This window comes from Glutamicibacter ardleyensis (assembly GCF_014644555.1).
Lineage (GTDB): Bacteria > Actinomycetota > Actinomycetes > Actinomycetales > Micrococcaceae > Glutamicibacter > Glutamicibacter bergerei.
This window is the reverse complement of record NZ_BMKX01000002.1, coordinates 576,716-633,682: the sequence shown is the minus strand read 5'-3', so window position 1 is coordinate 633,682 and position 56,967 is coordinate 576,716. Positions and strand designations below refer to the sequence as shown.

The 56,967-nt window shown below is 58.2% G+C and carries 56 protein-coding genes (1 of these 56 running past the window's edge); 12 read left to right on the top strand and 44 right to left on the bottom strand.

Features of this window, described 5'->3' with window-relative positions; all coding sequences use genetic code 11:
• The 4 genes from IEX04_RS07645 to IEX04_RS07630 form a co-directional block, all read left to right on the top strand.
• Positions 1-2,991: the 3' portion of a Pls/PosA family non-ribosomal peptide synthetase gene (locus IEX04_RS07645; protein WP_188684843.1), read on the top strand. It extends 930 nt beyond the left edge of the window; only the last 2,991 of its 3,921 coding nucleotides appear in the window; the start codon falls outside the window, past its left edge; its stop codon occupies positions 2,989-2,991.
• 13 nt (positions 2,992-3,004) lie between these two features.
• Complete coding sequence (locus IEX04_RS07640; protein ID WP_188684841.1) at positions 3,005-4,306, top strand: M1 family metallopeptidase; 1,302 nt, start codon at positions 3,005-3,007, stop codon at positions 4,304-4,306.
• Between the two features lie 116 nt (positions 4,307-4,422).
• Complete coding sequence (gene ppk2 / locus IEX04_RS07635) at positions 4,423-5,319, top strand: polyphosphate kinase 2 (RefSeq protein ID WP_096254535.1); 897 nt, start codon at positions 4,423-4,425, stop codon at positions 5,317-5,319.
• A 150-nt stretch (positions 5,320-5,469) separates the two neighbouring features.
• Complete coding sequence (locus tag IEX04_RS07630) at positions 5,470-5,925, top strand: VOC family protein (protein WP_096254465.1); 456 nt, start codon at positions 5,470-5,472, stop codon at positions 5,923-5,925.
• 159 nt (positions 5,926-6,084) lie between these two features.
• Here IEX04_RS07630 and IEX04_RS07625 read toward each other — a convergent pair whose 3' ends face one another.
• From IEX04_RS07625 to infC, 9 genes are all read right to left on the bottom strand, one after another.
• Positions 6,085-6,297, bottom strand: coding sequence for a hypothetical protein (locus IEX04_RS07625; RefSeq protein ID WP_188684839.1), 213 nt, complete (start codon positions 6,295-6,297; stop codon positions 6,085-6,087).
• 160 nt (positions 6,298-6,457) lie between these two features.
• On the bottom strand, positions 6,458-8,998 hold the full coding sequence (pheT, locus tag IEX04_RS07620) for a phenylalanine--tRNA ligase subunit beta (RefSeq protein ID WP_188684837.1): 2,541 nt from the start codon (positions 8,996-8,998) through the stop codon (positions 6,458-6,460).
• A 3-nt stretch (positions 8,999-9,001) separates the two neighbouring features.
• A complete protein-coding gene (locus tag IEX04_RS07615) occupies positions 9,002-10,081 on the bottom strand; it encodes a phenylalanine--tRNA ligase subunit alpha (protein ID WP_096254468.1) in 1,080 nt (359 codons plus the stop codon).
• A gap of 116 nt (positions 10,082-10,197) precedes the next feature.
• Positions 10,198-10,848 carry an LppM family (lipo)protein gene (locus IEX04_RS07610; protein ID WP_096254469.1) on the bottom strand — a complete coding sequence of 217 codons (651 nt, stop codon included), beginning with the start codon at positions 10,846-10,848 and terminating at the stop codon, positions 10,198-10,200.
• Between the two features lie 65 nt (positions 10,849-10,913).
• Positions 10,914-11,357, bottom strand: a complete 444-nt coding sequence (locus IEX04_RS07605) for a (deoxy)nucleoside triphosphate pyrophosphohydrolase (RefSeq protein ID WP_096254470.1) — start codon at positions 11,355-11,357, stop codon at positions 10,914-10,916.
• 10 nt (positions 11,358-11,367) lie between these two features.
• Positions 11,368-12,225 (bottom strand): TrmH family RNA methyltransferase, encoded by an 858-nt coding sequence (locus IEX04_RS07600; RefSeq protein ID WP_229677056.1) that lies wholly within the window; start codon positions 12,223-12,225, stop codon positions 11,368-11,370.
• 136 nt (positions 12,226-12,361) lie between these two features.
• Positions 12,362-13,018: a 50S ribosomal protein L20, sunset domain variant gene (rplT, locus tag IEX04_RS07595; protein ID WP_096254472.1), complete on the bottom strand. Its 657-nt coding sequence runs from the start codon at positions 13,016-13,018 to the stop codon at positions 12,362-12,364.
• Positions 13,019-13,121: 103 nt separating this feature from the next.
• The gene (rpmI, locus tag IEX04_RS07590) at positions 13,122-13,316 is read right to left on the bottom strand and encodes a 50S ribosomal protein L35 (RefSeq protein WP_096254473.1); all 195 of its coding nucleotides are present in this window, start codon (positions 13,314-13,316) and stop codon (positions 13,122-13,124) included.
• 169 nt (positions 13,317-13,485) lie between these two features.
• Positions 13,486-14,142, bottom strand: a complete 657-nt coding sequence (infC, locus tag IEX04_RS07585; RefSeq protein ID WP_229677055.1) for a translation initiation factor IF-3 — start codon at positions 14,140-14,142, stop codon at positions 13,486-13,488.
• A gap of 327 nt (positions 14,143-14,469) precedes the next feature.
• Between infC and IEX04_RS07580 the strand changes: the two genes are divergently transcribed.
• Entirely contained in the window at positions 14,470-14,835 is a 366-nt protein-coding gene (locus IEX04_RS07580; protein ID WP_096254475.1) for a DUF1844 domain-containing protein, read from the top strand.
• Positions 14,836-14,975: 140 nt separating this feature from the next.
• Here the strand turns inward: IEX04_RS07580 and IEX04_RS07575 are convergent, their stop codons facing one another.
• The 8 genes from IEX04_RS07575 to IEX04_RS07540 all read right to left on the bottom strand — a co-directional run bounded on the left by IEX04_RS07575 (position 14,976) and on the right by IEX04_RS07540 (position 21,173).
• Positions 14,976-16,313 (bottom strand): MFS transporter, encoded by a 1,338-nt coding sequence (locus IEX04_RS07575; protein ID WP_096254476.1) that lies wholly within the window; start codon positions 16,311-16,313, stop codon positions 14,976-14,978.
• 21 nt (positions 16,314-16,334) lie between these two features.
• Complete coding sequence (locus tag IEX04_RS07570; RefSeq protein ID WP_188684835.1) at positions 16,335-17,216, bottom strand: SseB family protein; 882 nt, start codon at positions 17,214-17,216, stop codon at positions 16,335-16,337.
• 227 nt (positions 17,217-17,443) lie between these two features.
• Positions 17,444-18,181 (bottom strand): bifunctional 1-(5-phosphoribosyl)-5-((5-phosphoribosylamino)methylideneamino)imidazole-4-carboxamide isomerase/phosphoribosylanthranilate isomerase PriA, encoded by a 738-nt coding sequence (priA, locus tag IEX04_RS07565; protein ID WP_096254478.1) that lies wholly within the window; start codon positions 18,179-18,181, stop codon positions 17,444-17,446.
• A 22-nt stretch (positions 18,182-18,203) separates the two neighbouring features.
• Entirely contained in the window at positions 18,204-18,356 is a 153-nt protein-coding gene (locus IEX04_RS07560; protein ID WP_170947736.1) for a CG2302 family histidine operon protein, read from the bottom strand.
• On the bottom strand, positions 18,357-18,992 hold the full coding sequence (gene hisH / locus IEX04_RS07555) for an imidazole glycerol phosphate synthase subunit HisH (RefSeq protein WP_188684833.1): 636 nt from the start codon (positions 18,990-18,992) through the stop codon (positions 18,357-18,359). It lies immediately after the preceding gene.
• Positions 18,993-19,613, bottom strand: a complete 621-nt coding sequence (gene hisB, locus IEX04_RS07550; protein ID WP_096254480.1) for an imidazoleglycerol-phosphate dehydratase HisB — start codon at positions 19,611-19,613, stop codon at positions 18,993-18,995.
• A gap of 25 nt (positions 19,614-19,638) precedes the next feature.
• The gene (locus IEX04_RS07545; RefSeq protein ID WP_188684831.1) at positions 19,639-20,745 is read right to left on the bottom strand and encodes a histidinol-phosphate transaminase; all 1,107 of its coding nucleotides are present in this window, start codon (positions 20,743-20,745) and stop codon (positions 19,639-19,641) included.
• A gap of 74 nt (positions 20,746-20,819) precedes the next feature.
• Entirely contained in the window at positions 20,820-21,173 is a 354-nt protein-coding gene (locus IEX04_RS07540; protein ID WP_096254482.1) for a LysM peptidoglycan-binding domain-containing protein, read from the bottom strand.
• A 255-nt stretch (positions 21,174-21,428) separates the two neighbouring features.
• On the opposite strand from IEX04_RS07540, the gene lexA reads away from it, so the two are divergent.
• Positions 21,429-22,145 carry a transcriptional repressor LexA gene (gene lexA / locus IEX04_RS07535; RefSeq protein WP_096254483.1) on the top strand — a complete coding sequence of 239 codons (717 nt, stop codon included), beginning with the start codon at positions 21,429-21,431 and terminating at the stop codon, positions 22,143-22,145.
• 88 nt (positions 22,146-22,233) lie between these two features.
• Here lexA and IEX04_RS07530 read toward each other — a convergent pair whose 3' ends face one another.
• From IEX04_RS07530 to hflX, 4 genes are all read right to left on the bottom strand, one after another.
• The gene (locus tag IEX04_RS07530; RefSeq protein ID WP_188684829.1) at positions 22,234-23,352 is read right to left on the bottom strand and encodes a glycoside hydrolase family 76 protein; all 1,119 of its coding nucleotides are present in this window, start codon (positions 23,350-23,352) and stop codon (positions 22,234-22,236) included.
• A gap of 89 nt (positions 23,353-23,441) precedes the next feature.
• Entirely contained in the window at positions 23,442-25,139 is a 1,698-nt protein-coding gene (locus IEX04_RS07525) for a DUF222 domain-containing protein (RefSeq protein WP_188684827.1), read from the bottom strand.
• 67 nt (positions 25,140-25,206) lie between these two features.
• Positions 25,207-27,204, bottom strand: coding sequence for an ATP-dependent DNA helicase (locus tag IEX04_RS07520; RefSeq protein ID WP_096254486.1), 1,998 nt, complete (start codon positions 27,202-27,204; stop codon positions 25,207-25,209).
• On the bottom strand, positions 27,197-28,765 hold the full coding sequence (gene hflX, locus IEX04_RS07515) for a GTPase HflX (RefSeq protein WP_096254487.1): 1,569 nt from the start codon (positions 28,763-28,765) through the stop codon (positions 27,197-27,199). The genes IEX04_RS07520 and hflX overlap by 8 nt, the downstream gene beginning before the upstream one ends.
• Before the next feature lie 411 nt (positions 28,766-29,176).
• Between hflX and IEX04_RS07510 the strand changes: the two genes are divergently transcribed.
• On the top strand, positions 29,177-29,782 hold the full coding sequence (locus IEX04_RS07510; RefSeq protein ID WP_188684825.1) for a class I SAM-dependent methyltransferase: 606 nt from the start codon (positions 29,177-29,179) through the stop codon (positions 29,780-29,782).
• A gap of 79 nt (positions 29,783-29,861) precedes the next feature.
• On the opposite strand, the gene dapF is transcribed toward IEX04_RS07510, so the two are convergent.
• The 3 genes from dapF to miaB are packed head-to-tail and all read right to left on the bottom strand — an operon-like array spanning position 29,862 to position 33,236.
• A complete protein-coding gene (gene dapF, locus IEX04_RS07505; RefSeq protein WP_188684823.1) occupies positions 29,862-30,794 on the bottom strand; it encodes a diaminopimelate epimerase in 933 nt (310 codons plus the stop codon).
• Between the two features lie 8 nt (positions 30,795-30,802).
• Positions 30,803-31,723, bottom strand: a complete 921-nt coding sequence (gene miaA / locus IEX04_RS07500) for a tRNA (adenosine(37)-N6)-dimethylallyltransferase MiaA (protein ID WP_188684821.1) — start codon at positions 31,721-31,723, stop codon at positions 30,803-30,805.
• A gap of 4 nt (positions 31,724-31,727) precedes the next feature.
• Positions 31,728-33,236: a tRNA (N6-isopentenyl adenosine(37)-C2)-methylthiotransferase MiaB gene (gene miaB, locus IEX04_RS07495; RefSeq protein ID WP_188684904.1), complete on the bottom strand. Its 1,509-nt coding sequence runs from the start codon at positions 33,234-33,236 to the stop codon at positions 31,728-31,730.
• 404 nt (positions 33,237-33,640) lie between these two features.
• Here miaB and IEX04_RS07490 point away from each other — a divergent pair, with 404 nt between their 5' ends.
• Positions 33,641-33,952: a hypothetical protein gene (locus tag IEX04_RS07490; RefSeq protein WP_188684819.1), complete on the top strand. Its 312-nt coding sequence runs from the start codon at positions 33,641-33,643 to the stop codon at positions 33,950-33,952.
• A gap of 169 nt (positions 33,953-34,121) precedes the next feature.
• Here IEX04_RS07490 and IEX04_RS07485 read toward each other — a convergent pair whose 3' ends face one another.
• The 17 genes from IEX04_RS07485 to dapA all read right to left on the bottom strand — a co-directional run bounded on the left by IEX04_RS07485 (position 34,122) and on the right by dapA (position 50,218).
• Positions 34,122-34,886 (bottom strand): regulatory protein RecX, encoded by a 765-nt coding sequence (locus tag IEX04_RS07485; RefSeq protein ID WP_229677054.1) that lies wholly within the window; start codon positions 34,884-34,886, stop codon positions 34,122-34,124.
• A 98-nt stretch (positions 34,887-34,984) separates the two neighbouring features.
• Positions 34,985-36,028: a recombinase RecA gene (gene recA / locus IEX04_RS07480; protein WP_096254492.1), complete on the bottom strand. Its 1,044-nt coding sequence runs from the start codon at positions 36,026-36,028 to the stop codon at positions 34,985-34,987.
• A gap of 234 nt (positions 36,029-36,262) precedes the next feature.
• Complete coding sequence (locus IEX04_RS07475) at positions 36,263-36,487, bottom strand: DUF3046 domain-containing protein (RefSeq protein WP_188684817.1); 225 nt, start codon at positions 36,485-36,487, stop codon at positions 36,263-36,265.
• Between the two features lie 76 nt (positions 36,488-36,563).
• On the bottom strand, positions 36,564-36,986 hold the full coding sequence (locus IEX04_RS07470; RefSeq protein WP_096254494.1) for a helix-turn-helix domain-containing protein: 423 nt from the start codon (positions 36,984-36,986) through the stop codon (positions 36,564-36,566).
• A gap of 197 nt (positions 36,987-37,183) precedes the next feature.
• Positions 37,184-37,666: a CinA family protein gene (locus IEX04_RS07465; protein ID WP_188684815.1), complete on the bottom strand. Its 483-nt coding sequence runs from the start codon at positions 37,664-37,666 to the stop codon at positions 37,184-37,186.
• Positions 37,667-37,680: 14 nt separating this feature from the next.
• A complete protein-coding gene (pgsA, locus tag IEX04_RS07460) occupies positions 37,681-38,292 on the bottom strand; it encodes a CDP-diacylglycerol--glycerol-3-phosphate 3-phosphatidyltransferase (RefSeq protein WP_188684813.1) in 612 nt (203 codons plus the stop codon).
• Positions 38,293-38,295: 3 nt separating this feature from the next.
• Positions 38,296-41,223 carry an FtsK/SpoIIIE family DNA translocase gene (locus IEX04_RS07455; RefSeq protein WP_188684811.1) on the bottom strand — a complete coding sequence of 976 codons (2,928 nt, stop codon included), beginning with the start codon at positions 41,221-41,223 and terminating at the stop codon, positions 38,296-38,298.
• Between the two features lie 257 nt (positions 41,224-41,480).
• Positions 41,481-41,834, bottom strand: a complete 354-nt coding sequence (locus IEX04_RS07450; RefSeq protein WP_188684810.1) for a TM2 domain-containing protein — start codon at positions 41,832-41,834, stop codon at positions 41,481-41,483.
• Between the two features lie 324 nt (positions 41,835-42,158).
• Complete coding sequence (locus IEX04_RS07445; protein WP_188684808.1) at positions 42,159-43,061, bottom strand: ABC transporter substrate-binding protein; 903 nt, start codon at positions 43,059-43,061, stop codon at positions 42,159-42,161.
• Positions 43,058-43,828 carry an ABC transporter permease gene (locus IEX04_RS07440; protein WP_188684806.1) on the bottom strand — a complete coding sequence of 257 codons (771 nt, stop codon included), beginning with the start codon at positions 43,826-43,828 and terminating at the stop codon, positions 43,058-43,060. Before IEX04_RS07440 ends, IEX04_RS07445 begins: the two co-directional genes overlap by 4 nt.
• Positions 43,828-44,511, bottom strand: a complete 684-nt coding sequence (locus IEX04_RS07435) for an ABC transporter permease (protein ID WP_188684804.1) — start codon at positions 44,509-44,511, stop codon at positions 43,828-43,830. Before IEX04_RS07435 ends, IEX04_RS07440 begins: the two co-directional genes overlap by 1 nt.
• On the bottom strand, positions 44,508-45,335 hold the full coding sequence (locus tag IEX04_RS07430; RefSeq protein ID WP_188684802.1) for an ABC transporter ATP-binding protein: 828 nt from the start codon (positions 45,333-45,335) through the stop codon (positions 44,508-44,510). The genes IEX04_RS07435 and IEX04_RS07430 overlap by 4 nt, the downstream gene beginning before the upstream one ends.
• A gap of 438 nt (positions 45,336-45,773) precedes the next feature.
• Entirely contained in the window at positions 45,774-46,265 is a 492-nt protein-coding gene (locus IEX04_RS07425; RefSeq protein ID WP_096254510.1) for a hypothetical protein, read from the bottom strand.
• A 134-nt stretch (positions 46,266-46,399) separates the two neighbouring features.
• Positions 46,400-46,882 carry a hypothetical protein gene (locus IEX04_RS07420; protein WP_188684800.1) on the bottom strand — a complete coding sequence of 161 codons (483 nt, stop codon included), beginning with the start codon at positions 46,880-46,882 and terminating at the stop codon, positions 46,400-46,402.
• Between the two features lie 81 nt (positions 46,883-46,963).
• Complete coding sequence (locus tag IEX04_RS07415) at positions 46,964-47,494, bottom strand: hypothetical protein (RefSeq protein ID WP_188684798.1); 531 nt, start codon at positions 47,492-47,494, stop codon at positions 46,964-46,966.
• Positions 47,495-47,580: 86 nt separating this feature from the next.
• Positions 47,581-49,287 (bottom strand): ribonuclease J, encoded by a 1,707-nt coding sequence (locus IEX04_RS07410; RefSeq protein ID WP_096254513.1) that lies wholly within the window; start codon positions 49,285-49,287, stop codon positions 47,581-47,583.
• A 19-nt stretch (positions 49,288-49,306) separates the two neighbouring features.
• Positions 49,307-50,218, bottom strand: a complete 912-nt coding sequence (gene dapA / locus IEX04_RS07405) for a 4-hydroxy-tetrahydrodipicolinate synthase (protein WP_096254514.1) — start codon at positions 50,216-50,218, stop codon at positions 49,307-49,309.
• 60 nt (positions 50,219-50,278) lie between these two features.
• Between dapA and IEX04_RS07400 the strand changes: the two genes are divergently transcribed.
• Complete coding sequence (locus IEX04_RS07400; RefSeq protein ID WP_188684796.1) at positions 50,279-51,457, top strand: heparan-alpha-glucosaminide N-acetyltransferase domain-containing protein; 1,179 nt, start codon at positions 50,279-50,281, stop codon at positions 51,455-51,457.
• Between the two features lie 245 nt (positions 51,458-51,702).
• Positions 51,703-52,422, top strand: a complete 720-nt coding sequence (locus IEX04_RS07395; RefSeq protein WP_188684793.1) for a hypothetical protein — start codon at positions 51,703-51,705, stop codon at positions 52,420-52,422.
• Positions 52,423-52,506: 84 nt separating this feature from the next.
• On the opposite strand, the gene IEX04_RS07390 is transcribed toward IEX04_RS07395, so the two are convergent.
• The gene (locus IEX04_RS07390) at positions 52,507-52,971 is read right to left on the bottom strand and encodes a hypothetical protein (RefSeq protein ID WP_188684792.1); all 465 of its coding nucleotides are present in this window, start codon (positions 52,969-52,971) and stop codon (positions 52,507-52,509) included.
• Complete coding sequence (gene dapB, locus IEX04_RS07385) at positions 52,968-53,726, bottom strand: 4-hydroxy-tetrahydrodipicolinate reductase (protein ID WP_096254518.1); 759 nt, start codon at positions 53,724-53,726, stop codon at positions 52,968-52,970. The genes IEX04_RS07390 and dapB overlap by 4 nt, the downstream gene beginning before the upstream one ends.
• Before the next feature lie 427 nt (positions 53,727-54,153).
• Between dapB and IEX04_RS07380 the strand changes: the two genes are divergently transcribed.
• Both IEX04_RS07380 and IEX04_RS07375 read left to right on the top strand, forming a co-directional pair.
• Entirely contained in the window at positions 54,154-54,339 is a 186-nt protein-coding gene (locus IEX04_RS07380) for a hypothetical protein (RefSeq protein WP_141392865.1), read from the top strand.
• 73 nt (positions 54,340-54,412) lie between these two features.
• Positions 54,413-55,177, top strand: coding sequence for an alpha/beta fold hydrolase (locus tag IEX04_RS07375; protein ID WP_170947737.1), 765 nt, complete (start codon positions 54,413-54,415; stop codon positions 55,175-55,177).
• Positions 55,178-55,261: 84 nt separating this feature from the next.
• On the opposite strand, the gene IEX04_RS07370 is transcribed toward IEX04_RS07375, so the two are convergent.
• Entirely contained in the window at positions 55,262-56,632 is a 1,371-nt protein-coding gene (locus IEX04_RS07370) for a M16 family metallopeptidase (protein ID WP_382344632.1), read from the bottom strand.
• Positions 56,633-56,967: the final 335 nt, after the last annotated feature.

Below are 56,967 nucleotides of genomic sequence, written 5' to 3'. Positions count from 1 at the left end.
GTGGTGGCCTGCGGCGCGACCATGGACGGCAGCTTGCCGGTGCGTATCGGCCTGCCGCTAGCCGGCTGGGATCTAGCAGTAGTGGACCCCGAAGGTATCCCGGTGTCCGAGGGGGAATCCGGTGAACTGATCATCGGCGGCGTGGGCCTGGCCCGCTATCTGGATCCGGAAAAAGAAGCGGAAAAGTATGCGCCGATGCCCACCTTGGGCTGGGACCGCGCCTACCGCTCGGGCGACATGGTGATCAACGACCCGCTGGGGTTGGTGTTCATCGGGCGCGTGGATGACCAGGTGAAAATCGGCGGGCGGCGCATTGAACTGGGCGAAATCGACGCCGCACTGGCTTCGCTCGAAGGCGTGTCCAACGCCGCGGTGGCGGTGCGCGAAACCAATACCGGCAACAAGATGCTGGTCGGTTATCTCGCCGCAGCCGCAGATTACGATCTGAGCGCGGCACGCACCGCACTGCTCGAAGATTTACCGGCGGCGATGGTGCCGCTGTTAACCCTGGTGGACACCATGCCGATGAAAACCAGTGGCAAGGTGGACCGCAATGCCTTGCCTTGGCCGTTGGCAGGCGCCGGGGAGCAGAGCGAAGAGGAACTACACGGGCTAGACGAGACCGGGCAGTTTGTGGCCGACGCGTGGCAGGGCGCGTTGGGCGCGCCGGTGTCCAGCGCGGACGCCGACTTCTTCGGTTCCGGCGGCGGCTCGCTCTCGGCGGCCCAATTGGTCTCCGCGCTACGCTCTCGCTACCCGGACCTGACGGTTGCCGAACTTTACGACTACCCCCGCTTTGGCGCGTTGGTGGAATACCTCGGCGGGCAGCAGATCAACGACGAGGTCATCGAACCTCGCATCGTCAAGCGCACTCGGCGCATCACCCAAATCACCCAGACCCTGCTCGCGGTGCCGTTGTTCATCCTTTCCGGCTTGCGCTGGTTCACCTACCTGATGCTCGGGCATTGGTTCCTGCTCAGCGTGGGAATTCTCGAAGCCCAGTTGCCGATCCCGTGGTACTCGATTCTGGCCTCCTGGCTGATCTTCGTCACCCCGGCCGGGCGCATGTGCCTGTCGATCGTGGCCAGCAAGCTCTTGCTGCGCGGCCTGACACCGGGAACCTATCAGCGTTCGGGCTCGATGCACCTGCGTCTGTGGCTGGCACAGCACATTTCCGACGTGGTGGACCCGATTTCCCTGGCCAGCGCGCCACTGTTGCCTTGGTATGCCCGCATGCTCGGTGCGGATATCGACAAAACCGCCACCATGCACACCCTGCCGCCGGTCACCGGAATGCTGACCGTCGGACCGGGCGCCACCTTGGAACCCGAGGTCGACGTCTCCGGCTACTGGATCGACGGTGACAAGGTACATGTGGGCCACGTGAGCGTCGGAGACTTCGCCTCCGTCGGCGCCCGCACCACCCTGGTTCCCGGCGCCGTGGTTGCACCGCACACCATCGTGGAAGCCGGCTCCGCCATCTACGGTGAAACCCGCGAGAACTCGCGCTATGCAGGATCCCCGGCCGCCCGCGAGGGACGCGCCAAACCACGCTGGCCCGAGCAAATTCCTTCGTATCGCCTCCTTCCGCGCGTGCTGGGTGCTCTCGGTTCGGTTTTGCTGAACCTCTTGCAGTGGTTGCCGGTGGTTTTGGCCGTGTTGGCGGTCACTCCGTTGCTGCGTGCCGAAGATTCGCTGACGTCGATCGGCTGGAAATTCATTCCGGCGGTGTTGCTGGCCGCCCTGGTGTGGTTCCTGTCCATGATGGCGCTGATCGTTATCGAGGTGCGGTTGCTGTCCATCGGTCTCGTCGAGGGCTGGCACCCGGTGACCTCCAGGGTCGGTTGGCAGGCGTGGGCGACCGAACGCGTGCTGGATACCGCCCGCGATGTGCTCTTCCCGCTCTACGCTTCATTGTTCACCCCGGTATGGTTGCGGTTGCTCGGTGCGAAGGTCGGACGCGATGTGGAGATTTCCACGGTGCTGCTGATCCCGAAGATGACTACCATCGCCTCGGGCGCGTTTCTGGCCGATGACACCATGGTCGCCTCCTATGAGCTGGGCGGCGGATGGATGCACATCGCCCCGGTGCGTGTGGGCAAAAAAGCCTTCCTGGGTAACTCCGGCATCTTGCATGCCGGGCGACGAGTGCCTAAGCGCTCGCTGATCGCGGTGCTTTCGGCCACCCCACGCAAGATGAAGGCCGGCACCTCCTGGATCGGTTCTCCCCCACATAAGCTGCGCCGCACCACCGTGGACGCCGAATCTGAGCGCACCTATCAGCCGCCGATGAAGCTAAAAGTCATGCGCGCGCTGTGGGAGCTGACCCGCGCTCTGGCCGTATTCACCACCGTGGGCATCGCCGGCGGTGTGTTGTGGGCGCTGTCCGCGCTGGCCACCCACGTGAACCCGCTTACCGCGGCGCTGCTCTCCGGAGCGGTGCTGGTGGTGGCCGGAGCGGTGGCCGCACTGACCGCGCTGGCCGCCAAATGGCTGGTGGTCGGGGTGATTCGCCCGGGCGAGCACACACTGTGGAGCTCGTTCATCTGGCGCACCGAAATGGTTGACTCATTTGTCGAACTGGTCTGCGCCCAGTGGTTTGCGCGCCTGGCCTCCGGCACCCCGGCGCTGGTCTGGTTCCTGCGTGCCCAGGGCGCCAAGATCGGGCATGGGGTATGGTGCGAAAGTTACTGGTTCCCCGAGGCGGACCTGGTCACCTTGGAGGATCACGCCACGGTGAACCGCGGCTGTGTGTTGCAAACCCACCTCTTCCACGACCGCATCATGTCCATCGACACGGTCACCCTGGGTGCCGGCGGTACGCTTGGCCCGCATAGCGTGATCCTGCCCGCCGCGGTTATTTCCGAGGGCACCACCGCAGGGCCGGCCTCGCTGATCCTGCGCGGTGAACGACTGCCGGCCAATACCTACTGGCGTGGCAATCCGGCGGTACGCTGGAACATCACCACCGATCAGCCCGTGAAAGCCTAGAGGACCGCACCGCATGCCGCAGCAGCTAGATGACTACACCAAACACCACGGTTCCGAGCAGTACACCGTGGAGCACTATGACCTGGAGCTCAAGTGCAAGCTGGCCAGCAACCTGCTCGAAGGCAAGGCCGTGTTGCACATCCGCGCACTGGTCGACCTCGATGTGGTGCGGCTAAACCTGCATGGGTTGCGCGTGCTTAAGGCCACCTGCCAGGGCAAAAAGCTTGCGGCCACCAAAAGACACCACCGTATCGAGGTGAAGCTGCCCGCAATGCTGCCCGCCGGCGAACAGGTGGAACTGGCGCTGCGTTATGCCGGAAACCCGGGGGTGGATAACGGGATGTGGGGAGAGGTCGGCTGGGAGGAACTAACCGACGGGGTGCTGATTTCTGGTCAACCCACCGGGGCGGCCACCTGGTTCCCCTGCAACGATCATCCCAGCCACAAGTCCAGCTACCGTTTTTCGATCACCACCGATGCCGGCTACCGGGCGGTGGCCAATGGCGAACAGGTCAGCTACTCCCGGGCCGCGAGCGCGGACACCTGGGTCTACGAACAGCGTGAACCGATCGCCAGCTACATGGCGACCGTGCAGATCGGACGCTACAGCGAAATCCCGTTTGATACCGAAGGCCACCTGCTGGCCTACGCGGTGCCCGGCATGGATTTGGCGGTGCGTGGCGCCTTTGCCAAGCAGGGCGAGATGGCCGAGGTTTTTGAACGGCATTTTGGCCCCTACCCGTATGCCAGCTACAAGATTGTGGTGGTCGACGACGAGCTGGAAATCCCGTTAGAGGCCGCCGGGCTGAGCATTTTTGGGCGCAACCACCTATCCCTTGACTGGGAGGCACAACGGCTGATCGCGCACGAATTTTCGCACCAATGGTGGGGTAATTCGCTGACCTTAAAACGTTGGACAGACATCTGGTTGCATGAGGGGTTCGCCTGCTTCAGCGAATGGTTGTATTCCGAGTCTGCCGGGCTGCTCTCGCTGGCCGATCGGGCCCGAGCGGCTTGGGAAAAGCTCGAGCAGTCCGCGCAGGACCTGGTTATCGGCGCCCCGGGGCCCGAGCTGATGTTCGATGACCGGGTATACAAACGCGGCGCGCTGGCGTTGTTCGCGCTGCTGGGCGAAGTGGGCGCCGAAGCCTTCTACGCGATGCTCAAGGAATGGGTCGCCACCCACGCCCATGGGCATGTGGACACCGCCGCGTTCCTCGCGCACGCCCAAGGGTTCGCGCCAGGCACGCTTGATGTCGCCGCGCTGTTGGAGCCCTGGCTCTACGAACAGGCATTGCCGGCCTTCCCGCGCTAGCGCACCTCCCACCACGGGTGCCACGTGGCGCAGGCTATACGTCATAAACGCCTAAGTCAATGAACGGTTAGCCAATTGTTCATGAGGTGTTCACCTGGCAAAAATACACTGGAGTCATGACGGTTGAACTCCCCCTGCTTGAAGATGCATTTCGCGGCTACCACGTGCTGGACAACGACGACGATGACCCGGTGCTGGTGCGCGCGGACGGCTCCATCGTGGACACCTGGCGCGAGGACTACCCCTACGACGCCAAAATGGAGCGGGCGGCCTACGATACGCAGAAGCGTGCGCTACAGATCGAACTGCTCAAGCTGCAAAAGTGGCTCAAGGCGCACGATCGACGGCTGATGATCGTCTTCGAGGGACGCGACGCGGCCGGCAAAGGCGGCACGATCAAGCGCTTCACCGAACACCTGAACCCGCGTGGGGCACGCGTCGTCGCCCTGGAAAAGCCGACCGAGCGCGAATCCACCCAGTGGTATTACCAGCGCTACATCGAACACTTTCCGGCCGCCGGGGAGATCGTGCTCTTCGACAGGTCCTGGTATAACCGTGCCGGGGTGGAGCGCGCGATGGGGTTCTGCAGCGAAAATCAGGTCGAGCACTTTTTGGAGCAGACCCCGCACTTCGAGCGGCTGCTGGTGGAGGAGGGCATCGACCTGGTGAAATTCTGGTTCTCCGTCTCCGCCGCCGAACAGTTCACCCGCTTCCTCATTCGCCGCATCGACCCGGTGCGCCAGTGGAAGCTCTCCCCCATGGATCTGGCCTCGCTGGACAAGTGGGATGACTACACGGCCGCGAAAAAACAGATGTTCCTGAAGACCGACACCGAGCATGCCCCATGGACGGTAGTGAAGTCCAACGACAAGAAGCGTGCCCGGCTGCAGGCCATGCGCCACGTGCTGAGCCGCTTCGAGTACAAGGGTAAGGACCACGCGCTGGTCGGCACCCCCGATCCGCAGATCGTCGGGCGGGCTGCGAAGGTCATCAGCCACGGCGAAGAGTTCTAGTCCTGCCCTTCACGCCACTCGCCTCTCTTGCAGCTCGGTGGCGCCCGGCACTACGCTGGGGCAACCGATACGCTCCGGCGTTGCCCCTGGGACGGCCTGACCTCTGGCGACGCTACCTCGAAGCGGTGCGCGAATTCTGGAGGAAAAAACATGGCGGAACCAAAGACATCACAATCCGAGGCGCGACCGGCGACAGCGCCCGCGCCCTACATCCTTTTTCCGGGCACCGCCGCCCACGCGTTGGAACACTACCAACATATTTTTGGCGGAACGCTCGCGCTCTTTAGCTATGCAGAATTTGCGCGCACCGACGGGCCTGGCGAGCACATCGCCCACGGCATGCTGCGCGGGAGGCTCACCCTGTACGCGGCCGATGCCGCACCGAGCGAAGAAGCGGTGTCCACACAAGGGTTAATGCTCAGCCTGCTGGGCACGGCGGCACCCGAAATACTGCACACTTGGTTCGACCAGCTCGCCGAGGGCGGCACGGTACTTGATCCGCTGGCGCGCAAACCATGGGGCGCCAGCGACGGGCAGGTGCGTGATCGTTTTGGGGTGCACTGGCTCATCGGCTACGAACCGGAACAGTACAACAAACCAACGTGAGCGCGGTGAGGCCAAGGTCCTGCTGTGGAGCCTAGTTCGGAGTCGAACACCGGGATAAAGTGTTCTACCAGGGGACAAGGATCGGAAAAATGGTGCAGCGCCTGCTTCCAGCGCACCGGCAGGATAGCGTGTTCCACGATCATGGTTTTGCGTTCGCTGCTAGGGTCCGCTCGGGCGCCCGGGCAGCGGGTCCGCGGGCGGTTCGCTGAATTCCACGCTCGGGGTCGGCGGCTCTTCCAGATGTGTGCCGGCGCCGCGCTGGATTAGATTTACCGCGCCCATCGCCAAGAACACCGCCACCGCTACCGCGAGGGCTCCAAGCACCACAATAAGCAGCACCGCGCCAAGTCGCGCGGCGATCCGTGAACCCATGGCGTGCCCCCGAGGTAAGTTGTGTGGAGCTTAATTCTACCGCGCGCCTGCAGGCGCTGGCAGATGCATGCAGGACAAAACCAACGCCCCGGGGTATTCCGCGTGATTGCAGATACCTCGGGGCGTTGGTTGCCCGACGCGAAGCGCCGATTGGCATGGTTTAGCGCTGGGTGGCGCCGAACTTCTCGGTGGCCAGAGCTACCGCGGCGGCCCGCGCCTCGGAGGCTTCATCGGCGGTCAGCGTGCGGTCCGCGGCGCGGAAACGCAAACCGAAGGCCAACGACTTCTTGCCCTCTTCGATGCCCTTGCCCTGATACACATCAAACAAGGTGATGTCTTCGAGCAGTGCGCCGGCACCCTCGCGCAGGGTGTCAAGCACGTGACCGGCAACAACGTGTTGATCAACGACCAAGGCAACATCCTGGGTAGCCAGCGGCTGGGTGGACAGTGACTGCGCCACGACCACCTGCGGAGCGGCAGCCATCAGTTCAGCAGCGTTCAGCTCCATTGCCACGGTGCGCGGCGGCAGATCGGCGTCCTTGAGCAGCGCCGGGTGCAGCTCGCCGGCGTAGCCAACCACTTCGCCAGCAACCTTCAGTGTGGCGGCGCGGCCCGGGTGGAAGGCCTGATGATCGCCCTGAGCAACCTCCAGGTCAACACCAAGGATGTCCGCGACGGTGCGTGCGGCATCCAGTGCGTCGGCCCAGTCCCAGGCACGCGGCGCGAACCCGGCGGCGGCCGAAGCCTCGTGGCCGGTGAAGACCGCGGCTAGCTGCCATGGCTGGTTGGGGACACCGTTGTACAGGTCCGCTAGCACCTCATCGCTTGGCTTAACGCCCAGCGGAGGGAGGAACGCCGAACCGAGCTGATCGCCTGGCAGGAACACCAGACCGCCCTCGTACAAGGCCAGATCGCGGAAGCCACGGCCGATATTGCGTCGTGCGGTGTCCAGCAGACCCGGCAGCAGGCTGGTTCGCAGGAAACGGAATTCCTTGGAGATCGGGTTGGCCAGCGACACGGCCTTCACCGTGGCGCCAGCTTCCGGAGTGCCGAACATGTTGTTCTGCGCTTCGGAAACGAACGGGTAGGTCAAGACCTCGGTCAGGCCAGCATCGGCCAGGCCCTGCAAGAGGCGCCGGCGCTGGGACTGGGTCCGGGTCAGGCCGCGCCCTGGTGGGGCCACCGGCAAGGTGGCCGGGATCTGGTCGTAGCCAACCACGCGGGCTACTTCCTCAACCAGGTCTTCCTTGATCTCTAGGTCCGGGCGCCAGCTTGGTGCGCTAACCAAAAAGCCCTCGGCGTTTTGCGCGACGGTTGCACCAATTCCCTGTAGCGCGGTAATGGTCTGCTCGTCGGTGTACTCCACGCCGATCAGTGCCCCGGCGAAACCGGCTGGCAACTGGATCTGGGTGTCGGCCGGAACAACGCCTGCGTCGGTGACCTTGCTGGTCTCGGTGCCACCGGCCAGCTCAACGAGCAGATTCACCGCACGCTGCGCGGCGATGTCCATGATGTGTGGGTCAACCCCACGCTCAAAACGCTTGGAGGCCTCCGAAGGCAGCTTGTGGCGGCGACGGGATCGTCCGACGGACACTGCGTCGAAGTGTGCAGCCTCGATCAGCACGGTGCTGGTGGACGGACCGACCTCGGTCGCCGCGCCACCCATGACGCCAGCAATACCAATAGCGCCTGACTCGTCGGTAATCAGCAGGTCCTCAACCGACAGCTCGCGGCTCTTTTCATCGAGCGTGGTGAGCTTTTCTCCGGCGGCCGCACGACGCACGGTGATCGCACCGGTGAGCTTGTCCGCATCGTAGAAGTGCAGTGGTGCGCCAAGCTCGAGCATCACGTAGTTGGAGATGTCGACAACCAGCGAGATCGAGCGCATGCCTGCCAGCTGCAGGCGCGAGGCCATCCAGCGTGGGGTGGGCAGCGATGGGTTGATGCCGGTGACTTCGCGAGTGACAAAACGCGTGCAACCGGGCACGTCGTAGATGGGTGCGTCGTCGGACAGGATGACCTGGTGTCCGGCTTCGGTTGCCTCGGTGACGGAAATGGTGGTTGCCGGATCGGTGAAGGAGGTGCCGGTGGCCAGCGCGTATTCGCGGGCTACGCCGCGGATCGAGAAGCAGTAGCCGCGGTCCGGGGTCACGTTGATCTCCGCGGCCTGATCGTTCAGTCCGAAAAGCTCAAAGACGTCGGTGCCCACTTCTGGGTCTAGTCCGTAGTTGGAGAGCACCATGATGCCGTCGTGGTCTTCGCCGATGCCCAGCTCGCGGGAGGAGGCGATCATGCCGGCAGAAACATGTCCGTAGGTTTTGCGCGGGGTGATCTTAAAGTCCCCTGGCAGCACGGCGCCGGGCAGGGTGACAACAACCTTGTCACCCTCCACGAAGTTGTGTGCGCCGCAGATGATGCCCTGCACGCCGCCCGGTTCGATGCCCTTACCGGTCAGCGTCTGCTCGGTACCTTCGGGCACCACGCGGACCTGGCACCAGTTGATGGTTTTGCCGTTGGTTTGTTCTTCCTTCACCAACGAGAGCACCTGACCGACGACGATCGGGCCCGAGAGCGTATCGGAGGGACGGTGCACGTCCTCTTCTTCCAAACCGACCTTCACCAGATCGGCCATCAAGTCTTCGGCGCTCGCATCGGCCGGAAGCTGCGTGTATTCGCGCAGCCATGAAAGTGGAATACGCATAACTTAAATCTCCATCCCGAAGTGCTGGCTGAAACGAATGTCGCCCTCGATCATGTCGTGCATGTCGGGAACGTCGTTGCGGAACATCAGTGTGCGCTCGATGCCCATGCCGAAGGCGAATCCGGAGTATTCTTCCGGGTCGATCCCGGCGGCGCGCAGCACGTTCGGGTTGATCATGCCGCAGCCACCCCACTCGATCCAGCGCGGGCCGCCCTTGGCACCGGGGTGCCAGATGTCCAGCTCGGCGCTTGGCTCGGTGAACGGGAAGTAGGCCGGGCGCAGACGGATCTGTGCATCTTTGCCGAACATCTGGCGGGCGAAGTGCTCCAGTGTGCCGCGCAGATCGGCCATGGTCAGGCCCTTATCCACGGCGAGACCCTCAAACTGGTGGAAGACCGGGGTGTGAGTGGCGTCCAGCTCATCGGTGCGGAAGGTACGGCCCGGGCAGAGCACGTAGACCGGCACCTCACGCTGCAGCATCGAACGCACCTGCACCGGGGAGGTGTGGGTACGCAACACCAGGTGCGCGTCGGCCGGCTCGATGAAGAAGGTGTCCTGCATTTCGCGGGCCGGGTGGTCCGGCTTAAAGTTCAGTGCGTCGAAGTTGAACCACTCGGATTCGACCTCGGGGCCTTCGGCGATTTCCCAGCCCATGCCGACAAAGATGTCGGACACGCGGTCCTGCAATACCGACAGTGGGTGGCGAGCACCGACGCGGCGACGGCGCGGAGCCGCGGTGACGTCGACGGTCTCTTCTTCCAAGATGCGCGCGGCCTCGGCCTCTTCAAGCACTACCGTGCGGGCGGCCAACGCCTTGTTCACGCGTCCGCGGGCGCCACCGACGAGCTTGCCGGCCACCGCCTTCTCGGACTTGTCCAACTTGCCGATCTGGCGGTTGGCCAGCGACAGCGCGGACTTCTCGCCGGTGTGGGCGAGTCGTGCATCTTTTAGTTCAGTCAGGTCGCCAGCGGATTCGATGGCTGCCAGTGCAGCTTGAACCGCGGCGTTGATGCCTGCTTCATCTGTCGGATGCGGTGCGTTGAGCTCCGCTTCCGTTGCCTCTTGGATTGTCTGATCAGACATGGGATCGATCGATCCTTCTCTTATCTCGTGGAACTATTAGTCCCTATTCTATTAGCTAAGGCCCGTCAACGTTTCAACGATGACGGGCCCAGGCCGTGAAGAAGCTAACGATTCCCTTAGTGAGCGGCTGAATCCTTGGCTGACTTCGGTGCAAATGCGAAAACGAGGATCATTGCTAGCACCAGTAGAGCGCCACCAAAAACTAACGAGTAGAACATCGTGTAGTTTGCTGCCCCGGTAGCCTTGTACTCGTTTGCACCGGCAATCATGTCGAAGGTGACGGTGTGGTGATCAACCTCGCCGGCGGAGTGGGTGAGCACCTTACCCGGGAAGCTGACCTGCAAGTTTGCCTCGGTGAACTGCTCGTTGACCGCGACTTCACCTGCGCCTGGCATCGAGAATCCGAATTCGCCGTCCTGATCGGACAGGGTAATTGGGAAGCCGAAGAGCATAAAGGCGTCCTGTAGCTGGACAAAGTTCATCTTGCCGATGGTTTCAAAGCGCAGACCGACGTTTTCCCCATCGTCGATGGTGGTGTAGCTCCACTGTCCGCCCAGAATGTTATCCAGCTCGTCGGTGTTCATCTGCGTAGCCAGCACGTCCTCGAATTTCTGGCCCTGCAGGTTTTCCTGATGAGTGGTGAGCTGCAATGCACCGGTAGCCTGATCGGCACCGGTCACGTTGACCTCAGCGTTCATGTTGACGCAGCCCGATAGGGCCAGCATTGCGGTAAAGACCAGCGCGAGAACGCCAAGAAGTCTCTTCACTCGGATTACTCCTAAAAATTTTGTGGGTTGGTTACGGGTTGCCGATTCCAGGCACTATGACCAGCTTACGCGGTTGAGCAGGTAGACCCCGCATGAGCTTGGGCCAGACAGGCAGTCACAATCGGGGCGTCGGCCTCGATCCACGGCACTACTGTGCCCAAGGAATCATCGAGGCCTAGCCAGGCCAATTGGTCGTGTCCATCGAGCGTGTCGGGCGTTCCCTCGCTGATCGTGGCGAACCAGACGCGCATTGCTGCCCGCTCATTGAGCACCCAGCCCTGGGCATGCGGCCCGATGATTTCTGCGCCGAGATTCAGCTGTACGCCAAGTTCCTCACGCAGTTCGCGGTGTACCGCATCGATCTGCGACTCCCCCGGTTCGACCTTGCCACCGGGAAATTCCCAGAGCCCGGCCAGTTCAACCGGACGATTACGACGGGCTGCCAACATCTTGGTGGGTGATTCAAAACTGTCGATGATCGCTACCGCGACGATTTGTTTGAGCTGCATCGGGCGACACCTATCGCTGGGCGCGAGCCGACGCGTAGAGGCACACCGTCGCGGCGGTGCTCACGTTCAGTGATTCGGCCACCCCGTAGAGCGGTACCGCGACGTTGAACTGTGCCAGCGCCTTCTCTTGTTCGCTCAAGCCCTGGCCCTCATTGCCGAAAAGCCAGATCGTGGGTCGTTCCAGTGCTGGCTCTTCTGCGCTCACGGACTCCAGTGCACCAGCGCGTAATACTGCGCTATCTTGCAGCGTGTCCAGGTTGTGTTCGGCATAGCCATCGGCCGACAAAATTTGGAAGGAAACTTCGGCACTATTAATATCAGCCACAACCTGTGCGAGGTCTACGTCGCTGAGCACTGGCAGGTGGAAGAGTGAGCCGGCGGTGGAGCGGACGGCTTTGGGATTATAGATATCGACGCTGTCCTTGGTGATAATCACCGCGTCGGCTCCGGCGGCATCGGCGGCGCGCAAGATGGTGCCGGCATTACCCGGATCCTGAATGCGGCACAGCACGGCGATCAATTTCGGTTTGGTGGCCAGTACTTCGAAAAGCTGCGGCTGGGACATGGCAACGACGGCGAGGATACCCTGAGGGTTCTTTGTGTCTGCCATGGCGGAAATGACATCGCCAGTGACAAAGAAGGTGTGGATGTTGCCCGCCTCGAGCAAAGTCGAAAATTCCTCATGACTTTCCAAGAATCCGGGCACCACGTAGACCTCTTGAACCAGCTGGTCGTTACTTTGGTGGGCGAGCAGTGCTTCGCGCACAGCTTGCGGACCTTCGGCGAGGAATTCGCCGGTTGCTTCCCGCCCCTTACGGTGGGCTAGCCGGGCTACTGCCTTCACTCGGTCGGCGCGTGGATTGGACATCACATCATTGGAGAAGCTGGTCATATAACGAGAATACCGGTAGAAACACCGAAGGGTGGGCTCCGCACTATGTGCGGTGCCCACCCTTCGGTGTGATCTGTCCTACCTGAGGCTTAGCTCAAAGGGAGAAACGGATTTACTTCATCTGCTGGCGGGATTCTCCACCAGCTGGCTCGAAGCCTGCAGCCTTAGCAGCGTCGGTCGAGTTGAACCAGAACTCGGCTTCGGTCTGCTCGTACCAGGTGGAACCTGGAACGTGGTACTTGTTCGAACCGGCGTTGCCCTTGATGACGAAGCCTTCTGGTGCGTCTTCGCCCTCAACGGCCTTGACTACGCCTTCGCCTTCGACGGACTTAGCTGCTGGTGCAGCAGCCTTAGGAGCCTTAGCTGCCTTTGGAGCAACTGCTACTTCAGCGTTACGTGGTGCGTTGACGTCTGCTGGAAGAGCGTCCTTAGCAACCTTAACCAAGGTAGCGAAAGCGTTCGAATCCGAAACAGCAAGCTCGGAAAGCATACGACGGTCAACCTCGACCTCAGCGGCCTTCAGGCCCTGGATCAAGCGGTTGTAGGTCAGACCGTTAGCGCGGGATGCGGCGTTGATACGCTGGATCCACAGGCGACGGAAGTCACCCTTGCGCTTGCGACGGTCATTGAAGCTGTAAACGTACGAGTGGAGCAACTGCTCCTTGGCCTTACGGTACAGGCGCGAACGCTGACCGCGGTAACCCTTTGCGCGTTCCAGAACGACGCGACGCTTCTTATGGGCGTTTACTGCCCGCTTCACACGTGCCACGTGTGTACTCCTTCAAGTCAGTTCCTCCCATCGGGCTTACCCGATGAAAGTGAAATCTATGGTTGTTGGGGTGGTGCTTCCCCGAATTGCGAAAAGGGAGAGCTTAGATGCCCAACATCCGCTTGATGGTCTTAACATCGGCCTTAGCGACCAACTGGTCAGAAGCCAGGCGGCGAGTAACGCGCGAGGACTTGTGCTCCAGGTAGTGACGACGGTTAGCCTGCTGGCGCTTGAGCTTGCCGCTACCAGTCAGCTTGAAGCGCTTCTTGGCGCCACTGTGAGTCTTGAACTTCGGCATAGCTGCCGTTCTCCTAACGTGCTCCACATAAATCGTTAGATCTGTGGGGATCATCCGAAGCGGACCCTCTTGGCAAGGTGACCGCTGCTGTTCTCTTGATAGTTGGAACTTCTCAAGGAAGCTCCTTCATCGTTTCCGATGACGGGCCCGAAGGCCCAACAGACTTGGGCTAAGCTTCGTCTTCAGCTACGTTGCGAGCCTGCTCCAGCTTGGCACGAGCATCGTCGTCCATCGCAGCTGCGACGTTCTGACCCTCGGTTTCATCTGGGGCGTCGGTGCGGATCTTGCGCTTCGCGCTATCCCGGCCACCGGACTTCTGCTGTTGCTGCTGTTCGCGGCGAGCTTCTGCCTTGTTCTTCAGCGGACCTACCACCATGACCATGTTTCGGCCATCGATGCGAGGCGTGGACTCTACAAGTCCTACCTCAGCGACGTCTGCTGCAAATTTTTCGAGCAAGCGAATGCCCATTTCTGGACGCTGCTGTTCACGACCGCGGAACTGGATCATGGCCTTAACCTTGTCGCCTGCGCCTAAGAAGCGTAGTGCGTGGCCGACCTTGGTCTCGTAGTCGTGAGTATCGATCTTCAGACGGAAGCGAACTTCCTTCAGGATCGTGTTGGTCTGGTTCTTACGAGCTTCACGAGCCTTGACTGCAGCTTCGTACTTAAACTTGCCGAAGTCCATCAGCTTGCATACAGGAGGCTTGGCGGTCGGTGCGACCTCAACCAAGTCCAGATCGGACTCGACAGCTAGACGGAGTGCGTCCTCAATACGGACAATTCCTACTTGCTCACCATTGGGTCCGACGAGACGTACCTCTGGCACGCGAATGCGCTCATTAATGCGTGGATCGCTGATGTGTCACTCCTGATTTTCGTAAGTCACTTACTCGCAAACAAAGAAGGCCTCCGTCTGCGAGGTGCAGGCGAAGGCCAAAACATAGACGACATAATAGTTAAACGAATCTCATCGCAAAACTATTTCGGGATACCGCGAGGTATCCTGCCGAATGACCCGGAAGCCTCAACGGCTACAGCGGGTGGGAGTTGGCCTCCACTTGCATGGCTCAACACTGATCTCTTGTGGACATCATCCGGATACCGGACGCTCTCAAGTACCTGTATTGAGTCAGTCTATGACAAGCTTAGCAGTATGAGTACCGAAGACACCAACTCGCAGCAGGAAGCCGTCGCACAGCAGATGCGCGACATCGCCGAAGTTCCAGCAGTAGAAATCGTCACCACCGCAGCGGTCCACCTAATGAGCGCAGCAGCGGTCAAATGTGGACTGGCAGAGGGCGAAGATGCCAATGAGCTGAAGGATCTTGATGAAGCTCGCAAACTAATTACGGCGCTAGCTGGCCTAGTCACCGCCGGCGCACCGGAGATTGGCTCGCAGCATGCAGCTCCTTTGCGTGATGGTTTGCGTAGCTTGCAGCTAGCCTTCCGCGAAGCCTCGTTGATCCCCGACCAGCCAGGTAAGGGCCCGGGCGAAAAGTACACCGGTCCGGTCAACTAGCCTTTATTACACAAAATTTAAGAGATTAACGTCATGGACTCGCTTCCCTTTGGGAAGCGAGTCCATTGTTCTTTAGCCCACTACTGAGGTGAAATCGCTGCGCGAGAAGCGCGCGGGAACGAATGCCGGGCATCGCGGAGCTATCCGATGGCTTCCAACCTGCGGCGACGGGCGCGGCGTACACGGCGGCGAATCTGTTGGGCGATCAGCGCAATGATCACGATGAACACCGCCAACGCACCGATGCCGATGAAGGCTTGCGCCGGGCCAAGGGTGTCAACGAAGATTCCAGTCAGCGGTGAACCGAGAGCGGTGCCGGTGGTCATCGCCGAACCGTACCAACCCATCGCCTCGCCGCGGCGTTTTTCCGCGACCAGATCGGTGAGCCATTCGGAGGCCGCCGAGAGTGTTGGGGCACAGAGGAATCCGGGGGCCAGTGACAGTAGGGCCAGGGACCAGGTGTCGGTGGCGAAGTACATGGGCACGGTGAGTATGGCCATGGCCAGGAGCAGCATCAGCGGGGAGATCGAACGATTCATCGCTCCATAAAGCAACCCGCCAATGAGCGAGGACCCGCACCAGAAGAGGAACACGATTCCTAGGTCTCCGGAGCGTGATTGGGCTTCAAGCTCGGCGACGATACCCACTTCGGTGCCGGTGAGTAGCGCTCCGGCACCGCCGGCGGCGATGAAGACCGCAAGCACCGAGGCGCTAATCCAGTTAAACCTGCCCTTAAAGGCTCGGCCTCGGCTCTTAATTCTGGCGCGCGCGGATTTCCACCCGGCGGTAATCAGTTCGCCTTCCACCTCGGCTACGCCAACCGGTGCAGCGGCAATGAAGCTGGCTTCCGCGCCGAGACGTTCCTCATGCACGTTGGCACGCATCGCGACCGCTTTCGGATCATCGCTGCGTGTGGGTGGGTTCAAGATCATGAGCGCGAGGCCAGCGAGCGAGGCGGTGATTCCGATGACGCTCAGTCCGATGGTGCTGCTGATCTGCGTGGCGACGATTCCTGCGGAGGCCGGTCCGACGATGAAGACTAGTTCGGTTCCGGTGGCATCGAGCGCAAAAGCCGTGCGGCGTTGGTCTCCGGTGGTCATGATGCCCAGCGCCGTGCGCACCACGGAGAACACCGGTAAGGAAAACAGACCGCCAATGAATGCCAGAGGGTATACCCATTCCAGTGCAACGTGGGGCACCGTGCACCAGACGAGGGTTTCGACAAAAATTGACGGGATCAGCGCCCGGCGTAGACCCCACGCATCAACGCGGGCCCCACGCCACGGTGCGCCAATTGCGATACCCAAGGTCATAAGTGCGGTGACCAGACCGGCAGATACCCAACTCTGATCGAGGTTTGTGACCAGATGCAAAAGCAAGAGCATGCTCAGCGCCGAATGCGGAAGTCGGGCAATCATTCCGATGACCAGTAGCGAGGAGATCTGCGGTTGCCGCAGAATCTGCCAATACCGTTTCATACCCGGGCTTTTCCTTCTCTATTAGTTGGGTGCGCTGTGCAAGCTCACTTCGATCGAATCTACCGCTTCGGCGAATTCTGGGTTTTGGGCTAGTAGCCCATGAATGTTTTGGGTGATGTGCCGGGCTTCGGCCTCCGGAGTGCCGGCGGCAAACACGAACTGCAAATTCAGCTCCGGCCCGGCTCCCCCACCTAGAACTGGGGCGCCTAGCTGGTCACGCGAACCGACTCCGCGGCCCGGAGCAAGCTTCACCGTCCGTAATTTCTGGTGTCCGGTGGTAGCTTCTTCGACCAGCTTGGCCACCTGCTCATTCAAATAACTCGGGGTCCAGTCAACCTGTTTAGCCAGCGTCCACATCCCCGGGCGGCGCAGCACAAAGGTGAAGTCGTTGCCTGGATCGAGCACTAATAGCTGGGCTTCCTCGCTGACCGCGGACAGTGCCGCGCGCGGGGCATACACCGCAACCGGTCGGGCCTGATCGTGCCATGCTTGCAGGCGTTCGACGGTAGTGAACACTGGTAAGGCCATGCGGCCATCGGGTGCCTTGATTTTCACCAAGGCCATATCCGCTTCCTTGTCGGCGGCGAAACCGTGCTCGGTCATCGCTTCCTCACCCAGTTGCGCGACCACAGCTACGAAGATCCGCGCCTGGGAAAGCGCGCGATGGACCCCCGCTTCATCTCCGGTGCCAGCACGCAGTTCGGCCAGGGCTTGGACCACTCCAGCGTCGGCGGATCCATCGTCCTTATCAAATTTGTGCAGGGGGTTTTCTTCGCCACTTAGATCGCGACCATCCCAGCTTTGGCCCGCAGAGTCAGCGTGATTCCCGGCCTGCGCCAAGGCCGCTGCAATGTGGCCTGGCAGGTGTCGGGCGGGTTCTGATTCTGGGTGCAAAGCGCTCATAAAACAATGCTATCTGGCGCGCGCAAATAGAAAAGACCTCAATGCTCCCTCCGCCCATGAGGTTGGCCACCCAATGAGTTTTGCGACAACGATAAATTCGCGTTCCCTCAGCGTCGATGGCGTGCACGGTTCCCGGCTTTGCCACGCGCCCTGTGACACGATGGCGAATTAAAAGCAGGACCCGAGGTAGCACAGGCGCTGCCTCGGGTCCTGCAGATATCGTGTGGTTAGTGGCGGCCGGCCACGTCTAGTGCTTGCGCAAGAGTGAACTGACCTGCGTACAGGGCCTTGCCCATGATCGCTCCTTCGATTCCCTCGGAGACCAATTCGCGCAGTACGCGCAGGTCTTCGAGCGAGGAGATACCACCGGAGGCAATGACCGGTTTGCTGGTCTTCGCGCAGATTTCACGCAGTAGCTCAACGTTCGGGCCACGAAGTGTTCCGTCTTTGGTCACGTCGGTGACCACGTAGCGGGCACAGCCGGCATCTTCCAAACGGGCGAGCACGTCCCACAGATCGCCCCCGTCCTTAGTCCAGCCGTGGCCAGATAGGGTGGTTCCGCGAACGTCCATGCCAACGGCGATTTTGTCACCGAAGCGTTCGATGGCCCGAGCGGTCCATGCTGGATTTTCCAGTGCGGCCGTGCCCAGGTTTACGCGGGTCGCCCCAAATTCTAGGGCGCGTTCCAACGATGCATCGTCGCGGATGCCACCGGAAAGCTCCACCTTGATGTTCAGTTCTTGCGCGATGCGCTGGACCACATCGGTGTTGTTACCACGGCCGAATGCTGCATCGAGGTCCACGAGGTGCAGCCATTGGGCGCCTTCGCGCTGCCAGGACAAGGCAGCTTCCAGTGGGTCGCCGTATCCGGTTTCCGATCCGGCTTCGCCCTGGACCAGGCGCACTGCCTGACCGTCGGCGATATCTACCGCCGGAAGCAGTTCAAGAATAGGTAGCTCGCTCATAATTTCCTTCTATCACTAATGTCTAGAGTGTCTGGACCCAACCGGCGACGATTGCCGCGGCGGCTAAGGCCCATAATGCGATGATCCAGGACAGGTGTGCCTTCTGGCGTTGCAGCGAAATCGCGCCACCAGCCAAAAAGGCTCCGAGGGCCATCAGGAGAATTGCCCAAATCATTTAGAGCGTCTCCAACCAGTTACGCAGCAACTTTGCGCCCGCGTCGCCGGATTTCTCCGGGTGGAACTGCACTGCCGAAAGTGGACCATTTTCCACCGCTGCAACAAAGTCGGTTCCGTGAGTAGACCAGGTCACCTGTGGCGGGGTCATCGCCGGCTGAGTGACATCAAATTCCCACTTTTGCACCGCGTAGGAGTGCACAAAATAGAACCGTTCATTCTCGATGCCGGCAAAAAGCTTCGAATTTTCTGGTGGGCGCACGGTATTCCAACCCATATGCGGGATGACCTCGGCCTGTAAACGTTCGACGACACCGGGCCATTCGCCGATCCCTTCGGTTTCCACCCCGTGTTCAACACCCTGCTCGAAGAACACCTGGTGTCCTACGCAGATGCCAAGCACTGGTTTGCCGCCTGCAATGCGTCGGCCAATCCATCGCAGTGCGCCGGTTTTGGCTAGTTGCTCCATTACCGATGCGTAAGCTCCCACGCCGGGAACGACCAGGCCGTCGGCGTCGAGGATGGCTTTAGCATCGGCGGTTAGCTCAACTTCTGCTCCCGCAGCTTCCAACGCGCGCACTGCCGATCGGACATTTCCGGAACCGTAGTCGAGGACAACTACTTTCTTCTTCGCCACTTACAGGGCACCCTTCGTGGATGGGATTTTGTCACCCATGCGCGCGTCTGGCTCGACGGCTTCACGCAAGGCGCGGGCGAAGGACTTGAACTGTGCTTCGACGATATGGTGCGGGTCGCGGCCCGAAAGCACCTCGATGTGCGCGCAAATCTGTGCGTGGAAGGTGATCGCCTCAAATACGTGGCGCGTCATCGAACCGGTGAAGTGTCCGCCGATCAGGTGGTATTCCTGACCTGCTGGCTCGCCACCGTGCACCAGGTATGGACGGCCTGACACGTCGACCACCGAACGGGCCAGCGCCTCGTCCAGTGGTGCGTAGGAGGTGCCAAAGCGGCGAATGCCTGCCTTGTTACCCAAGGCAACACGAAGTACCTCGCCGATGGTGATTGCCACGTCTTCAACCGTGTGGTGCACGTCGATGTGGATGTCACCGGTGGCACGCACCGTCAAATCGATCAGCGAATGTTTGGATAGGGCGGTGAGCATATGGTCGTAGAACGGCACGGACGTGCTGATCTCCGAGGTTCCGGTCCCATCCAGGTCCAGCTCGACAAAAACTGATGATTCGCTGGTCACGCGTTCCATACGGGCGCGACGAGCGCCAATCAATTCGGCAGACATGTCTTCCTTCGCTTGTGTGTAAGTGCTATTTCTGTGCGCCCAGCAACGTGGCTAGGTGCTCTAAGAAGGCGGTGGTTTCGGATTCGGTTCCGGCGGTAACGCGCAACGTACCTTTGATTCCATTGTCGCGGACGATGATGCCGGCATCCAGCAAACCCTGCCAGATAGTGTGTGGATCTTCCAACCCGCCGAAGAAGACAAAATTCGAATCCGAGACCGATGGCTTCAGGCCGAGCTCAGTCAACCTCGTGACGATTCGATCGCGCTGCGTCTTGATCTCTTCAACTTGGGCCAGCAACAGGTCGATGTTCTTCAACGCAGCGATGGCAGTCGCTTGGGTCACCGCAGACAGGTGGTAGGGCAAACGCACTAGACGAATCGCGTCGGTTACTTCGGGAGCTGCGGCTAGGTACCCTACTCGGGCTCCGGCCAGCCCGAAGGCCTTGGACATCGTGCGCGAGATGATCAGCCGCTGACGGCCGTCAAGTAAGGTAAGCGCCGATTTGGTGTTTGCCAACGAAAATTCCGCGTAGGCTTCATCGACCACCACGATGGCCTTGGTTTCACTGGCTACCTCGTAGACCGCTTGGATGACGTCTAGCCCCAGCGCCGTGCCGGTGGGATTGTTTGGGGAGCACAAGAAGATCACATTTGGCCGGTGGGTACGAACCTGTGCAGCGGCGGATTCGGCACTGAGTGTGAAGTCCTCGGCGCGGGTGCCAGCGATAAATTGAGTATCGGTGCCGCTGGCTAACAACGGGTACATCGAATACGTGGGGACAAAGCTCAGCAGGCTGCGTCCCGGCCCACCGAAGGCTTGCAGAATTTGCTGGAGAATTTCGTTAGAGCCGTTGGCCGCCCAGATGTTCTCGCGATCCAGGTTGTGTCCCAGGTAGTCGGCGAGCAGTTCACGCAGTTCGGTAAATTCACGATCTGGGTAGCGGTTGAGGGTAGTGGCCGCCTTGGCGACTTCTTGGGCGATGGCGTCGACTACGCTTGTTGGCAGCGGATGCGTGTTCTCGTTGACGTTCAGCTGAATGGGAACGTCGATTTGTGGCGCACCATATGGGGAAAGCCCGCGGAGGTTCTCACGCAAAGGCAGCTGACTCAGAAGTTCACTACGGTCATTCACGCATTAATTCTAATGGTGAGTTGCTCTGCGTGGTGAATCCACGACAAGAGCAGGTAACAATGGTGAGCTAATACCTAGTTCGCGAGTACCGGAATGTTGATGGTGTCCCCCGCGTAAAGCATGCCGGTATCGATCGCGTTCAACTCTTCGATGTGGTTCATTGCGGCGTTAACCTCATAGCCCTGCGCATACTCACTAGCCAGACTCCATAGGGTGTCCCCTGGAATGACCGTGACTTCTACGGTTTCCAGACCGGCGGGGAGGTCGGTAGATGCGTTGGCGCTGGAGGTGAGCATCGTGAAGAAGAACGCCGCGGCGATCGTCAACAAGAAGACTGGGATGCCCACTAGGACAGCCCACCCACGACGATTGATGCGGATCTTCAGCGGCGCTTTGTCTTGCTGCGGTACGAGTGCGAGCGTAGTCATGACATTTCTCCTCAACGATTTTAATGATGCGAACTGATATTCGAATACAGACTTCGAACACTTGTTCGATACTAGTACATCTTTTCTAACAGACTCTGATCGAACTTGTCCAGACTCTTTCGAACAAATCTTTGAAAGAAGCGACAAAATCAACTAAGATTTCGAAGTAGAAGATCAGTAAATACATCACAACATTGGGCACCGACAGTTTGAAGGTTAGAACTGAGGACCGAATGCAAGGGAAGGCAAAACCACATGTCAGCATCACAGCGCACTCCCCGGTCAAATGCCCGATCGCTGACCATACGTCAGAAAAAAATCCTCGAAACCATTCAACGCTCGATCGGCAGAAACGGTTACCCGCCATCGATGCGTGAGATTGGCGACTCTGTAGGACTTAAGAGCTTGTCCAGCGTGACCCACCAACTCGGGCAGCTGGAAAAACTTGGGTACATCCGCCGAGACCCCCGCCGCCCGCGCGCCATGGAAATCCTGCTCCCCTTGCAGCTGGCTGAAGATGGCGATTCAACTGAGGAAACCTCGACCACACCGGAGCCGGTAGAAGATGCCAAGGTGATCGAGCTAAGCACCTCAGCCGACACCACCATGGTGCCTCTGGTCGGACGGATCGCCGCCGGCGGGCCAATTTTGGCCGAACAAACCGTCGAAGATGTATTCTCGCTACCGCGTCAGTTGGTGGGACACGGCGAATTATTCATGCTCAAGGTCTCTGGTGATTCAATGGTGGACGCCGCAATTTGCGACGGCGACTGGGTGGTTGTTCGTCGCCAACAGACCGCCGAAAACGGCGATATCGTTGCAGCACTGCTCGACGAGGAAGCCACTGTGAAGACCTTCCGGCAGCGCGATGGGCACACCTGGTTGCTTCCACAGAACTCCCGTTACGAACCGATTCTTGGTGATGCAGCGACCGTAATGGGCCGCGTCGTTTCGGTCATGCGCTCGCTCTAATCCGAGAATGTTGAAACGTTTTTAAAGTAGTCAGCCACCGTCCATGCACCGATTAGAAGTGCGTGGACGGTGGTTTTTTCATGCCTACCTAGTCGCGCTGCGCACCGGTACGGCACACGCGTTGAGCCGCTTGCAGGATCGTCCAACGTTGGATCGCCGCCGAAAGCTGCGTCTCAGTCCTGTCGGCAAGATGCGCTGCCGTGAGGCAAATAAGCCGCGCAGCAGTACGCTGGCTCGCTGCGGGAAGCCGCGGGTCAAGCGCGGCTAGAGCAAGGTAGCGACAGAGAATTCCGGTGAACAGATCCCCGTCGCCACCGGTGTCCAGGCGTAACCCGGTGCCATGATCATCGTTGGACAGCTGCACGTTGATCGACTCAATAAGTGATCGTGCCTGAGCTAGATGTTCGGCGCTCCCGCTGGCCAATAGCGCGCCGAGCACCGTGCCTTGATTGTAGGTATAAATTGCGTGTTCAAGCTGCGGGCCGCTGGCAGTTAGCCGGATGCCGTCAAGGTAGAGTCCGGTGCGTTCATCGTGCAGATTGTGGCGCATCCAGTCCAATAGATGCTTACTGCTCTGAACATCGTTAATCCGTGCAAAGTACAAGGCTGCCGGACCATTGGAAGGGGTGTTTTTGAAGTCCCGTTTACGTGACCAGTAAAGCCCGCCACCTAGTTTGTCGTCTTGGCCGAGTACCATCTGGCGGCCCAACGCCCGCATTGCGAGGGTGGACAACAGTGCAGGGCGCGCCGAAAGTTGCAGACTCAGCTCGTTCAGCCGGGTCGCTGCGAGAAGTAACCAGGCCATATCGTCGTAGAAGTAATTGGGGAAGCATGCGAAGTTGCGGATGAGGACGCCACGCAGCAACTGTTTAGCGCGCTTCCAGTTCGCACGTGCCTTGCTGCGGTCCCCCGCCTGCAACGCGCTGAACGCCGCATCAATGATCGCATCCAGATAGTGTGCCTGCCACCAATAATGCCATTCGGACCAGGGGCGTGCGCCTGCCTTAGGTAGCGGTTGATCAGGCAGTGCGCGCAACGCGCCGATCCAGGTACCGGGTATCCCCATCAGCCGATGCCCAAAACGTTCATGTAAGTCGGCTTCGGCTGACAGGGCCAGACGGTGCCAGTGTTCGGCATCGGTAATATCGTGCGCAGCCGATGGCGAGTCTGCGTGAGGATCGTGCATTGGATCATGCGCTGTGCTCATGGACCGCTCCCAGCTGTCGAAATTCCGTGGCTGGGTACCAGCGTAGTCCGAATTCACCGATGCATCGAGCACTGTTTAGGCGCAGCCGATTAGGCGGCGAGCACCTCGGCGGCCGAGAACCAGTGGGTGTTGCGTCGAGGTTGTTGATCGGGGTCCAAAAATTTGGGCAGTAGCACCGCCGGGGGTTTGCCGTCGGCGACGATCAGGGTAAATAGTCCTGCGTGCCGGGCATGATGGTGCATTGGGCAAAGCAGTGCCCCGCGGTCCACCCGTGTTTCTCCGCCTTCCTCCCACGGATCCACGTGATCCGCTTCGCAACGGCTGGCTGGCATATGGCAGCCCGGGTAGATACAGCCGCGGTCTCGTGCGGCCAACGCACGTTTCATATGCGGTGGAAAGAGCCGTTTGGATCGACCGATATCTAGCGGTTGACTCTTACCGTTGAGTACCGCGGGGTAGATTCCGGCGTTGCACATGAGGGTGCGGGCCGCGGCAGCGGTGAGCGGCAGACCGTTCTCGGTGGTGGCAAAACTTTGCGCACCGGCAAGCATTTTTTCGTAGTTCAGGTGCACGATGACTTGTGGAGCGACCAATGCCGCGCCGGAATCTTTGCTGCCCACACGGTTGGCACGCAAGACTGCCAGCAATGCGGTCATGTGGCGTAGTGCCGGGGAGAGGTCTTCGAAAGGAGGTAGCGCGGTAGGCTCTACCACAGGATCGATGCTCGGCTCCGGTGTTTTAGGTGCGTCTGGTTCCGTGGCCTGTGCCTCGCGAGCCCACTGAGGCATCGTCGGTGCGTCGTCCCATTCCTTCGGGATGCGCGGCGCGCTAGGCGGCTGAGGTGCTGTCTTGGAGGGTCCATCCGGTTCGCTGGCCACCGCTGTCTCGAGGGGATCTGTTGGGTCTGTGGGGTCTGCACCCGGCTGGTTTGCGGCCGCGTAATTTGCCTGCGTCAGCTCGTTCAGTAGCACCCGGTTGCCGGCGATGGTGTTGGGGTTATTCGTTTTGGCCCGCAATGATTCGATGAATTCTGCTTCGTGCGGGAAAACCTTGAGCAGGTAGACCATCAGGCCGCGCTGCATACCGCGTGAGAACAGGCCAGCTTCGGCGAAGAGTGCCGCGGCCGGACGCTGAGCTTGAATCTGCTCGGTAATCAACGCGTTGAGGTGCTTGCTCGCGCTCGTTGCATCCTCCGCTTTGATCAGTTCCAGCGCCTGTCTTTCCAGTTCCTGGCGAGCCTTCGGCGTGGACAGATCTGGGGTGGCTTTACAGATGGCGCGAGCCGCGCTGATCAGCGGACGCGGATCGGTGCTCTGGTCGGTAAATTTGTTGGCCAGGTGGCGGCAGTTAGGTTCCGTGCGTTGCCCTGACTCGGTGACCGTAGCGATCAGTGATCCGGCGGCATTGAGCCGAGCAACTGCCGCGCCGTGCGGGATGCCCAGCCAGCCGCTGTGCAGATCGGCGGCGTCTTTATAGGCGGCCCGGCCCAGCGTGCAGTGCCCGTGTAGTGCGATGAGTTGTTCATCGCTGGGATCTGTACCGGCTTCGGTGAGCGCATCCAACGATTCGATGTCCAACTGGTGACTGCCGCTGCGTTGCAGGGCGTCGGCGGCCTGAATTTGTAATCGTGAGAGCGTCTGGGTGGCGCGCTCGGTCAGCCAAGCGAAATAGGCCGCGTGCCCCGGAGCGAGAGCGTCGGAAGTGAACTGGGAACCGGCAGCATCCAGCGCGGTGATGGCTTGGGCCATCGCCAACAGGTGCGACTGGGTGCTGGTAAGTTCTTCCATACCCACCACCTTGCGCCCGGGGTGCGCTGTGCCGCGCTGATCGGGCGCAGGCTGTGGATAAGGCCCGTTATGCTTCCGGTTTCAGCCGCGAGAGCACCCCGGTGATGACCTTTTTGTCGGTCGTCGGCCACATGGGAGGCAACGAGCTTTTCAGGAAGCTGCCGTATCGGGCGGTGGCCATGCGCGAATCAAGCACCGCAACAACACCTTTATCTTGCACCGAGCGGATCAGTCGGCCGGCGCCCTGGGCGAGGCGGATCGCTGCGTGGGTAGCGGAGACCTGCATGAAGCCATTGCCGCCGTGTTTGGCGACGTCCTCGGTGCGGGCCTTAGAGATCGGATCGTCCGGGCGCGGGAAGGGAATTTTGTCGATGATCACCAAGCGGCAGGAATCGCCTGGCACGTCAACACCCTGCCAGAGGGTCATCGTGCCAAACAGGCAGGTGTCGCGTTCGGCGGAGAAGTCTGCAACCAAGGATTTCATGCTCGCATCACCCTGACAAAGGATTTTAACGTCAAGCTTTTCGCGCAGGATCGCGGCGGCTTCCTCCGCCGAGCGCTTGGAGGTGAACAGGGCCAGCGCGCCACCACCTGAGGCGCTAATCAAATCCTCGATCTCGTCCAGCGTTTCGGCTGCCAGCTGGCGCCCGGGCTTGGGCAGGTGCTTGGCCACATAGAGAATGCCCTGTTTCGGGTAGTCGAACGGGCTTCCCACGTCGATGCCGGTCCAGCTTGGGGCCCCTTGGCCCATCAGTCCCAGAGAACCTGCAACCGCATCAAATTGTGAGCCGATGGCCAAGGTCGCGCTGGTGAGCACGACGGTGCGCCCATCAAAGAGGCCCTCGCGAAGTTTGCCGGCTACCGACAGCGGTGCCACGTTCAGCGTTGCCGGCTGGGAATCATCGGTTTCCACATAACCGCGGCCCTCCACAAATTCGCGTGGTCGAGAGGTGTAGAGCACCTCGCGGCGCTCCTCGGCTTCGAGCATGCGGATCGCGTCGTCCATAATTGCCTGCATTTGTGAGCGGGCAGTCTGCCGGCCACCGTCGGCTGGGGCGTTGGCCTCCGGTTTGGACAGGGCCAATACCAATCGGGCCTGTTCGACGATGTCGTTCAGGGCAATGCCCATATCTTCGCGCAGTCCCTGTTCGAGCAGCCCGGTAGGCACGCCGGTCAGCGACTTTTCCAATCTTGCCGTGGCCTTGGTCAGTTCATCGACGTTAACACCGCAGTGCCGTTTGGCACCACCGGCAGCGGTAAGCACCGTGCGGGCCGACAACGCTCCGGAGACCGAAGAGGTCACCCGGTCTTGCAGTTCGTGGGCCTCATCGATGATCGCGACCTCAAAGTCCGGCAATACCGAGAGCCCTTCAAAGGCGGAGACCGCAAGTAGCGCGTGGTTGGTGATGACCACGTCTGCCTCGGAGGCGCGGGCCCGAGCCATTTCGGAGAAGCATTCGTCGGCCATCGGACATTTTTGCGAGCCCAGGCATTCCATGGCGGACACCGAGACCTGTTTCCAGGCCTTGTCGCTGACCCCGGGGATCAGCTCGTCGCGGTCCCCGGTGTCGGTTTTATCCGCCCAGTCGCGCAGTTTGAGTACCTCGGCGGCCAGCGGGGAGAACATTTGTCCGGCCGGAGCCGCCGGGGCGTCCATTTCAAACAGGGTGCCCTCGTTATCGTCGGGGTAGCCCCCGCCGAGCTTGTACTGGCACAGGTAGTTGGACCGGCCCTTGAGCAATGCCACATCCATCGGACGCGACAATTTGCCCTTGAGTGATTCAAGCAGCCGCGGCACGTCGCGACCGACGATTTGCGACTGCAAGGCCAGTGTTGCGGTGGAGACGATCACCGGTTTGGCACTGGTTTGTGCGTGCGCGAGCGCCGGGATCAGGTAGCCCATTGATTTGCCGGTGCCGGTGCCGGCTTGGACCAGCAGGTGCGTTTCCTCTTCGAGGGCTTCGACTACATGCTTGACCATTTCCTGCTGGCCGGTACGCATCGAACCTCCCATAGAGGTCACCGCGGTTTCGAGAAGGTCCAAGACCTGCGCTTGCTTATCCATGTAGGTTGAAAGGCTCCAATTGAACTGCCAGAGATTCGCGAACCTTCACGATCATCCGTGTTCCGTGTTCGGTGTGCTCGTTTTCCAGTATTTCCGATTCGCTCTGATGCAGCTTGGCGATCAGATCTCCACGGTTGTACGGCAGCATAATTTCAAGTTGCACCGTCGGGCGTGGGATCGAGGTGCGGACCAGTTCCAGCAGTTCGGTGATGCCGGCTCCGGTGCGTGCGGAGACGACCGCGGTATTTGATTCGCGGTTGCGGATCCGTTCGATGACCATGGGATCGGCCACGTCGGATTTGTTCAGCACGATGATTTCGGGAATGTTCAGCGCGTCGACCTCGCCGAGTACCTGGCGTACCGCGTGAATCTGCCCCTCGGGGTCCGGGTGGGAAGCGTCAACGATGTGCAGGATCAGGTCCGAATCGGCGATTTCTTCCAGCGTCGAACGGAAGGCCTCCACCAGTTGGGTGGGCAGGTTGGAGACGAAGCCGACGGTGTCGGCCAGCGTGTAGGTCAGTCCGTCGGAGGTTTGCGACTGCCGCACGGTGGGGTCCAAGGTGGCGAACAATGCGTTCTCCACCAGCACCCCAGCGTTGGTCAGGCGGTTGAGCAACGAGGACTTGCCAGCGTTCGTGTACCCGGCGATGGCTACCGCGGGGACCTGATTGCGCTTGCGGTTTGCGCGTTTGGCCTCACGAGCAGGTTTCATCGCCTTAATTTCGCGGCGTAGCTTGGCCATCCGATCGCGAATGCGTCGGCGGTCCATTTCAATCTTGGTTTCACCCGGGCCACGCGAACCGATACCGCCACCGGCGGCACCTACTCGGCCACCAGCCTGACGGGACATCGACTCGCCCCAGCCACGCAGGCGCGGCAACAGGTATTCAAGCTGTGCCAGCTCAACCTGGGCTTTACCCTCACGGCTAGCGGCGTGCTGAGCGAAAATATCCAGAATCAGCGCGGTTCGGTCGATGACCTTCACCTTGACTACATCTTCTAATGCGCGACGCTGAGAGGGCGCAAGTTCCGCGTCAACGACCACGGTGTCTGCGCCGGTGGAGGCGACGATATCGCGCAGTTCAATGGCCTTGCCCGAACCGAGGTAGGTGGAGGAATCGGGTTTGCTGCGTCGTTGCACGACGCCGTCAAGCACCTCTGAGCCTGCGGTTTCTGCCAGTGCCGCCAGCTCACGTAATGAGTTTTCGGCATCGGTGATGGTGCCAGAGGTCCACACACCGGCGAGCACCACTCGTTCCAGACGTAGCTGGCGGTATTCGACCTCGGTGACATCTTCCAACTCGGTGGATAGACCGGCCACGCGGCGCAGTGCCCGGCGCTCGGCCAGGTCCTCTTGGTCTCCATCGAAGGATGAATGCTCGGCTGAAAAACGGTTCAACGCGGTAGCCTGCCCGGAGAATATACTGTCTTCGGCGGGTTGCTCGGCGTGGAATACCGCTGGCGCTTGGGCGTCGTCGGCCGCAATGATGCGATCGATGGCGGCCTGAATTTGGGCATCGTCCATGGATGCTGGCTGCTGCGGTGACTCGGAGTTAGTCATGGTCTCCTTAGAAGAACTTCTTAATACAGAATAGTGCTGTGTACCCCCACTTTGCGAGGTGGCGCGGTTGGGTGTCGGTGGGTGTTCGCTCATACCGGTCCTTAGATTGAGGGCAAAAAGCCGTCGATGTTCAGATGAAGTGCTGGTTACCGGGAGATGGCGAGGATGCACCGTGGGGTGCGCTGAGCCTAGAAATAGCAATAGACTTTGCCGTCTTCGGGCTTATTGTTCCCCGGCGGCGCATAGAAATAGCGCCGGATGTCGGGGGTAAGCCTAGGTAACCGATGTGGGTTACGTCTTAGACGAAGATCAAAGTCATAGGTAAAACTCTATCAGTGAACGGACCCACGCGTATATCGGCTAGCTCACGTTGTTTGCCCGGCCTCGCGCGCAGACGATAATCTTTTGCTTATGAGCTCCGATCATTACTTCAGTGCCAGCCCCGCCTCGGCCGACGAACGCCGTAGCGTGACCGTCGAATTAAACGGCGCGCGCCATCAGGTGCAGACCGCTCCGGGGATCTTCTCCCCCGCCGGTTTGGACAAAGGCACCGCCATTTTGCTGGAGTACGTGCCGAACCCGCGCGGCCGCATCTTAGACATCGGCTGCGGTTGGGGCCCGATCATGCTTACCGCCGCGTTGCAGAGCCCGGAGTCCGAAGTTTTTGGTGTCGACGTTAATGAGCGTTCCATTGAACTTGCCAAGTTAAATGCGCACAGCTTGGGGTTGAAGAACGTTTCGGTGGGCACCCCCGACTCGATTGATCCGCAGCTGCAGTTCGACACGATTTGGTCCAACCCACCGATTCGCGTCGGCAAAGAAGCTCTACATGAATTGTTGCTACTTTGGTTGCCTCGGCTGGCTCCGGGTGGCGAGGCCTGGATGGTAGTGCAGAAGAACCTAGGCAGCGACTCGTTACAAAAGTGGATGGGCACCGTACTGCCCAAGGATTGGAAGATCACCCGCGAGGCGACCTCCAATGCCTTCCGCGTGCTGAAGATAGCTCGGCCCGTCTAACGACCGGCATCAGCACTAAACCTCAACGGCCTGCCGGCGAATCATTATTTCGCCGGCAGGCCGTTTTTGATCTGTTGGCCTAGCTTGCGCCGACAACCCCGCGGGCTACCAGGACGGCCGGGCCCGAGAGGATCGTGTCTTCAATTCCGTCCTCGGTGGTCGCAAATTCGACACCCACCAATCCGCCTGGAACCTCCACTGCCCACTGATTGATCAGCGCGGTGCCGCGAGCCCAGTAGCGCATGGCGGCCGCCGCCGCACACGCACCGGTACCGCAGGATAGGGTTTCTCCCACCCCGCGCTCATATACCCGCATCTTGATGTGAGCCACGCCGTCGTTGATCAATGGTTCGGCGGGAACCACAAATTCGACGTTGGTTCCGTGCGGTGGCGTCGGGGAAACTTCTGGGAGGGCGGTGAGGTCCAGGTTTTCGAGCAACTGCGCTTCAGGTAGCGCCACCACGGTGTGTGGGTTGCCCATGGTGATGCTCAGCGCCGGGTGCGGCTGTTCCCAATTACGGGCAAGCACCAGCGAGTCTACGGAGTCCGCACCGGCTTTGGCCTCGTGTACTAGTCCCCACGGGCCAAGGTTCGCCGCGTAACCATCGACTAATCGGGTGACGGTTTTGACACCCGCGCGACTGCCAATCTGCAAACTGGCACCGATCGGGAGATTAACCAGCCCTTCAGCGAGCAGGTAGTGCACAAATGCTCGTACCCCGTTGCCGCACATTTCGGCGATGGACCCGTCGCTGTTGCGGTAGTCCATGAACCAGTAGGCCTTAGGGTGTTCGAGTATCTGTGTTTCAAAACCGGGCACCTTGGAGGTGGGGATGGCGCGAATTAACCCATCACCACCAATGCCAAAACGACGGTGACAGAGCGCGGCGACCTGCTCGGCGGTGATGTTCCGGGTACCTTCAGGATCCGCAAGCAGCACGAAGTCGTTGCCGGTGGCATGCCCCTTAGCGAAGGGTAGCCCTGCAAGCTGGTCTAGTTCGGTGCGGTACATCTCGCTCCTTAGCTGGTGGGGTGAGCCGGGTTCAGTAGTGCTAATGCCTTATCCAACAGGCCAGGTTCTTTGGGGTTAAGCCAGTTCACTCGTGGGTCGGCGTTGAACCAGGTCAGCTGCCGGCGGGCAAACTTCCTGGTGGCGATGATGGTCGCTTCGATGGCGTCTGCGCGACTCATTTTACCGTCCAAATAGTCGGTGTACTGTTGGTAGCCGATCGCCCTTGAAGCCGTTTTTCCTTCGCGCAAACCCTTGCCTAACAGCTCGGCGACCTCCTCGGCAAAACCCATTCGGTCCATTTTGCGTACACGTTCGGCCAACGTCTCATGTAACGCAGCACGCTCGTAATTTAGTCCGATCTGCAACCCCGGTTGGAAGTACTCACGGTTTGGCATAAATGAGCTAAACGCACGACCCGAAATTTCGAACACTTCCAGCGCCCGGATCGCCCGGCGTGTGTCCAGATTACGTGCTGCCGAGATCGGATCAACTTCAGCCAACCGGCGACGTACCTGCCCATCACCGTGTTCCTGCACTTCGGCCTCGAGCCGATCACGCACTTGGCGGTCGGTAGGCGGAAAATCAATGACATCCAAAGCGGCACGGACATATAGCCCAGAACCGCCGACCATCACCGGCACCTTGCCGTGCGCACGAATCTGCTCAAAATGTTCCCGAGCTTGGGCCTGAAATTGTGCCACCGACGCTTCGTCGCGCACGTTCATAATGTCCAGCAGGTGGTGCTCAATGCCACCACGCTCGCCCGGTGCCAATTTGGCCGTGCCGATGTTCATGCCCCGGTAAAACTGCAGCGCATCAGAGTTGACGACTTCGCCGCCCAACTTTTGCGCCAGTGCGATCGCCAAATCTGACTTGCCGGTACCAGTCGGGCCAACGATGGTGATCACCGGCAATTGCGAAGAGGTCATCGCCTTAGCCGCGTACCTTCAACGTTGGCATACCGAGATTGGTTTTACCGACAGCGCTCCCACCAGACGTTGGTACGCCACAGCTATCGGCCTGCGAGCGATCCCAGGCGTCACCGGCTCGTGATCGGCGCAGCGAGTACTGCTCCAACGATGGGTCAGAAACCAGGTGGAATGCTGCTGCCTCAGTGATTGGTACGGTCACCACATCTCCCGGACGTGGGGTCTCACCACCTTCAGGCACTGAGAAGTGCACCAGACGCTGATCGCGGGAACGGCCCGAAAGCCGGTGAGTTTCCTCGGCCTTGCGCCCGGATTGTTCGGTCACCAAAACCTCCACGGTGCGCCCGAGTTGCTTGGCATTTTCTTCCTTGGCGATGCGGTCCTGCAGCGCGGTCAGACGTTCGAAGCGTTCTTGGACAACTTCCTTGGGCAGCTGATCGGGCAGCTCGGCGGCTGGGGTTCCCGGGCGTTTGGAGTATTGGAAGGTGAATGCGGTAGCAAAGCGGGAAGCCTCAACCACGTCGAGCGTGGCTTGGAAGTCTTCCTCGGTTTCTCCGGGGAAGCCAACAATAATGTCGGTACTTATCGCCGCGTGCGGCATCCGCTCGCGGACCTTGTCCAAGATACCGAGGAACTTCTTTGAACGGTAGGAACGGCGCATATCTTTGAGCACCTTATCCGAACCGGATTGCAGCGGCATGTGTAGCTGCGGCATTACGTTCGGAGTTTCGGCCATCGCTTCGATGACATCGTCGGTGAATGCGGCCGGGTGAGGGCTGGTGAATCGCACACGTTCCAACCCGTCGATTTCACCACAGGCGCGCAGTAGCTTACCGAAGGCCAGACGGTCACCAAATTCGATGCCGTAGGAATTTACGTTTTGTCCCAGCAGAGTAACTTCGACAGCGCCATCGGCAACTAATGCTTTGATTTCGGCGAGAATTTCACCCGGCCGGCGATCTCGTTCCTTACCGCGCAGGGCGGGAACAATGCAGAAGGTGCAGGTGTTGTTGCAGCCCACGGAGATCGAAACCCAACCTGCATATACCGATTCACGTCGGGTAGGCAAAGTAGAGGGAAAAACATCCAATGATTCAAGGATCTCTAGTTCTGCCTGCTGATTGTGCTCGGCGCGGCTAAGCAGTGCTGGCAGCGAGCCGATATTGTGCGTGCCAAAAACAACGTCCACCCACGGAGCCTTTTGCAGAATGGTTTCGCGGTCCTTTTGCGCCAAGCATCCGCCCACGGCAATCTGCATATCAGGATTTACATCCTTGACGCTTTTAAGCATTCCAAGGTTTCCGTAGAGCTTGTTGTCGGCGTTTTCACGCACCGCGCAAGTATTGAACACGACGACGTCTGCGACAGCATCCGGGTCAGTTTCGTCTTTGCGTGCCAGACCCGCGTCTTCCAAAAGGCCTGATAGGCGTTCGGAATCATGCACGTTCATTTGGCAACCGTAGGTGCGAACCTCATAGGTCCGCGCAGAAATTTCGGTTCTAACTGGGGTCATCTCGTCCAACTCACTCACTCCTCAAGGTTACCCAATTAGGTGACCCGCGACATCTTAGCCATGGCTTAACCGATGGCTTCTCCCAAAATCGATGAAAAACAGTAACCTCATCAATCCGGAAACCGATTCTGAGCACGGCGAAGCAATGTAGGTGTGATCTGCGGATTCCTCGGCGATCTTCTAATTCTTTGTTTGGCGCGAGGGGCACAGCGAATACCGACCGTTTGCCACAGGCAGGTCATAGTCGTCTAAACCTCGTGTTGAATTTATACCGCACGCCTCTGCCACAATGAATATGAGCAGAACTAGCTACCACGCCGCAGTCGATCCGGACAGTTCTAATACTGGCCTGCAGCACGACTGACAAATAGTGCGCCTACGTTGCAGAATCAACCGGAGGTCCCATGAACATTGAAGACAATTCTTCCTACCGAGACCATGTGGTAAAGGACTCTGGTGCGACATCGCCACATCTAGAGGAACAATCAACGGAAAAATCTGTTGCCGGTTTGAGCAAGAGTCAAAAATTTCATCTGACAATGTTGCTGTTGACACTCGGGCTACTGATCATACTTCCGTTGTGTTTCGCCGGATTTGCGGTCACTTTTCCACGGGTTGATTCGGTATTATTCGGCTTATTTGGAGCCTCTGCTATTGCAGGTATTCTCACTTTAATATTCTGGATTGCGTATTCACTCAATCGATTCCTGCGTTGAGAGCCTTCGCACCATCAAGTTCTCACAAATCAACAATTAAGTGAGCTCGATTTGTTATGGATAAGTTCGCAGTGTGATGATCTTCAGAAGCTTCGAAGCCTTAACGACTGCAATGACATTGTCACCACACGTTGCAATGGGTCATAGCTGACCGATCTTGACTAACGAGTCACTTCTCTCCGTAACGCTCTTCCCACTCTTCACGGGCAACCTTGAATGCCATCGAACCGTGATAGCCCTTGCGTCCGAGCATGCCAACTAGTCGACGTAGCGCCTTGTCCCGATCTAGCCCCATGGATGCCGGGCGAAGTTTGGTGCGCGCCAGTTCTCGGGCTCGCTGTTCTTCGGCTTCATCGTCGATTTGTTCCAGCGCCTCGGAGGCCACCTCGTCGTCGATCCCTTTGGTGCGCAGTTCACGGCGAATAGCGCCGCGAGCAAGTCCTCGGGAACGGGCACGTGCCACAACCCAGGATTTTGCGAATCGTTCGTCATCGACCAAGTTCAACTCGGCGTAACGCTCCAGCACCTCGTCGGCAATGTCTTCGGGACATTCCTTTTCCAGCAATTTATCTTTGAGTTGTTTGTTGGTTTTATCGCTAGCGGTGAGCTGGCGCAAGACGATGCCACGGGCTTTTTCACGCCACTGGTCATCGCTAAATACTTCGGGCTCATCGGATTCGCGGGCGGCACGGCGTTCTGAACGCGCCTGGCGGCGCTCCTTTTTCGTCGGGCTTTCGGCGACGGGCGCCTTGTTGGCCACGATGTTTTCCATCGCTGAGCGGAGCTCGTCGACGGTTTGCGGGGCGGCTGTTTTGGAGCCGCCGGACAGTACCTGGGTGACTTCGCTGCCCTTGACGGCCCGGGGTTCACGGATTGGCTTAGGTTTTTTTAGCTCTTCTAGTTCCTGCTCGCTGGGTTTGGCCCAGTCAGGCATGTCATCTAGGTCGCCATGAAACTCTTTGGAAACGGACGTAGCGTCCGACCCGGATCGAAATCCGGGTCGGACGCTACGTTTATTGAAGCCTGAGGCCACTACTTATCGCCCTCGACGATTCGCAGGTCAGCCTCTCCTTCTTCGCCGTCTTCGAGAATGCCAAGCTTAGTCAGAATCTGGCGTTCCAGCTCATTGGCCAGATCAGGGTTGTCGCGCAGGAAGCGACGCGCGTTTTCCTTGCCCTGGCCCAGCTGGTCACCATCGTAGGTGAACCATGCGCCGGACTTTTTGACCATGCCATGCTCAACACCCATATCGATCAGGCTACCCTCGCGGGAAATACCGTGGCCGTAAAGGATGTCGAATTCAGCCTGCTTGAAAGGAGGCGCCATCTTGTTCTTGACGATCTTGCAACGGGTGCGGTTACCGACTGCGTTGGTTCCCTCTTTGAGAGTCTCAATGCGGCGGATGTCGATACGTACCGAAGCGTAGAACTTCAGAGCCTTGCCACCGGTGGTGGTTTCGGGGCTACCGAAGAAGACACCAATCTTTTCACGTAGCTGGTTAATGAAGATCGCGGTGGTCTTTGAGTTCGACAGGCGTCCGGTAATCTTACGCAGTGCCTGAGACATCAAACGCGCCTGCAGACCAACGTGGCTGTCGCCCATTTCGCCTTCAATTTCGGCACGTGGCACGAGGGCAGCCACGGAGTCAATCACGATGATATCCAGTGCGCCGGAGCCCACCAACATGTCCATGATTTCTAGAGCCTGTTCACCGGTGTCTGGCTGGGAGACCAGCAGTGCGTCGGTGTCCACGCCAAGCTTCTTTGCGTATTCAGGGTCAAGTGCGTGCTCAGCGTCGATGAAAGCTGCAACGCCGCCAGCCTTCTGCGCACTGGCAACTGCGTGCAGAGCCAAAGTGGTCTTACCCGAGGATTCTGGGCCGTAGATCTCCACGACTCGACCACGGGGAAGGCCGCCTATGCCCAGCGCAACGTCCAATGCCACCGAGCCGGTGGGGATGACCTCAACGGCTGCGCGGGTGGTGTCACCCAAACGCATGAGTGAGCCCTTGCCGAAAGCCTTGTCGATTTGGCCCAGAACGGACTCGAGAGCCTTTTCCCGATCATTACTTGCCATGGTTCACCTTTGGTCATGCAGGCCGTTGCGCGACCTGCCAATCAATCTTTGTACTGTATCTAGACAGTATGAGCGCCAACCGACACTTTAGACCGCTTGGGCCCGAGGTGTGGACAAACTCTGTGTGCTGTTGTTAATAGAATAACCTAATCCGAACAGATGTTCGAAATCAAGTAAGCGTGTTTCGAATATTTTTCAGTTCTTCGAAGACTGCACCGCGCGGTAGTCGCGTGCTTAGGGCTCTTTGATTTCCAGATCCATTCCCAACCAACGCTCGGGTGGCAGATCCTGCGCGCGGCAGATCGCTTCCCAAACCTCTCTGGGCTTGATTCCTTTTCCTAGTGCTTCGGTGGCATTCATGCTCTGCAGCTCAGTGAGCGCAAGCGAATCAGCCAGGGTGCGCGAATAGATCGAACCAAATTCATGATCCATATTTCGCCAGAATTCACTATTTTTCACGACTCATATTCTTCCATGCATAACACGAGGGCCCTCGCATTTGCGAGGGCCCTCGAGTCGAAAACTTGGGTTGAGATTAGACCGATGCCAGTGGCTTGCCGTTGCGGCTTTCGACGTCCGCGGCGAATTCATTGGTCAGATCCAATGGAACGGTATCCGGAATAGTTACACCCTCGGCCAATGCGATGCGATCGGAAACTTCACGAAGCATCAGTGAGAGCGGCACCTCCAAGGCGGTGCAGATGGAGGAAAGCAACTCAGAGGATGCTTCCTTCTGGCCACGCTCAACCTCGGATAGGTATCCAAGGGAAACACGGGCGCTATGGGAAACCTCGCGTAGGGTCCTGCCCTGACGTTGACGAACATCGCGCAGGACGTCACCGATTTCATGCCGGAGTACTACCATTTTGCGTTCCTCCTTCTCGGGCTGGACCGAATGGGCTTCTCCCATATCGCGCCAACGGACGACACCATTGACAGTTACGGGTTGCTTCACCATGTGTATAGCCTCTACTCCTAGGTCCTTCTCAAAAGATACAGCTTGCCGAAGAGCCAAACCTTTCGACCCTTCAATTCGTACAACCACACGTTATACGGATTTGTTCCCGACACCTCAGCCTAATCATAAATATGCGACGTACGCCACATATAAGTGAAATATTGTGAAGTTTCTGGGTATTAATAGTATCTCGCGTCTTACTGTGAAGAAGCTTTACCCAAAATGGCAGCTAGCTGATTGATCGCCGCGATGGTGCTTCGTTCTCGGATTTTGGCGCGATCCCCCACAAAGTGGTGGGCAACAAAACCAGATTCTTCCTTGTAGGCCCAGCCGATGAATACTGTGCCTACGGCTTTTCCGTCATGTGCTTGCGGTCCGGCTACCCCGGTGGCCGAGACCGTTAGTTGCGCACCACAGGCACTTTGCGCACCAACTGCCATCTGTCGGGCGACTTCCCCGTCTACCGAACCAGCTTGGGCCAGCAAGGATTCATCCACCCCAAGCAGTGAAGCCTTAACCTCGGAAGAATAGCTGATCACTCCCCCGCGCAAAACGGCCGAAGCGCCGGACACCTCGGCAAGCGTGGCCGCGATCAAACCGGCAGTTAACGATTCGGCGGTAGCGATTTGAACGTTTGCGGCGATCGCCGCCGTGATCACCGGGATGGCCTGGGGTTCCATGCGCTGCACCTAAACTACTTGGCCCTGGCTGCAGAACGCAGCTTGGCGGCCTTGTAGATGTATTCCAAGCCGGTCAGCACGGTGACCGCCATGGTCAGCAACATCAAGATGAACGCGATCATGTTCAGCCAGTCGATCGTCTGGGTATATGGCAGCAGGTAAAGGCCGATAACCACCGCCTGCATCACGGTTTTCACCTTGCCGCCCATATTTGCGGCGATAACCCCATAGCGGATCACTGCCAGACGCAGCAGCGTGATACCCCACTCGCGGACCAGGATCACGATGGTGATCCACCAAGCCAGTTCGCCGAGCATGGACAGTACTACCAGCGCGGAGCCGGTGAGCAGTTTGTCTGCGATAGGATCCGCGATTTTACCGAAGTTGGTAATCAGTCCGCGGCTGCGGGCCAGGTCTCCGTCGAGTTTGTCGGTGTACATGGCCACCACGAACAGCGCCAGGGCCACCCAGCGCCACAGGCCTTGTTCGCTGTTATCAGCCAGCAAGGCCCAGACAAAGAACGGCACCATGATGATGCGGACGGTGGTCAGGACGTTAGCAATGTTCAGGTTCGGGACCGGGGCGTGCGCCGGGGAGTCCTCGGGCTGCGGGGCGTGCGCGCTCATGGTTTAGTTTCTTCCTGTCAGGTCCCAGGCGTCCTCGCCCGGTTCGTCGGCTTCATCAAAGTATTCGGTGGCGGGCTCCCGCTTAGCCAGGTCCTGGGCAACCAGGTCCACCGGTTCGGCGTGATTCACATTGGCCTCGTTAACCAGTGCTGCTTCGGCGGCGGTGGCCTGATGGTTGGTGGCGTCATCGTCCCCACGCATGGCGGCGAGCACCATTGGCAGGTCATCAGGCTGGATCAGCACATCGCGGGCCTTGGAACCCTCCGAAGGTCCCACCACGCCGCGCGATTCCATCAGGTCCATCAGGCGTCCGGCCTTGGCGAAGCCAACACGTAGCTTACGCTGCAACATCGAGGTGGAACCGAACTGGCTGGTGACCACAAGCTCGGTGGCCTGCAACAGCAAGTCCAAATCGTCGCCGATATCCTCATCGATGGTCTTCTTTTTCTCAGCCACCGGGGTGACATCATCACGGTATTCGGGCTTGAGCTGACCGCGCACGTGGTTGACCACGCGCTGGATTTCCGATTCGGTCACCCAGGCACCCTGAACACGCATGGGTTTGGAGGTACCCATGGGCAAGAAGAGCGCGTCACCCTGACCGAGCAGCTTCTCGGCTCCGGGCTGATCGAGCACCACACGTGAGTCGGTGACCGAGGAAGTTGCGAAGGCCATGCGCGATGGCACGTTGGCCTTGATCAGGCCGGTCACCACATCCACCGAGGGACGCTGCGTAGCGAGCACCAGATGAATGCCGGCGGCACGCGCCAGCTGGGTGATGCGCACGATGGAATCTTCCACATCTCGTGGGGCAACCATCATCAGGTCGGCGAGCTCATCGACGATGACCAGCAGGTATGGGTAGGGTTTCATCACGCGCTTGGACCCCTCGGGCGGGATCACCTTGCCGGCACGCACGCCCTTGTTGAAGTCGTCGATGTGCTTGTAACCGAAGTTCGCCAGGTCATCGTAGCGAGTGTCCATTTCACGGACCACCCACTGCAGTGCCTCGGCGGCCTTCTTCGGGTTGGTGATGATCGGGGTGATCAGGTGTGGCACGCCCTCGTAGGCGGTGAGCTCCACACGCTTAGGGTCAACCATCACCATGCGCACCTCGTCCGGGGTGGAACGCATCAAGATCGAAGTGATCATGGAATTCACGAACGAAGATTTACCGGCACCGGTAGCACCGGCGACCAAGAGGTGAGGCATCTTAGCCAGGTTCGCCACGACGAAGCCGCCCTCGACGTCCTTGCCTACTCCCATCACCATTGGGTGTTCGGTCTTTCGTGCGTTGTTGGAACGCAGCACATCACCGAGTGCAACAATTTCCTTGTCGGTATTGGGAATCTCGATACCGATGGCGGACTTGCCGGGGATCGGCGACAGGATGCGCACGTCCGAGGAGGCAACCGCGTAAGAGATGTTCTTGGACAGCGCGGTGACCTTTTCCACCTTGGTGCCCGGAGAGAGCTCAATTTCGTAGCGGGTCACCGTTGGGCCACGCGAGAATCCGGTGACGTGCGCGTCGACCTTAAACTGTTGCAGGGTGTTGGTCAGCGCGGCCACGATGGCCTCGTTGGCCTCGGAAGCTTCCTTAGCTGGCGGGCCAGCGGGCAGGAAGTCATCTTGTGGCAGCGTATAGGTGACATCGCCGGAAAGCTGAAGCTGTTCGGTACGCTGCGGGATTGGTTCCAGTGCGGGAGCCGGTCGGGTGTGGTTCACCGCGACGGTCGGCATCGCATCGGTGTCTGGCTCGGGTTCGCTGACACTGTTTAGGCCAACTTGTTCCATGATCGCAGCCATCTCGGCCTCGGCCTTGGTGGGGCGTTTGACGCCCGGTGGCGGGACAGCAGGAGCGGCAGCAGCCGCGGATTTAGCGGCCAGGTCTGGACGCGCAATTGCCTCGGTGGCGGTGGAATCCGCGTCGTAGATCTCGGAAAGGGGCAGCGCGTTGGTTGCGGGCTCCGCGGGGTCAATGACGGCTTTATCGTAGGCGACATCACCGGGGCGCTCGTCGTGTCCGTCGCCATCTACGTTGTATACCTCGGAGACGCGTTTAGCCTCCGCACGGCGTTCGAAGAAATTCTTCTTCTTCGGCTTCGCCGCTGGCTCATGCTCAGCATCCGGGTATAGATAGGTCTGGTCGTGTGTTTCGGCGTGGGGGTCCAGTACCGCAGACTGCGCCACCGTGGGCGCGGTACGTTCGCGGTGTGGGTCCTGACCGAGCAACCGGTTGTAACCAATGCGCACGCGCGAGGCGATCTGCAATGGCGGGGTCGCGGTCATCACGAGCACCGAAAGAATAAGGAAGAAGATGTGTACTGCCATCGCGCCGGGGACCGAGATCATCAGTCCTAACGGGGTGCCCAGGATCGACCCGACCATGCCGCCGGCAGCCCAGAGGGCAGAGAAATCGTCACTGACCGACGGTGATCCGTTGGCCAAGGCGGCCACAGAGGCCCCTGCCAGGGTCATCATCAACAGGCCAATTCCGATGCGGTTATTTGATGCGTCTGCTTCCGGGTAGCGGAAGAGTCGGAAGGCACCGATGAACAGTATCACCGGCAACAGTACCGCCATGAAGCCCACTGAGCCTCCGGCCACCGCGTGCACGCCGCGTCCGAACCAGCCCACATCGCGTAGGCCCCACCACTCGACGATGGCAATGGTGATCGCGATCAGCGTGAGAAAGAGTCCGGTGCCGTCACGGCGTAGCTCAAAGTCGGGTTTGACCGTCGCGCCGATGCGGCGGAAGGCGCCACCAAAAATCCGGGCGATGCCCATCCACATGCTGCGAATTGCGCGCAGTGGAAGAGCGAGATCCTGTTCCGGGTTCTCGGGCGTTTTTTTGGCAGGCGAAGAGCTCGACGTTCGCGGTTTGCGCGTCGTCGGCTTCCTCTCCCCCTGCGACTGAGTGCGTGAGGCCATAGTTCTAGGGTATCGCCACCTACTGAATACCAGCCGAATTTACACGTCTGGCCGGGGATTGGTACTACCCGCTATTGGTCACAGTGCCGTATTCTCTGCGTGATTCCGACAGCGCTAGTGTGTGACCGGCGGTCAGGCTAGGTGGTAAACGCCGAACCAGCGGACGGCTAAGTACGGGGTAGATGGGCTGTCTGAGCAAAAACTCCCAAGAAAGAATCGTGCGACGTACTTGGCCACTCCGCTGAGCACTGTTCGGGTTAGTAGCTGAAGTTTTCCCAGCTGGTGCCGATACCGAGAACCATGAAGATGACCGTGACTATCAGCGCCACCTTCTTGTGCTGCTCGTAGCCGGCCAGGGAATAACCTGACTTGTCGCGCATGGTGCCGCACAGGATGAGAATAATATCTATCAAGGCCCAAATTCCGAAGCCTCCCAGCGTGACAAGTTTTAGGATACCTGTGCCAATTTTCCCTAGGTAAAATCGGTCGACTCCCAGAACGCCTAGGAACCACGACAGCAGCCAGGTAACGATGAAGTTCTTCTTGCCTTCACCGTTATACACACCATTCTCAGATGCGGTGTATTGATAGTTGTTCGGAGATACCGACATTTTTCTCCTGCTGTTGTTCAACGACATCGCTAAACGAAAAATACTTCTTGGCAGACCAGCAAGCTATTTAGTGAAACACTCGTGGCGAAGGTTGCGGACAGATCACATACGAATCTGCTCGTGCCGACTTCTAAGGCTCGAGCAGATTACGGTGTTTTAGTTGAATCGACGCACAGGATCCGAAGCGACAAACCCTCAGCTCTGTGTACAGTGCGCAAACCTACTTCGCGACTGAAATTCGGCAGACCACAGTTCAAAGATTCAGGTATCGAAACTAGACACAATACCTATGAACGCTCCGTAGGCCTTGTTGGTTCACGGCGCTTACAGTCCCTCGGAAGCTAACCATGCCGAAGCAATGTCTGCAGCCGATTTTTTATCAACGGTACTCTGCACGTTTAGTTCCACCAGCGTGCCTGCATCCAGCTTTTCGCTGACTGGATTCAGCACGGCAGCCAGGTCCGAGGACAAATCAGCAGACACTACTGGCACAACGTTCGAGGCAAGGAACAGAGACTTCGGGTCGTCAAGTACCACTAGATCCTCGGTCTTGATACGCGGGTCAGCGGTAAATACGTTGGCCACGTTCACGGTCCCGGCGACCAATTCCTCTACCGTCGTGTCACCTGTTCCGGAGAAGTCAGCCTTGACTCCGTAGACGCTTTCAAGCCCCTTGGGACCATACGGGCGTTCGGCAAGTTCTGGCGGGCCACCCAAAGTCAGTTTCGTTGAAACGCCAGCCAAATCTGCAATGGACTTCAGCTCATTTTCATCAGCGAACTTTCGAGTCACAGTGTATGAGTCTTGGTCTGAAGCTTTCGCTTGCTCAAGAACTGCTAATGAATCTGGCAACTCAGCTTCGAGTTCTTTGTACACTTCGTCCGAAGCGCGGGCCTTAGTATCGTCCTTGAAGAATTGCAGCAGGTTACCGGTGTACTCCGGGAACACGTCGATGGCACCATCTTCGAGCTGTGGCATGTAAGCGTCGCGCTGACCGATGTTGAACTTTCGTTCAACTTCCTTGCCGGCACCTTCTAGCGCCTGAGCGTAGATTTCCGCAACGATTTCATTGGAGTAGTAAGCCTGTGAGCCGACAACAATTTTCTCGCCACTTGCCGGAGCGGAGTTGCTCTCGGTTGCCAGCGGATCTCCCCCGCCGCAGCTAGCCAAGGCGAGGCTTCCAGCCATTACTGCGGCTGACGTAGTGATAATGCGTTTTAGCTTCATGACATTTCCTTTTCGTTGGACTTCAAATAGCCAGGGCTCTTATTTGTATCTTTATCGGCTTCATTGGCCAGCGCAACTTTGCCGGGCATTTTCTTTTTTACGCCTCCCACCCCAGCTGGTACCGCGAGTTTTTGTGCCAAAGCAAAAATCACGTCCAAAAGCAGCGCGAGCACGGCAACCATAAGTGCTCCCCCAAGCACCATGTCGAAGCGGCGCAAGTTCAGCCCGGTGATAATGGGCAGTCCCAGTCCACCAAGGTTTACGTAGGCTGCGATGGTCACCGTCGCGACGACCTGCAAGACCGCTGATCTGATTCCGCCTACGAGCAACGGCAAACCCAACGGGATCTCTACCTTGAAGAGGATCTGCCATTCGGTCATGCCCATGGCACGGGCCGCATCGATGGTTTTCCTGTCGATCGCTTCAAAACCCGTGTAGGCACCGGCAAGGAGCGAGGGAATGGCTAACAACACGAAGGTAAGCACCGCGGCCTCAGGCTTGTGCAGTACACCAAATATCAATACCAATAAGATCAATAGGCCAAAAGATGGCACGGCTCGGGCGATTCCCGCGGCACCCACGGCAATTTCGCGTCCCTTACCCGTATGCCCAATGGCCCATCCGGCCGGAATAGCAATCAGTCCAGCGATGGCTACTGTCACCACGGTGAATAGTAGATGCTGTCCGAGCAAAGTCTGCAGTCCCCCGCTGCCTTCCCATTGCGCCGGCGCGAGGAGCCACTGAATTGCTTTGTTAATAAGATCCATTAGGACACCTGCTGCCGGGTAGCGTGCTTGACGGCTTGCTGTGACTTCTTAGGATCTCGTGTCCATGGCATCAGCCATCGCCCAATCAGGATGAGCAATAGGTCCACAGCCAAGGCAATCAATGCGACCGCGAGAATTCCGGCAAATACCTCTTCGATGATGCGGCGTTGCAATCCGTTGGTAAACAGGTAGCCCAGGTTGGTGACTCCCACCAAAATACCTACCGTTGCCAAAGAAATGCTGCTGACTGCGGTCACTCTAAGACCTGCCAGGATCACAGGTCCTGCCAGCGGCAGGTCTACCGCGAAAAACCTGCGTGCTGAGCCATAGCCCAGCGCAGTCGCCGCTGAGCGCGCCGCTGGGTCAACTGAATCCAGTCCATCGACAACCCCACGAACCATAATTGCCACAGCATAGAGCGTTAACGCGACGATGAGGTTAGCTTCGCTGATTGCGCTCATGCCGGTGAGCACAGGCAGAATCATCAGCAGTGCCAGCGAAGGAATGGTGTAGAGCAGCCCGGTCAACGTCACCACAGGCCCGCGAACGAGACGATATCTCCAGGCCACCCAGCCCAACGGAATCGACAATAAGAATCCCACTAAGATCGCAATCAGACTCTGTCGCAGGTGTTCTAGCGACAGTGAACCGATGAGGCCTATGTTCTCAGCTATCCAGTTCACGAGCTGGAGCCGTCTTCGATGAGTCGTCCTTGAGTACGCCCTTGCGAATCAACGAGGACCCTACCGTGCGGCGTGTGTTTGACGCTCAGCGCCCTGGCGCCCCTATCGGTACCGATGAACGAGGCAACAAAGTCATTGGCAGGATCTTCGATGATTTCGCTAGGACTGCCTACTTGCAGCTTTTGCGCCCCGGCAGCGAGGATCACCACTTGGTCGCCGAGCAAAAATGCTTCATCGATATCGTGGGTAACAAAAACTATGGTCTTGTCCAGCTCCTGTTGAAGCCGGATGAGCTCTTGTTGAAGCTCTGCGCGGACGATTGGGTCCACCGCACCAAAGGGCTCATCCATAAGTAAAATATTCGGGTCTGAAGCCAGACCCCGGGCTACGCCTACACGTTGCTGCTGCCCACCCGACAGCTGATGGGGGTAGCGATCTGCCATGGATGCGGGCAGGCCCACGGTTTCCATCAGTTCCAAGGCGCGGACTCGCGAGGATTTGCGGGATTGGCCTTCAAGCCTGGGGACCGTGGCGATGTTTTCCGCGACGGTAAAGTGCGGCAGCAGTCCGGAATTCTGCATGACGTAACCAATGCTTCGGCGCAAGGCCACGGCGGGTTTCGTCGAGATTTCTTGTTCGTCAATGCGGATCGACCCCGAGCTTGGATCAACCATGCGGTTGATCATGCGCAGCAAGGTGGTTTTGCCACATCCCGAGGAACCAACAAAAACCGTGGTCTTGCGAGCAGGAATTGTCAGGCTGAAATTCTCGACGGCCATCGTTCCGTCGACATAGTGCTTGGAAACGTTCTCGAACTCGATCATGCGTTGTACCCGAGCATCGTTGACTCCTTGTCATGTCGTTGCGCCTAATTCTGCCTTAAAACGGCTCCACGATCACAGCAGTTCAGAATTTACTCATTTAATGGAATCCGTGTCGACACGCTAGGTCCATACAGGCCAGCCTTAGGAGGGTATCTGATTCAAAGTTATCGTGGAGGACTGCTTCGCCGATCCCTCCGTCCGAATCGCTTCAGCCGTGATGATCACAGGCTTGAGTGGAATGCCTCTGGCTCAGGCCGAAGACGCGGTTACAAGCGGGTTTTCTAACGCGTTGGGTTCAGCGATACTCGCGGAAGTTTAGACTGGCAAGGTTTTGCTGGAATATTCCAGAGACGTGCAGGGCGTGCAGATCCTCCTGCCGATGCCGTTTTCTTCTTCGTCACTTGAAAAACAGCTGGGATGGAGATCTACCCGCATAATTTATTGGTCAGGTTGGCCTTCAGACCCATTATTAAACGCACTCGTTGGCACCCTAGCTTTCTTTCGTCGGGCCACAAATGTCCTTGCGAGCACGATCAACGACAGGGGTACCGCTATTGTTCCCGCAGCGAGGGAGACACTGAGCGTAAGCGGCAAAGAACTTGCACCATCAAAAACGTCACTTAACAGCAACGTCCAGACAATGCCGGGGATAATTCCCATCGCTAAAGCGGTCAGGCTAAGTAGCAAACTGCTCAGCCGAGAAGAGACGGCCACACCCAGGATCGCCATGAGAGATGCGATTCCGAGCCAAGGAATTAGTGGGATGGCCAGAGCAAACCAAAAGCTGAAGTCAAAGTAACTCCACCACGGTGCGTCAACCAATAGTGGGTCCACTACGAGCAACAAGAACATCCAGACCATGCTGGAGATCAGCGGAAGCAGCTGCCACGAAGTTTTTTGCAGAAGGCAGCGCTTTTTCTCGCCAACCATATCGTTCATTCTTGTTAAAGACCGTTCTAACCAAGGAGAGAATTGCGGGCCGGAATAGATTCATGCGAACCTAATTTTGAATCTTTCAGTTGACCTAGCCTGCGACTCATGCGAGTACGTCGGCCGATTTTCAGCTAAAAGTTCCTCTTTGACGCGCGTCGTTGCTCTAACGAACCAATAGTTTTCCATGCAACGGCGAAGCACAGCCCGAGAAAGATGACAGCGGTGGCAAGAAAAACAGCTGGCCCAAGGCTCACGTAAAGAAACAAGGACAGCCCTACGACGACCAATAGTCCGCCAATCAGCGCTCCGATTGCACCAACCTTGGCCTGTTGGCTGGCGTCAGCGCTGGCGTTCTTCTTGTCACCGATTGCTAAGCCAATCACCGCACCGGTGGCTGGGAAGATTGCGATGACACCACCAATCCAGGCACCGTTAAACGCCGCAAGCAAAAGTCCGCCGATAAAATTAACCGATGTATTCGAAGACCCGTGAGTTAGCACCGGCCAGAAAATGACTGTGCTCAGTGCGGCCCCGAAGAGCACCCCTAGTACTATCGCCACACCAAAGATCGGTAGCGTGAACGAGTCATTGGCTTGTTTTGCAGGATTTGCCATGGGTTGATCGTATGCGAGTCGAAGTCGACTTGTCGATATTTAATACGTTGCAGTGATATCGATAAAACCTGATATCACCAATTAGGAGATTTGAGCCTGCAAACTATTCTTGACGGTCCGGTGATCTCTTCGTTGCAAATAGCCCAGCAACATATAAATGAGCACGTAAGTCAGCGCAAAACAGAGAAGAACAAAGCCTGCGGCCACATACAAGATGCTGTGATCCGATGGATCCGAGAGGTAGAAAACAAGCAAAACCAGCGCGGGTAGCAGTGAACCAATGCTAGCTCCCCATCCGGCCCACAGTGCTTGACGTTGTCCCGAGGCATCCGGGTTATTGAGCTCTTGAATGAAGACTGCAACATAAGCTCCCAGCCCCGGAAATAATGCAATTCCCCCACCGATGAGCGCCGCATAAACCGCAAATACTCCATATTCGAGCCAAAATCCGCCCGTCGTTGAGACGGAGCCCGGCTCCATAACCGCCTCATCGCGGGACGAAAACCACATCAGCACTACCACGAGTAGGCCACAGATCACGCCCGCGATCAGCGCTAGTGCTCCCATCGGGAGCAACAATCTATTTGAACTCTGCGCCGAAATCTTTCTCATGAGCACATCATAAGCCTGAGATACTTCCGCAGATATAAGTAATGCCTCAAACCAGAATTGGTTTGAGGCAATACTTATTTTGTTCTTTAGGCTTCGAGCACGACCGGCACGATCATCGGACGGCGGCGCAGCTTGCGCGACACCCACGAACCGATGACGCGACGGACAATCTGCTGCAGCTGGTGGGTGGAGTGGTTCGGGTTATTCGCCACTGCCTCCAGGATTGCTGCTGCGATCTTCGGCTTGATCTCGTTGAATACCGCATCGTCCTCGGCAACGCCGCGGGCGTGGATATCCGGTCCGGAGATCAAGGTGCCGTTCTGGCGGTTGATCACGGTGATGACCGAGATGAAACCTTCTTCACCCAAGGTGACGCGGTCTTTGAGATCTTCGTCGGTAATGGTGCCAACCTTGGAACCATCAACGTAGACATAACCGCATTCAACCTGACCAACAAGTTCGGCTACGCCGCCCTTGAGGTCGATGACCGAGCCGTCTTCGGCCAAGATCACGTTCTCTTCAGGAACACCGGACAGCGCGGCCAGACGGCCGTTGGCGATCAGGTGACGGGTTTCGCCGTGTACCGGCAGTACGTTCTTAGGGCGGACGATGTTGTAGCAGTACAACAGCTCGCCGGCCGAGGCGTGTCCGGAGACGTGCACCTTGGCCATGCCCTTGTGGATGACCTCTGCGCCCAAACGCATCAGACCATTGATCACGCGGAAGACTGCATTCTCGTTACCTGGGATAAGGCTCGAAGCCAGGATGACGGTGTCACCCGGGTTGATCTGAACCTTGTGCTCGCCGTTGGCCATACGGGACAGTGCTGCCATTGGCTCGCCCTGCGAACCGGTGGACATCAGCACGACCTTGTCATCGGGCAACTGATCGATCTGCTTGAGGTCTACAACGACACCCTGCGGGATGTGCAGGTAACCCAGACGCTCAGCGATACCCATATTGCGTACCATCGAACGGCCAATGAACGCGACCTTGCGGCCGTGCATCGCTGCGGCATCGAGCACCTGCTGCACGCGGTGAACGTGCGAGGAGAAGGAGGCCACGATAATACGGCGACGGGCACGAGCGAACTTTGCTTCGAGCACCGGACCAATTTCGCGTTCGGCCACGGTGAATCCCGGTACCTCGGCGTTGGTGGAGTCGGTGAGGAACAAGTCCACACCTTCTTCACCCAGCTTGGCGAAGTGGCGCAGGTCGGTGATGCGGCCATCCAGTGGCAACTGATCCATTTTGAAGTCACCGGTGTGCAGCACGGTACCGGCTTCGGTACGTACAAACACTGCCAACGCGTCAGGGATCGAGTGGTTCACAGCGACGAATTCGCATTCAAATTCACTGATCTGAGCGATCTCGTTCTCGGCAACTACGTTGGTGATCGCCTTGATACGGTGTTCAGCCAATTTAGCTTCGATAAACGCCAGGGTCAGCTTCGAACCGTACAGCGGGATATCTTCGCGCAGACGCAGCAGGTACGGAACGGCACCGATGTGGTCTTCGTGACCGTGAGTCAGCACCACACCAACGATGTCCTCGAGGCGATCCTTGATGTAGGAGAAGTCAGGCAGGATCAAGTCCACGCCTGGCTGGTGCTCTTCTGGGAAGAGCACTCCGCAGTCGATGATCAACAGCTTGCCGTTGATCTCGAATACGGTCATATTGCGGCCAACTTCGCCCAATCCGCCCAGCGGAACGGTACGTAAAGTCCCCTTCTTCAGCTTGGATGGTTTCTGCATACGCGCAGTATCGGCCTTGCCTACCGAACTTTCAGTCATAAGCGGTTAAGCCCTTTCGTTAAAGATCCCATCCACCTTCACGTAGATCCGCGCGGATGGCATCGAGTTCTGCGTCCGATGGTGCCAGTAGTGGCAATCGAACGACGGTGTTCGGCAGGACACCCTGCCAGTGAAGTCCATATTTTGCAGCAACTGCGCCCTGAATGTGGCCCATGATGCCGCGCTGGATCGGATCCAGCTCGAAGTGTGTAGCGCGTGCAGTGGCCAAATCGCCAGCATGCATCGCATCAACAAGCGTACGGTATTTAGCCGCCGCAACGTGAGCCGTCACAGAGACGACTCCTGCGGCGCCTGCTGCCATAAGCGGCAAGGTCAACCCGTCATCGCCTGAATAAACGTGCAAATCGGTGTTCGCCAACACCGTGGTGGTCGACTGGTAGTCGGCCTTGGCATCCTTGAGCGCGATCACCTGTGGGATCTGCGCTAATTCAATGATAGTTTCTGGGCTCAGCGCGATTCCGGTGCGTCCAGGAATGTCATACATCATCACTGGAAGATCCACGGCCTCGACAATCGCCTTAACGTGGGCGATAACACCGGCCTGGCTTGGCTTGTTGTAGTACGGAGCGGTAATCAGGATGCCGTGTACTCCGGCTTCCTTGGCGCGCAAAGACAGGCGGATAGAGTGGCGAGTGTCATTAGTCGTGGACCCCGCAAGTACCGCTGCACGGTCTCCCACGGCGTTAACGACGGTGCGGAACATTTCAATATTCTCGTCATCGGTCAGCGTGGAAGTCTCGCCGGTGGTGCCGGTAACGACCAATCCGTCACAGCCTTCATCAACGAGTTTGATAGCCAGCTTCGCGGCGACATCATAGTCAACCTCACCTGCCTCGGTGAAAGGGGTGACCATCGCGGTCAGTACGGTGCCGAAGGGGAATGACTGATTATCAATTTCACTAGTTGCCATGGCTTAAATCTACACGCGGAAGTGTCACGATGGCATATTCATGTAGTTACGTGATGCGATATGTCTATGCACGTGCAAACGAAGTCGCGCAGACTAACCGGATTAGACGCTACTCGGGCGTTGGCGATCTTGGGAATGTTCGCCGCCCATATCTTTGATCTCTTTGCCCTCGACAATTCCGGGATCTTATCCCCGACCTTCACTGGAGCGACCGCCAATGGCCGCGCTTCGGTACTCTTTATGGTGCTGGCAGGCGTTTCACTAACTCTCTTTGCCCGTTCCTTACAGCGCAAGGGGCTATCCCGGAAGGCTTCTGTGGGCGTGTTAGTGCGCAGAGCTTTGGTCATCGCGGTGTTAGGTTTACTCATTGGCCCAGTCAATGAATCGATAGCAAACATCCTGGTGCACTACGGCTTACTATTTCTGCTGCTAATTCCAGCGCTCTACCTGCCTGCGCGGGCATTATGGGTTCTGTCCGTCTTCTGGCTGGTCATCGCACCGTTGGCTTGGCGGCCGCTTGCTGCAGCCGAAGCTGCGCAATCTTTAGGACATAACCCCACATTTACCGACTTCGCGCATCCCGGTCTGCTTCTGGCTGATCTGCTAGTTACCGGCTATTACCCGTTGTTGATTTGGATAGGTTTTGGCTTATTGGGGGTTGCTGTCGGAAAGCTACCCCTTTCACAGAAGAAAACCGTCGCTTGGATGGGCGCCGGCGCAGTAGTTATCGCGGCACTAAGTCTGCTCATTGGTTGGCTCAAAATCTTGCCGTGGATAACCGCAGTAGGTACCGTCGCTGGCATCCCACGATCACAGATTTTCACCGCAATGGTCACTGGACGTTCTCCGTCCGGCAATCTTGACCGTTTTTTGAGCGAATCGTCCTACATCTGGTTGCCAACCGCGCATTCGGGTTCGATGATCTTCACGATTCATGCCGCAGCATGCGCGCTGGCGCTGTTGGCAATACTGCTCTTAGTGACTCCCCACCTAGGGTATGCCGGAGCGCTACTGGCAGCAGCTGGACGGGCACCACTCACGTTATACATTGGGCATTTGGTCTTACTGCCGCTGTTGCAGGTGGGCCTTTCTGCCTGGGTTCAATGGTGGACGCTGTGTGTTCTCATGTTGCTGGCTGCGTTGATACTGCACCATTCGGGCAAGGCCGGGCCGCTTGAGGCTGGCGTACGTTATCTGAGCGTCCTGCCAACTGACGAAAAGAATAGTGACCCGAAATAGCCTACCGGCGTCATTCAAGAACGAAATAAAAGTTAGGCGTTTTGAACGACTGACAAGTGTGTAGTTACACTTTCCTTATGAGAAAACATGGACGTGGCAGAAGTAAAACCGATACCCTCTCGGTAAAAATTTCAGCTATTGCACTTCTACTTACCCTCGTAGGGTGCTCTTCTGCCCCAGCAGAACAGCTCAGCGCGCCGACGCTTTCTCCCTCACCGACAGTTTTAAGCCTTCGAGATTTTGACTTGGGCAACACAGATTGGAAGTTGGGCGAAGGGTATGAGAACAAGCCACGTCCCATCGTAAAACTACAGGACGGAAAGTCCGTCAGCAAGGATGACGAGAAGCTTTCACCATCCTACAAACTCGGCGACGTAGTCTACTCAGACTTGAATGACGATGGCGTTGAAGACGCCGCAGCCACCTTGGAATATTCAGATGGAAATGCCTATGCAACCTTCATGTATCTTTGGCTGGCTGATGCACAGAAGCCGAAACAGCTGCTAGAGCCAATTGCTGTGGAACGTAGCTGCGGGGACTCAGTGAACAAGGTCACCGCAGTACCAGGTGGAATCAAAATCATGGAAACACGACGAACCATGTTTGATACAGACCGGTCATGTGCCCAAGGAGGAACTTGGAAAGAAACTAGAACCATCTCCGTAGAGCAGATCGGCAAAAACAAGACGTGGCTCCCGGTACAGACCGCCCCAAAGCGCGGTTATGGCGGCATCTGTAACGAAGCCATTCCTGGAGATATCCTCCCCTTTGACGAGCCATACTATTTGGCACCAAACAAAGCAACGAAGCAAGAGTTCGCGGCCCATGATCAAATTCGCGGCATTAGCATCGCAGGCAACGGGATGAGCACTACCGAAGACTCAGAACCCGAGGGATGGAAGCTTTATAACGTGGTTGAGAAAGATGATTCTGTTGAACGGTGCATCTGGCTACCGGTGACCTAGTCCGACGAGATTCTGCAGCGAAAACTAAAGGGAGTACCAAAACCCAAGCGGGTTTAGGTACTCCCTTATCAGTGCTCTGAAGCTCTATTTGTCGCTCGATGCCGAAGCTTTTTTATCGGCAACAAAGAAGTTCACCGCTGTACGCATCGAAGAACGTGCACGCTTGCGGTCCCCGCTGGCGTCATAAGCCAAAGCCAAACGGTACCAAGACTTCCACGACTCCGGATTCGCTTCGACATCTTCCTTATGACGTGGGAAGTCAGCATCCGCGGCTTCACGAATGAACCGCCCCGAGGGCATCCGAGGAAGATCTTCGGGAAGCTCCCCAAGCTCGGCAAGGGTCTTGCCCATTTTTTCCGTACGAAGCCCAAGGAGCACCTCGCGAATCAAGATCCACACACCCAAAGCGGGAATCACGAAGACCGCTACTCCCATGGCGATAGCGATCGGTTCGCCGGTGCTCATGAAACGCACCGCTTGGGTGAAGGACATAAAAATATACAAGGCAAATACAAGCAGAATTACGCCTACCCAGAGTTTCGTTTTCACTGGCCCAACTCCAAATATCCGTCTAGTCCATAAGTCAGGCCGGCATGTGCCGAAACCTTTCGCAGACCCAAGAGCACACCTGGCATAAACGAGGCGCGGTCATAGGAATCGTGGCGCAAGGTGAACTGCTCGCCCGGCCCGCCAAAGAGGACTTCCTGGTGGGCTACCAAGCCACGTAAACGCACCGAGTGCACATGCACATCGTCTACGAGGGCACCTCGAGCACCATCGAGCTGTGTATCGGTGGCGTCTGGGCTTTTCGCAACACCTGCAGCCTTACGAGCGGCAGCGATCAGCTCGGCGGTGCGTACCGCAGTTCCGCTGGGAGCATCCACTTTATTCGGGTGGTGCAGTTCGATAATCTCTACCGATTCAAAGTATTTAGCAGCGGTGGCCGCAAATGCACTGGCAAGCACGGAGCCGAGGGCAAAGTTTGGCGCGATCAACACACCAACTTCCGGGTGCTGCGCGAGTAACCCTTCAAGGTTGGAGCGGCGTTCCTCATCCCATCCAGTGGTTCCCACCACGGCGTGCAGTCCGTTTTCCACGGCAAAACGCACGTTAGCTTCGGTAGCTGCCGGGACCGACAGGTCAACGATGTGGGTTGCTCCGGCCTCCAGAATCTCGTTGAGGTCCGCGCCGCGTCCGAGGCTGGCCACGAGTTCCATATCGGCGGCCGCGGAAACAGCTTTAACAGCTTCCTCGCCCATTCGTCCTGCGGCACCAAGCACCGCAACCTTAATTTGTGCACTCATGTCTTTAAGCGTATCGCTTGCAGACGGTCGCGATTGGCATCGATGACGTGACGTCTACCCGTTCGAGTCCTCACCGCAATGCATTGAACACGCATCAGATTTTTTGCGAACAGCTTGAGATATACGGTGCCCAGCTTGTATTGCTGGGCAACTCAAGGAAAAATAAGCTTCACGATCTTCCAAGGAGTTGGCAAGTAAAATGGGGACTGTCCTGAAGCGATGGTGCGCTGGCACTTTTTTAGTAGCCGTCGTCACGTTCGGTACCATCGCGTGTAGTTCTGGCGATGTACCGCCGACCCTGAGCGATGATGAACGCGCTCGACTCGTCGATAGAGTCGAAGAGCAAAGCTCGTGGATTGAATCACCTTCCTGCCAAGTTGAGGTATTTCGGCAAGACGGCGATACAACCTATGGCTGGGCCGATTGCATGACGTCAGCTTCTGCTTCAACTTCTGAGCAAGAACTACTACAGGGTGAGTCCTATCCTTTTCGCATTGATGGCGATCAGATCCGTGTCCCTGGCGACGGAGGTGCCTACGAAGAGGATCTCAAGGAAATCTTCCCAGAAGATTTGCGGGCAGCCATCGAGGAACATTCCGTAGGGCTGCCCTAAAGCTGACCTGCATCTACTCGGCGCAGATCTTGGCTAGAGTAGAGCCTTCAGCAAATAAATACTAAGTTTTTTCGTGGCATCGTCCGCGGACGGAAGGGTACGTGTGCGGCACGGCTATTTTGGACAGATCCCGGAGACGTTACGTACCCGATTATCGGTACGCGTGGCAGGAACTGGCCCTGATGTGGTGCTCATTCATGGGCTTGGAGCCTCCAGCCGGTATTTCACTCCCCTAGCTCAAGAGTTGTCCCGTGACCATCGAGTGATCGTTCCTGAGTTGCCTGGCCACGGTAAGAACATGGATGACGGCAGGCCGGTAAGCGTGGCACGCTTTGCTCACGAGGTCTCCCTCGCCTTACGCACATTAAATGTGAAAGACGCGGTCATTTTGGGACATTCGATGGGAGCTCAGGTGTCCATCGAGATTGCTCGTAGTCGTCCTGAGCTACTCAAACACCTGATCATTGCTGCGCCAGCGGTTAATGACCGAGAAGATACGCTCTTCCGGCAGGCTCGCAGGCTCTTGCAGGATTTTCCCCATGAGTTAAATGCGGTCAAGGCTATCTTGCTCGTTGACTATCTGCGATGCGGTATTCCGTGGTGGGCTAAGAGTTGCGCGCAGATGCTCGATTACCCGACCATTGACTATTTAGGATCGGTGCCTGTTCCTGTCGATGTAGTTTGTGGCACGAAGGATTCACTGTCGCCACCGGACTTTGGGTTACGCCTTGTGGCTGACGCTCCGAATGCAAAGTTGTCGGTATTCGAAGATGCAGCGCACGGTTTCAACTACTCGCATTTTGAACAACTAGCCCAGCTGGTCCGTGCAGCGGGCTAAGCGCAAAGACTCCACCGTCAAAAAATAAGGGACGCCCCACACTGTTGAAGTGGTGAGCGTCCCTTATATTTTTTGTTGAAGTATTTAGCGCCCCAGCGTGGCTGCTGATTCGAATGGCCCGACCACGGTGATGGTGCGTTCCTTGGCAGCAAGCTCTTGAGCCAACCCTTGCACATCTTCCTTGGTGACCGCATTTACACGGCTCAGTGCCTCATCAATGTCTTGGAATTCTCCGGTGACCATCTCAGCTCGGCCCAGGCGCGACATGCGACTTCCTGGATCTTCCAGAGCCAACACGGTACCGCCCGCGAGCTGGCCCTTGGCCTGGGATAATTCAGCGTCGGTAATACCGTCCGCAGCCAATCGATCCAGCTCGGATTCAAGTAGACCGATCACTTCGCTTGCCTTAGCTGGCGAACAACCGGCATACATACCGAAATATCCGGCATCGGTATACGCAGCCGAGAATGAATACGTGGAGTACGCAAGTCCACGCTTTTCACGGATCTCTTGGAACAGACGCGAGCTCATGCCCCCACCGAGAACCGCGTTGAGTACGGCAAGTACCTGCCGCCTCTCATCTTGTCCACTGATACCAGGGCAACCGATGATGATACTGGCTTGTTCAACCGGGCGGTTGATCACTTCAATGCCGGGCACCGAAACAATAGTTGCCGGTTCCGAAGAACGACGCGGTTCCGGAACCGCCATCGGGTCAAGATCCCAGCCTGCCTCGGAGAGCGAGGTGAGAACCATTGCGCATAGTTCCTCGTGGTTTAACGAGCCTGCCGCGGTGATGATCACTTCGCTCGGGCGGTAATGCGCCCGGTAGTGCTCCATGACTGCCTCGCGGGAGATTTCCATGATCTCGGCGGGTGTGCCACCAATGGGTCGCGCCAACGGGTGATCGCCAAGGACCTTAGCGACAAAGTGTTCGTGGGCTACCTCGGTGGCATCGTCAGCGTCCATTGCTAGTTCCTCGATGATCACCCCACGCTCTTGCTCCAATTCCAGGGGGTCGATGACAGCGGAGGTCACCATGTCTGCGATGACGTCCATGGCCATTGGCAAATCGGAGTCAAGCACTCGCGCGTAGTAACAGGTGGATTCTTTCGCGGTCGCAGCATTTGATTCGCCGCCCACTGCATCAAAAGCCTGAGCGATCTCAAGCGCAGTGCGCTTCTTAGTTCCCTTGAACAATAGGTGCTCAAGAAAATGCGTCGAACCGTAGTGCCCAGCTTCTTCATCGCGGGATCCAACGGGCACCCAGAATCCAACGGTGGTTGAACGCTGGCCAGGCATTGCCTCGGTCAGTACACGAACACCACCGGGAAGAATACTTCGACGTACTTCCGCCCCGCCCTCGCCGCGGTGGACCAACGATGGGTCAGCCGGATCAATCGGAGAGAACTGGTATGCCTCAACCGAGTGCAACGGCAACGGAATCATGACCACAGAGAAACATCCTTAAACATCGGGTCCCGGCAATTCAAGCCGGGCGGAACACTGTCCCTATTCTCCCACAGGGGGTTGTGGACAGCGTTCAGCTTCGCTGCAGCTCACTGCAGCAGCACGAACACGCCGGAATCACCTTCCGGGTCCTGCTGTGGAAGGTGTTCCCGGCTTAGCATCAGCGGCTCAGCGATCATAAGGGCATCTGCGTTCGCGTCTGATTCGTTCTCCTACTCCGGTGCCTTACCCGAAAGGCTCGTTCGGGATCTCAGGAGGCGGCATTGGTGCACCGGGTGGGGATGCAGGATCTTGAGGCGCGCCAGGGGCAGACGGTTGGT

Excerpts from the sequence above, each read along its gene's own strand:
- IEX04_RS07640 (WP_188684841.1), top strand. The coding sequence starts at position 3,005 with ATGCCGCAGCAGCTAGATGACTACACCAAACACCACGGTTCCGAGCAG.
- ppk2 (WP_096254535.1), top strand. The coding sequence starts at position 4,423 with ATGACGGTTGAACTCCCCCTGCTTGAAGATGCATTTCGCGGCTACCAC.
- IEX04_RS07630 (WP_096254465.1), top strand. The coding sequence starts at position 5,470 with ATGGCGGAACCAAAGACATCACAATCCGAGGCGCGACCGGCGACAGCG.
- IEX04_RS07625 (WP_188684839.1), bottom strand. The coding sequence starts at position 6,297 with ATGGGTTCACGGATCGCCGCGCGACTTGGCGCGGTGCTGCTTATTGTG.
- pheT (WP_188684837.1), bottom strand. The coding sequence starts at position 8,998 with ATGCGTATTCCACTTTCATGGCTGCGCGAATACACGCAGCTTCCGGCC.
- IEX04_RS07615 (WP_096254468.1), bottom strand. The coding sequence starts at position 10,081 with ATGTCTGATCAGACAATCCAAGAGGCAACGGAAGCGGAGCTCAACGCA.
- IEX04_RS07605 (WP_096254470.1), bottom strand. The coding sequence starts at position 11,357 with ATGCAGCTCAAACAAATCGTCGCGGTAGCGATCATCGACAGTTTTGAA.
- IEX04_RS07600 (WP_229677056.1), bottom strand. The coding sequence starts at position 12,225 with ATGTCCAATCCACGCGCCGACCGAGTGAAGGCAGTAGCCCGGCTAGCC.
- rpmI (WP_096254473.1), bottom strand. The coding sequence starts at position 13,316 with ATGCCGAAGTTCAAGACTCACAGTGGCGCCAAGAAGCGCTTCAAGCTG.
- IEX04_RS07580 (WP_096254475.1), top strand. The coding sequence starts at position 14,470 with ATGAGTACCGAAGACACCAACTCGCAGCAGGAAGCCGTCGCACAGCAG.
- IEX04_RS07575 (WP_096254476.1), bottom strand. The coding sequence starts at position 16,313 with ATGAAACGGTATTGGCAGATTCTGCGGCAACCGCAGATCTCCTCGCTA.
- IEX04_RS07570 (WP_188684835.1), bottom strand. The coding sequence starts at position 17,216 with ATGAGCGCTTTGCACCCAGAATCAGAACCCGCCCGACACCTGCCAGGC.
- priA (WP_096254478.1), bottom strand. The coding sequence starts at position 18,181 with ATGAGCGAGCTACCTATTCTTGAACTGCTTCCGGCGGTAGATATCGCC.
- IEX04_RS07560 (WP_170947736.1), bottom strand. The coding sequence starts at position 18,356 with ATGATTTGGGCAATTCTCCTGATGGCCCTCGGAGCCTTTTTGGCTGGT.
- hisB (WP_096254480.1), bottom strand. The coding sequence starts at position 19,613 with ATGTCTGCCGAATTGATTGGCGCTCGTCGCGCCCGTATGGAACGCGTG.
- IEX04_RS07540 (WP_096254482.1), bottom strand. The coding sequence starts at position 21,173 with ATGACTACGCTCGCACTCGTACCGCAGCAAGACAAAGCGCCGCTGAAG.
- lexA (WP_096254483.1), top strand. The coding sequence starts at position 21,429 with ATGTCAGCATCACAGCGCACTCCCCGGTCAAATGCCCGATCGCTGACC.
- IEX04_RS07530 (WP_188684829.1), bottom strand. The coding sequence starts at position 23,352 with ATGAGCACAGCGCATGATCCAATGCACGATCCTCACGCAGACTCGCCA.
- IEX04_RS07525 (WP_188684827.1), bottom strand. The coding sequence starts at position 25,139 with ATGGAAGAACTTACCAGCACCCAGTCGCACCTGTTGGCGATGGCCCAA.
- IEX04_RS07520 (WP_096254486.1), bottom strand. The coding sequence starts at position 27,204 with ATGGATAAGCAAGCGCAGGTCTTGGACCTTCTCGAAACCGCGGTGACC.
- hflX (WP_096254487.1), bottom strand. The coding sequence starts at position 28,765 with ATGACTAACTCCGAGTCACCGCAGCAGCCAGCATCCATGGACGATGCC.
- IEX04_RS07510 (WP_188684825.1), top strand. The coding sequence starts at position 29,177 with ATGAGCTCCGATCATTACTTCAGTGCCAGCCCCGCCTCGGCCGACGAA.
- dapF (WP_188684823.1), bottom strand. The coding sequence starts at position 30,794 with ATGTACCGCACCGAACTAGACCAGCTTGCAGGGCTACCCTTCGCTAAG.
- miaA (WP_188684821.1), bottom strand. The coding sequence starts at position 31,723 with ATGACCTCTTCGCAATTGCCGGTGATCACCATCGTTGGCCCGACTGGT.
- miaB (WP_188684904.1), bottom strand. The coding sequence starts at position 33,236 with ATGACCCCAGTTAGAACCGAAATTTCTGCGCGGACCTATGAGGTTCGC.
- IEX04_RS07490 (WP_188684819.1), top strand. The coding sequence starts at position 33,641 with ATGAACATTGAAGACAATTCTTCCTACCGAGACCATGTGGTAAAGGAC.
- IEX04_RS07485 (WP_229677054.1), bottom strand. The coding sequence starts at position 34,886 with ATGCCTGACTGGGCCAAACCCAGCGAGCAGGAACTAGAAGAGCTAAAA.
- recA (WP_096254492.1), bottom strand. The coding sequence starts at position 36,028 with ATGGCAAGTAATGATCGGGAAAAGGCTCTCGAGTCCGTTCTGGGCCAA.
- IEX04_RS07470 (WP_096254494.1), bottom strand. The coding sequence starts at position 36,986 with ATGGTGAAGCAACCCGTAACTGTCAATGGTGTCGTCCGTTGGCGCGAT.
- IEX04_RS07465 (WP_188684815.1), bottom strand. The coding sequence starts at position 37,666 with ATGGAACCCCAGGCCATCCCGGTGATCACGGCGGCGATCGCCGCAAAC.
- pgsA (WP_188684813.1), bottom strand. The coding sequence starts at position 38,292 with ATGAGCGCGCACGCCCCGCAGCCCGAGGACTCCCCGGCGCACGCCCCG.
- IEX04_RS07455 (WP_188684811.1), bottom strand. The coding sequence starts at position 41,223 with ATGGCCTCACGCACTCAGTCGCAGGGGGAGAGGAAGCCGACGACGCGC.
- IEX04_RS07450 (WP_188684810.1), bottom strand. The coding sequence starts at position 41,834 with ATGTCGGTATCTCCGAACAACTATCAATACACCGCATCTGAGAATGGT.
- IEX04_RS07445 (WP_188684808.1), bottom strand. The coding sequence starts at position 43,061 with ATGAAGCTAAAACGCATTATCACTACGTCAGCCGCAGTAATGGCTGGA.
- IEX04_RS07440 (WP_188684806.1), bottom strand. The coding sequence starts at position 43,828 with ATGGATCTTATTAACAAAGCAATTCAGTGGCTCCTCGCGCCGGCGCAA.
- IEX04_RS07430 (WP_188684802.1), bottom strand. The coding sequence starts at position 45,335 with ATGATCGAGTTCGAGAACGTTTCCAAGCACTATGTCGACGGAACGATG.
- IEX04_RS07425 (WP_096254510.1), bottom strand. The coding sequence starts at position 46,265 with ATGGTTGGCGAGAAAAAGCGCTGCCTTCTGCAAAAAACTTCGTGGCAG.
- IEX04_RS07420 (WP_188684800.1), bottom strand. The coding sequence starts at position 46,882 with ATGGCAAATCCTGCAAAACAAGCCAATGACTCGTTCACGCTACCGATC.
- IEX04_RS07415 (WP_188684798.1), bottom strand. The coding sequence starts at position 47,494 with ATGAGAAAGATTTCGGCGCAGAGTTCAAATAGATTGTTGCTCCCGATG.
- IEX04_RS07410 (WP_096254513.1), bottom strand. The coding sequence starts at position 49,287 with ATGACTGAAAGTTCGGTAGGCAAGGCCGATACTGCGCGTATGCAGAAA.
- dapA (WP_096254514.1), bottom strand. The coding sequence starts at position 50,218 with ATGGCAACTAGTGAAATTGATAATCAGTCATTCCCCTTCGGCACCGTA.
- IEX04_RS07400 (WP_188684796.1), top strand. The coding sequence starts at position 50,279 with ATGTCTATGCACGTGCAAACGAAGTCGCGCAGACTAACCGGATTAGAC.
- dapB (WP_096254518.1), bottom strand. The coding sequence starts at position 53,726 with ATGAGTGCACAAATTAAGGTTGCGGTGCTTGGTGCCGCAGGACGAATG.
- IEX04_RS07380 (WP_141392865.1), top strand. The coding sequence starts at position 54,154 with ATGACGTCAGCTTCTGCTTCAACTTCTGAGCAAGAACTACTACAGGGT.